The sequence below is a fragment of the Aeribacillus pallidus genome (assembly GCF_050478865.1).
Taxonomy (GTDB): Bacteria; Bacillota; Bacilli; order Bacillales; family JACDOC01; genus JACDOC01.
Genome location: NZ_JBCNBW010000020.1, coordinates 1 through 57671 on the forward strand (window position 1 = coordinate 1; position 57671 = coordinate 57671).

Below are 57671 nucleotides of genomic sequence, written 5' to 3' on the forward strand. Positions count from 1 at the left end.
CACAGAATATGGTGATGAGACCGAATAAAAAAGGAGTGTTCGTTGGAATGTGTTCGTTGATCACATGTTTACTTTGGAATAACTGCACCTTAATGTGGTCATACGTTCCTTGTTGTTTTGTTTGTTCATATATTGAGTCGTGGTGGTTCTTCATGAATGATTTATACGTTTCTTCATTTTTCCATAACGCTAAAATACACGCTTCGTTCGGATTGGTGATGTTCCAGCCACCGAATTGTGCAATAAACCCTTCAACGTTTGTAAGTGGTTTCCATTCTTGTTGTCCCTTTGAAAATGCATCGCGACTGTTCTCTTTCACTTGGCATTGAATCCATTTGATTAGCATCGGTTTCCTCTCTCCTAATGTCTTTTAAATGATTATGTCGGTACTAAAATGACTTTTGAAGTGCAAAAAGCAAGTTTTTAGATGCATAAATCATGTGCAAAAATTTGAAATCGGTGCATAAAGGGCTCAATTGATGTTAGCCTAAAACATGAATACGGGTAATAGGAAATAAATGAAAATAAGTCATCATTATGTATGATTAGATTGGAGTATTCATCATATGAAAGTCATGTATCTAACCATTGAACTTATGATCGGGTTTTTCCTTCTTTTTATCATCGTCAAGTTGGTTGGAAAGAAAATCATTAATCAAATTACACCCTTCACTTTTATTGCCTCTATAGTACTGGGAGAATTACTAGGAAACGCAGTATACGACCATCAAATCGGTGCCTTTTATATTATTTACTCTATGGTATTATGGGGCGGTTTACTTTTTATCGTCGAATATCTTGGACAGAAGTTTCTAGCGTTTCGCGGCATATTTGAAGGAAAACCGTCTGCTCTTATTAAAAATGGAAAAGTTGATTATGAAGAATTGAAAAAGAATCGAATGAATATCAATCAGCTGCAAAGCTTACTTCGGCAAAGCGAAACCTTTTCTATTCGAGAAGTGGCCTTTTGTTATTTAGAAGCTAACGGCTCGATTAGCATTTTAAAAAAATCAAAATATCAAAAAACAACTCAGGGAGATTTTAATATGTCCATAAAACCTGTTTATGTTCCTGTCACTTTAATACGCGACGGTAAAGTTTTATGGGATGAACTAAATGATTTAGGTTTTAATGAGTCTTGGTTAAAAACACAACTCAAATCTCAAGGTATTTCTGATTATAAAGATGTTTTTTTAGCCGAATGGCTAGAAGATGACGGTTTATTTGTACAAACTTATTAACAAACCATTTCCCCTTTTTGTTATGTATGGATACTTTATACAAATTTAGATAATAAAACTTCCAATGAGAAATTATCTAACAGAAAATAGAGTTAACAATTAGTACCAATTAATAAGGAATGTTTACGCATATCCTCCTTCTACCAACGTTCTTTATTCTTACTTTGATGATGCCACGAAATATGATTTTTTTTAGGTCAAATGTTGGTGGAATCCCAAGATTAAAGGATCAATTTTTGGGGATACTTTAAGAGAAAATATATTAAGAGGTGAATTAATAATGGAACACTCTAGCCATACAGGTGAACATAAACATCGTCACAGTATTGCGTGTGGACATACAAAAATTCGACACGATGATCATATTGATTATGTGCATAATGGTCATCTTCACCACGAACATGAAAGTCACTGGGATGAATGTAAGATTCCAGTTAGCGAAACCAATCCTGATGAATGTCGACCTATTGCTTGTGGTTGTAACCACGATGATGATTGTGGGCATGAAATGGTCCCTCACGGGGATCATATGGATTATTTAGTTAATGGAAGATTACATCATGTTCACAATGGTCATTGTGATGATCATGGGCCTGTCGAAATTGTTACAATTAAATAAAGAGCCTGCAAAAAATTTTATGCAGGCTCTTTTTAGAGATTTAATATTTGTAAAAGTTCCTGTCTTTTCTACATTACGTACGAATTTTTTTCTTCCCCTTCCAAAACGTCAAAATTAAGTAAGCAGCCATTCGGCTCGTCATGTCGCGGACATCAACGGTCGGGTCAATTTCAACGATGTCCATCCCTTTTACTTTTTCGTGTTGAGCGACAAGTTCGATCGCCTCAATTAACGATTCGGAGTCCATACCGCCTGGGCCAATGGCTGGGCATCCAGGGGCAAACGCTTGATCTAGGACATCCATATCGACGGATACGTAAATACGGTCACAAGTAGTAGCTAATTGTTCTACACTGCGGGAAACGAGTTCCTTCACGCCTTGTTCGCGAACGTCTTTCATCGTATAGATGGTGACCCCTTGTTGCTGACCGAATTCGGTGTAACTTTTTCCGTTCATAAAATTCCGGATACCAATTTGAATGAGGTGCTTTCCTTGCAGTGCCCCCTTTTCTAGTAAACTTCGAAACGGGGTTCCGTTCGTCGGGCCGCCGTCTTGTAGGTTGCGTAAATCGTGATGGGCGTCAAATTGAATGACCCCAATTGTTCCGTATGCTTGCTGGAACGCATGAATCGATGGATAGCTAATCGAATGGTCTCCACCGAGTACAATCCAATTCGTTTCAGGATGACTTTTATATAAATCTACTAATGTATCATAAATTCGTTGCTGGGAGGTGACGATGTCAGTCGGATGCATTTCTACATCTCCAGCATCCCACCCCCGTTCGTCCCACAGGTCAATGTCATCGTCCACCGCATACGTACTAAAGGCTTGCAACGCTTGCCGAATCGTATTTGGAGCAAATGCGGCCCCGGAATGGCTGATGGATGACTTAGATAGCGGGGCCCCGACCAGTGCGACCACTGCTTCACTTACTTCTCCTTGAAACAGCTCTTTTCCTTTTCTCACAAACCGGTCTTGGAAAATGGCTGTTCCTGCTCGTTTAAGATACGGGCGATGAGACATACCCTTCGCCCCTTTCGTACACGATGTTTCCGGCCTTAATAACCGTATTCACATGATTGACACCATAATGGTAAGGCACATATTGATAGTTCGGCGCATCCCATACGACGATATCAGCAGGTCGACCGATGCGAATTTGCCCCGCGACATTCCCCCGGTTAATGGCGTACGCTGCATTGACCGTTACCGCATGCCAAATTTCTTCCGGCGTCATCTTCAGCTTCAAGGCTGCCAGCGACATAATGAATTGCAAGTTTTCCGTTGGTGAGCTTCCCGGGTTAAAATCGGTCGACAAGGCCACAGCGACTCCAGCTTCGATCATTTTCCGGGCTTTCGCATAGCTTTCCTTTCCTAAGTAAAAAGACGTACCTGGTAATAAAACGGCAATCGTATGAGAGGACGCTAATGCGTGGATCCCTTGATGGGATGCCCCAACAAGGTGGTCTCCACTAATCGCCCCAAGTTCTACCGCTAGTTCAGTCCCACCGAGCGGATCAATTTCATCGGCATGAATTTTCACGTCAAAGCCGTATTCTTTTGCTTTTTGTAAAAAGGCGCGAGATTGATCCACGGAGAATACGCCGGTTTCGCAAAAAATATCGACAAACTCGGCTAAACCTTGTTTTTTGATGTCCGGAAGCATAGCGAGCATCGCTTCTAAAAACGCATCCGGGTCCTCTTTATATTCTGTTGGGATGGCGTGCGCTCCTAAAAAGGTGGACACGACGTCGACTGGATGATGTTCGTTTAAGCGACGGGCTACTCGTAACTGTTTTAGTTCAGTCTCTTCATTCAGACCGTACCCACTTTTAGCTTCTACCGTCGTGATGCCATATGACATCATCCGTTGTAAATGAAACATCCCTTTTTCGAACAATTCCTCTTCGGTTGCCTGTCGTGTCGCTCGAACGGTCGATAAAATACCGCCCCCTTGCTTTAAAATGTCTAAATAAGGAACCCCTTGTTGTTTTAACGCCATTTCGTGTTCACGTGAACCTCCGAACACAAGGTGCGTATGCGGATCGACCAGTCCCGGTGTGACAAGCTTTCCATTCGCATTAATGAATCGGTCGTACTGTAGGTCGTTCACTTCCGCATCTTTTCCGATCCACACTACATTTCCGTCTTTTACCCCAATTGCCATATCAGTTTCGACCGACAACTGGTTCATGTCTTTTCCTTTAACGGGTCCGCCTGCTGCCATGGTGAGTAGCTGCCCAATGTTACGAATGACAAGATCGAGTTTCATTCTGTTCCTCCTTTGTCCATCGGAATGTAGATGCCTTTTTCTTTCGCCACTTGCTTCGCTTTTTCGTAACCAGCATCGACGTGACGAATAACCCCCATGCCAGGGTCGGTGGTTAATACGCGTTCGAGACGCTCGCGAGCCAGGTCTGTTCCATCTGCAACAACCACCATACCAGCATGTAACGAATAACCCATCCCAACGCCGCCACCGTGATGCACTGAAATCCATGAACCGCCAGCTGCTGTATTAATGAGTGCATTTAATATCGCCCAATCACCCACGGCATCACTGCCATCTTTCATCCCTTCTGTTTCTCGGTTCGGTGAGGCTACCGATCCACAATCTAAATGGTCACGACCAATAACAATCGGTGCTTTTAATTCGCCTTTCTTCACAAGTTCATTTATCGCAAGCCCCATTTTCACCCGTTCGCCGTAGCCTAACCAGCAAATACGAGCTGGTAGTCCTTGGAACGCGACTTTCTTTTGCGCCATATCAATCCAGCGGATGAGCGCTTCGTTTTCTGGGAACAGTTCTTTAATTAGAGCGTCGGTCCGATAGATGTCTTCTGGATCTCCTGATAAGGCTACCCAACGAAACGGTCCTTTTCCTTCGCAGAACAATGGACGAATGTACGCAGGAACGAAGCCTGCGAACGCAAAGGCATCTTCTACCCCTTCGTCTTTGGCGACTTGTCGGATGTTGTTTCCGTAGTCAAACACAATTGCCCCATTTTTTTGGAAGGCAAGCATCGCTTCAACATGTTTGGCCATAGACGCTTTCGAACGGGCGATATATTCTTCTGGACGTTCTTTTCGTAACGCCGCCGCTTCTTCTAACGTCATTCCTTCTGGTACATATCCATTTAACGGATCATGGGCAGACGTTTGGTCTGTAACGATGTCAATCGGAAACCCTTTTTGTAAAATTTCATGGTGAACTGTCGCTGCATTTCCAACTAACCCAATGGATAGCGCTTTTCCTTGTTGTTTTGCTTCTTGCGCCATCATTAACGCTTCTTCTAATGAAGTCGTCATACAGTCTAAATATTTCGTATCAAGGCGTTTTTGAATCCGGTCTGGATCAACATCAACCGCAATGACAACGCCTTCATTCATCGTTACCGCGAGCGGCTGAGCTCCACCCATTCCACCGAGTCCGGCAGTCAGTGTAATCGTTCCTTTGAGCGTGCCATTAAAATGCTTTTTTGCCACAGCTGCAAACGTTTCGTACGTTCCTTGTAAAATGCCTTGTGTACCGATGTAAATCCAGCTACCAGCGGTCATTTGGCCGTACATGATAAGACCTTTTTTGTCGAGTTCATGGAAATGCTCCCATGTCGCCCATTTCGGAACGAGCACGGAATTTGATAATAACACTCGTGGAGCGTGTGGATGCGTTTTAAATACTCCGACGGGCTTTCCGGACTGAATGAGCATCGTTTCATCGTTTTCTAACTTACGTAACGTATCGACAATCGCATCAAACGCTTCCCAATTTCGCGCCGCTTTACCGATTCCACCGTACACAATTAAGTCTTCCGGTTTTTCCGCGACTTCTGGGTCTAAGTTGTTGTACAACATGCGAAGAGCCGCCTCTTGTTCCCAGCCTTTACACTCTAGTTCCAACCCTTTTTTTGCGCGAATTACACGTTTCATTTGTTCCATTCCTATTTCCTCCTTACTTGATTTTGTTTGTTCGAAGTTTTTTCTGGAAAAAAGTGAACCAATCAAACTGTTTTAACCACGTATTCATTGCTTCAATGTCATCCGAAAATTTGCGGTCTTTCACGATGCGCGGAACGATTTTTCTCGCTTCCTCGTAAAAAGCTCTCGTATTGGATGCCATCCCTTCGACTCCCCGATACGCGACCGCCTCCATCGCACAAATGAGCTCAATGGCTAACACGCGACGGACATTTTGCAAAATCATATACGCGTGACGCGCCGCAATCGTCCCCATGCTCACATGGTCTTCTTGATTCGCAGAAGAAGGAATGGAGTCGACACTAGCCGGATGAGCGAGCGTTTTATTTTCAGATACGAGCGACGCCGCACAATATTGCATAATCATCGCCCCTGATTGTAAGCCCGGCTCCGGACTTAAAAATGGGGGCAGATCGTTTAACTGTGGATTGACTAGACGCTCAATGCGCCGCTCAGAGATATTCGCGAGTTCGGATAAGGCGATTTTCATAAAATCCATCGCTAACGCAATCGGCTGTCCATGAAAGTTGCCCCCTGAGATGACTTTTCTTTTGTCCGGAAAAATAAGCGGATTGTCCGTTGCGGCATTTATTTCGATTTCCAGTTTTTCTTTTACATAATCGAGCGCTTGCCAGGACGCTCCGTGCACTTGTGGAATACAGCGTAGCGAGTACGCATCTTGGACACGCAGCTCCCCTTGGCGAGTAGTCAATTTACTATCGTGTAAATAGATTCTTATTCGACGGGCAACCTCGACTTGCTGTGGATACCCACGTACAACATGTACGTCTTCATCAAACGCATCGACAATTCCACGAAGTCCTTCCATCGTTAGGGCAGCTATCATTTCACTTTCATACGCCATCGTTTCTGCTTCTAAATACGCCACAACACCGACGGCCGTCATCGCTTGTGTTCCATTGATGAGGGCTAACCCTTCTTTTGCCTCTAAAGTAATAGGAGCAATCCCTTCCTTCGAAAGAGCCTCTATGGCTTTGACACGAGCTCCCTTGTAAAAGACCTCACCTTCTCCCATTAAGACGAGGGCTAAATGGGAAAGAGGGGCTAAATCGCCGCTTGCTCCTAACGACCCTTGTTGAGGTACGACCGGATGAATTTCGGCGTTCAATAATTGAAGAAGCCGTTCAATGACGACAGGCCTTACGCCGGAGAAGCCTTTTAGCAACGCATTCGCTCGAAGCAACACCATCGCTCGTGACACTTCTTCTGGAAATGGATCGCCTACCCCGCACGCATGCGACTGAATTAAATTGTATTGCAGCTCTTTGACGTCTTTTTCATCAATTAACACATCGCTAAACTTCCCAAATCCCGTATTGATTCCGTAGACGACTCTTTTTTCTTTTACCACTTGTTCAACCGCTTTTCGGCTTTTCTCTACTTCTTGCCAACTATCTGGATGGGCTGAAACAAACACTTTTTCCAAGACGACTTTTCGAACGTCTTCTATCGTCAACGAATGACCGGTTAACACGACCATCTCATCCACCTCTTATCCCTTTAATGTAATAAAGAAGGAGGCTTCTTCTCTACCATAACTGGTATGAGAGAAAGCCTCCTCTTGACTAATCACTCTAGACTTTTTCTTCTACTATATTTATATGTGATTGATTCCTAATCCGATTGTTTCATGCTCTAACCCGCGGACCGGGGCGCCAATCGTACCGTAAAGCGCAACGGCAATCCAATCTCCTTCCTGCACATTTTCGTACGGATTCCCGCGGACGACGGAAAAACGCAATCCGACGGTACGCATCAATCCCCCTAGTTCGACTTGGCCTCGCGTCATCCCTTGTACGGCTTCAATGACCGAATGGTATAACGCATGCATTTCCCGATACAATGTGCTATCAACGACACCGTTTCGTTTTGCCGCCGTTTCAATCGCAGCGACAATTTTTTGCGAGTCCATCGAACCTACTTTTCCTATACACCATTTCCATCCATGCTCGTGTAATAGAGATTGGAGCTCAGCCTGTTCATGTTCATCTGCCATCGCCAGTAAAATGGCGTTACGACCGATACGAAGATGTTTATCTTTTAACACAAACTCACCTAACAATTTAAAATTTTCTAAACTAACTAATAACTTAATTTTATTGTAAAGGTTTTCAAACTTTCATGTCAATAAAAATATGTCAACCTTTTACAAGTTAGATAACTACCACATTAGCAAAATAAAGAATAGGTCCTGTTGACAAGTATCATTATTTTTAAGAAAATTGTCCTGTATTTTCATTATTTTACTATAATATTATTTTTATCCTTTACAGTAAATTTTCGTTTTTTTTATACAAGAAGCCATATTGTTTAATTTTTCCTTTTTAAAATGGTATTTACAAAGGATATTTAAGGAGGTATTTGATTCGTGAAAAAATTATTTCCTATTTTAATGGTGATGCTCATCCTTATTGCTGGATGTGCACAAGGAGAACAAGCAACGAAGAAAGATGAACTCACCATTGGAATTGTTTTATCGGATAGCGGCCTTGGAGATGGCTCTTTTAACGATTCTGCTTTTCGCGGACTCGAAAAAGCTCGAGATGAACTCGGTATTTTATTTGATTATAAAGAACAACCGGATGGAAACTACGAACAAGCATTGAATGAACTAGTTGCAGAAGGATATGACTTAATTATTGGACTTGGCTTTTCGATTCAAGAAGCGCTTGAAAAGGTAGCGAAAGAACACCCCGAACAACAATTTTTATTAATTGATGGATATAGCGAGCTTAAAAACGTGATGTCCATTACCTTTAAAGAGCAGGAAGCCAGCTTTTTAATTGGTATGATTGCGGCGATGCAATCAAAAACGAATACGCTTGGCTTTATCGGGGGTGCCGATGTACCAGTCATCCACCATTTTGAATTGGGCTTTATCCAAGGGGCTCAATACATCAATCCCGACATCGAAGTGATGGTCGAGTATGCGAACAATTTTGGTGATGCTCAACTTGGACAAGCCATTGCACAAAAACAAATCGAAAGCGGGGCGGACTTTTTATATCCAGCAGCTGGGTTTACTGGAATTGGTGCGTTAGAAGAAGCACAACGTCGACAAATTTATGCTGCTGGCGTTGACTCCGACCAGTTCTTTATTGCCGAAAAAGCGATTGTCACTTCGATGTTAAAAAACATTGATGTAGCTGTTTACGAAGTGGCGAAAAGATTAAAGGAAAACGGAGAAGTAGACGGTACGCATTTGGAATTAGGTCTAAAAGAAAATGGGGTCGGACTTGCCCCGATTCGAGTGATTGACCTTTCCGAAGACCAACTACAACAAATTGAAAAAGCGAAACAAAAAATCGTTTCAGGCGAAATTACTGTTCAATCAGAAAAATAAACAAGAGGAGTAGGTAACATTGACCTTACGAAAACGATTGTTAATCTTAGGCCTTATTCCCGTTCTTATTGCATCGATCATGATTGGATTTATCTTGTTCCAAATTGTACAAATTCAAAGTTCGTCTAAAGAAGATGTTCAAATTTTATTGGACGTTGAACAACTTAACGGGGATTTCATTATTACTAAACAAGCGTTAGCCAACTATGCATTTAATCCATCGGAAAGCTACAAAACGGAAGCGCTCGCCCAATTACAAGTTGTTCAAGATGAGTTGACTCAATTAAAAAGGAAATTAAAAACAGAAGAACATATCGCGATTTTACAAAAAATGAACCAAAAATTTGATAATTTATACCATGCCTCTCAAGAAGCGTTATCATCTGGAAATTTACCGGAAGTAAAACGCCAATCGATACGAATTTCCGGTATTTTAAACGATATGCATTTACTGTCGCTTCGCACATCCCAATGGCATGGTGATATCGTTGATCAAACGAAGAAAAAAATCGAATTTATTATTACTTCATCCATTATCGGAAGTATTATTCTCGTTGTCGGTTCTACTTTCGTTTCTTGGTATTTAGGAAAACAAATCACAAAGCCTATTCATCAGCTCGTTCAACAAGCAGAACAAGTGGCTAATGGGGATTTAACGGTGCAATTAACGGATGATCGTCATAAAAAATCAATCGTGGAGATTGGAAAACTGACTGGTGCATTCGAACATATGGTTCATAACTTAAAACAAACGGTACAATCCGTCGATACCATTGGAACAGAAGTAAAGCAATTTACTGAAGAAATATCCAATCAAATGCAGAGCTTACTTGAAAGTAGCAACCAAATCGCTGTTTCGACTGACGAATTAGCACGAGGAAGTCAAGACATTTCCGAAAACATTCAGTCTACTGCTTCCTTAATGAACTCGATTAGCGAAGAAATGACCCATAGTTTGCAAGAAAGTCAGCAGTCGTCCCACTTTAGCAGCCAGGCACTTACTTCTGTGAAGCATGGACGTGAAAACGTACAAAAACAACGTGAATTAACAAATCTTGTTTCCGAATCAACGGATAACATTCTACGAGCCGTTGAAGAATTCGCCAACTATACATCAAAAATTGAAGAAGCAGCCAATGCGGTAACCTCCATTGCTGAGCAAACAAACTTACTTGCCTTAAACGCAGCCATTGAAGCAGCACGTGCAGGAGAAGCCGGAAAAGGATTTGCTGTCGTTGCCGAAGAAGTTCGAAAGCTTGCGGATGACTCCAAATTAGCAACTGAATCCATTACATCGATGCTTGGCTACATTAATCAAGGTACCCAAGCTATTGTTGATGCCGTACGTCAAGGAAAAGGCATCTCCCAAGAACAAATGCAATCTATGGATCAAATTGAGCAATCGTTTGAATCTATTATGCGTAACGTCACTAAAGTATACGACCAATTAGATCAACTTTGTGAAACGTTAACAGAAACCAATCACAAAACCGAAAACATTAACATGGCCATTGAAAATATAAGTGCTGTGACCGAAGAAACAGCCGCCGGTACAGAAGAAATTTCGGCAACCACTGAAGAACAAGTGAACGCCTTTAAACATATGACCGATCAAGTAAAAGTGCTTGAACAAAAAACAGAACAATTAAAGAAAGAACTAGAACGTTTTCAATTATAATCAACTAGCTGACCTCCATATCGGGTGAGGTCAGCTTTTTTATTTGTAATATGATTTCACAAATATTAAATTTTTTTTACAACCGATTAGCTGGTCAATGAATAAAGCCGATTCCTATCAGCTTTCGGCCGATTCCCTTTTGTAACATTCCACAAGTACCATTCATTTCCTGAAAAACAACCGTCATAGTTCCTTTATACTTTATGAATGGTATAGTATCCGAATTAATGTGGAGGTTGAAGCTACATATGTTTTCACCAACAGATATAGGAATCGACTTAGGTACAGCAAATATATTAGTATATACAAAGAATAAAGGCATTGTTATTAACGAGCCATCCGTCGTGGCCGTTGACATTGAAACAAAAAAAGTTCTTGCTGTAGGAACGGAAGCAAAAAACATGATTGGAAAAACACCTAGTAACATCCAAGCAGTCCGCCCCTTAAAAAACGGAGTGATTGCTGATTTTGATATGACAACGGAGATGTTAAAACTATTAATGAAAAAAGTGAGTAAAAAAATCGGTATATCCGTACGAAAGCCGCGAGTGGTCGTTTGTACGCCATCGGGGGCAACGGCGGTTGAACGGCGTGCGATTCATGATGCTGTGAAAAGCTGTGGGGCCAAACAAGTGATCTTAATTGAAGAGCCTGTTGCAGCCGCTATTGGAGCTGACCTTTCCGTTTCCGAACCAGTGGCCAACGTGATTGTAGACATTGGGGGCGGGACAACTGAAGTGGCGATCATTTCGTTCGGTGGCATCGTAACGTCCCAATCGATTCGAATCGGTGGCGACAAACTCGACGATGACATTATTCAATACGTACGTAAGCACTATAATCTCCTGATTGGTGAGCGAACAGCCGAAGAAGTAAAAAAACAAATCGGAAATGCGCTCGCCGATCACGAAGAACAAACAATGGAGATTCGCGGCAGAAATTTAGTGACAGGTCTACCAAAAACGATTACATTAACTTCAACAGAAATTCATACAGCCATTAAAGAATCTCTTCAAGACATTTTAAATATCGTTAAAGAAACACTCGAACATTGTCCACCGGAACTAAGCGGCGATATCGTTGAACGCGGGGTCGTACTCACTGGTGGCGGGTCCCTTTTAAACGGCTTACAAGAATGGATTAGCCAAGAAATCGACGTTCCTGTTCACATGGCTCCAAATCCATTAGAATCGGTTGCTATTGGGACCGGTCGTTCATTACACGTGATGAAAAAATTAATGCAGTTGGCGTAGAAATCAATTGCTTATAGAAATTAGATTTGGTTCAAAAGCTGTTAGGTTTGGCACATAGATTCCTAGTTTGGTAAATACATTGCCAGATTGGGCTTATAAAACTTAGATTTAAGCACATAGAATATACCTAATTCGGCATATAGGATACCTGTTTGAACACACAAAACGAAAACGCCCGTGGCCAAAGCCCGGGCGTTTCCAATATTATTGATGTACCGTACCATCCATGTATTTTCGATGTTCTAACGTAATAGCTTGAGCCCATTGTAAAAGAGTAGATCTTTCAAAATAAACCGTCCCATCAATCACTGTATATGGCAGCATGGTACCTGAAAAACTACTATTTTGGTCTAAACGTAATTGTTCTGTCTTGATAATTCTTTTTAATTCTTCTGTCGATAAACCAAGGAGCTCAGCAGCTTCATCTATATCTAGGAGAACACTGCCTTGATCATTTTGTTGACTTTCCAATCCGTTGTGGACACCAAGGTCATTTTTGGCAGAAATCAAGTAACAGCCCGCTACAATCGAGATCGCCAGAATTATAGAAGCTACTATCGTTTGTTTGACGCCCAACCCATTCACCCTTCCATTTTTTACTATATATCTATCTTAACATAAACACCTAATTTAAACATGAAGTTTTACTCATACGGTCGTTTTTGATAATAGAAGTTCGGTGAAATCATCGTGTTGTCATACGGTTGGTGAAAAATATGGGTCGTTGCTGGTGAGACTGGCGGAATGAGCCATGTCCAGTCACCCGTTACATGACGACAGACGGCAGCTTCCTGTTGTTCAAACAATTTAAATTGTTGCGCAGCGGTATGATGATCGACGATGCTCACACCGTGTTTTTTATAGGAATGAAGTACCGCGATATTTAACTCAATGAGTGCTTTATCTTTCCATAGCGTGCTATTTTTACTTGTATCCAGTCCCATCCACTCGGCGATTGTTGGGAGCATGTTGTACCGATAGTCGTCTGCTAAATTGCGCGCACCGATTTCCGTTTCCATGTACCACCCGTTAAACGGGGCCGCGGTGTACCGAATGCCGCCAATTTCTAAATACATATCCGAAATAATCGGTACCGCATACCATTTTAACTGTAAGTCAGCAAACCAAGGATACTCTGGATGTTCAAGCGGAACTTCCTTTACGACTTCTTTTAGAATATCAAACCATTTTGGTTGTTGACCATTCACTTGGATCACTAACGGCAGAACATCAAACGGCGTTCCTTCCCCTTGCCAACCGAACGACTGACACGCTTTCGTAAACGATATGGAGGATGAATCACCGATGATGCCTTCGTGCGTTTCGTAACCGGCATACCGAATTAACTGGTGATTCCAAATACGAACCTGTTCTTTCCCATTGTGTTCCGGCGCAAACACGGTAATCGTTGGGCGAATTTTTCCTTCATTCGTGGCAAAATCAATGTGATGGATTAAATGGTCATAAATTTCTTCTTCAGTCATTGCACCGCGTGCATCAAACACGTGTAACGATTGCCAAAACAGTCGCCCAATACAGCGGTTACTGTTTCTCCACGCCATGCGCGCCCCGTGAGCTAACTCTTCATACGTATGCTCATAAAATCCGTCCCGCTCAATCGCTTCACGAATATCTTTTTTTCGCCTTTCAATATCCGCTTCGCTCTTTCCGAGTTCTTTATAACAAACATCAATAAATGTCGACGCTTCTTGCCATAACCGTTGTTGTTCCATGTTGTTCACCCGTTACATACAATTTATATCCATCTTATTGAAATAATACATTTTGTCCTGGTCTTAATGGTGACAGTTTCGTGAATATTCTTTGAATGAAAAAGATGTAAAAAAAGATGAGCAGCGAAAGCCACTCATCTCTATCGATTGTCGACTTTTTCTGGATATAGATCATGATTCATTAAACGGTATTCGGCCATTTTTTCGTATTTCGTTCCCGGTTTCCCGTAATTGCAATATGGGTCAATGGAGATGCCGCCTCGAGGAGTGAATTTTCCCCATACCTCAATATATTTTGGATCCATTAAGTCGATTAAGTCGTTCATGATAATATTGACACAATCTTCATGAAAATCACCATGATTTCGGAAGCTAAATAAATACAATTTTAACGATTTACTTTCGACTAACTTCTTATCAGGAATGTAGCTAATATAAATGGTCGCAAAATCCGGTTGGCCAGTTTTTGGACACAAGCTTGTAAACTCTGGGCAATTAAATTTGACAAAATAATCTCGGTCAGGATGTTTATTGTCAAATGCCTCTAAAATATCAGGTGAATATTCATAAATGTATTTCGTTCCTTGGTTACCTAGTAAGCTTAAATCTTTTAATTCTTCATCTTTTCTTCCACTCATGGGTAATCCTCCTTTTCACCTGCCGTGTAGGGAGGACGGAGAGGAACTATGAACTTGAAAAACAAAAAAACCATACCCTCCATGGATATGGCGAATGCAAATCCATAGTTTTTTATAGAGGGTTAAGCTATGAACCTCTCCCGTCTACACGGGGTTATCCAGTTGTTTCACAAACTTAATAGTAGAGAATTCACTGGTCCTTGTCAATGGAAAGGATATGAAACGAAAAAGGGCCTTCACTAGGAAGGCATTCCTCTATTTAATATAGGAATTATACAATCTTATTCGCCTAATTTAACTAATTCCGCCCCTAAATATTGCGCAATCGCAAGCATACCGTATTGGCCTGCTTTTTCTTCTGCCTCTTTGTTGTAGTTCGTATTCGTATTTACATCGTAAGTGTACACGTTGCCATTTTTATCTTGTATCATTTCGATACCCGCTATGTGGATGCCTTGTTCACGTAAAAAGTCTTCATATTTCGCTAAAATCGGGTGCTTAAATCCTTCAATAATTTCGAATTTAGGTCGTTGCTTCGTATCCTCTCCTACCGGACAAAAGGCATCGCCAATTTGGCAAACATCCGCCGGACACAATTCAAACCCCTCGGATGTGTCGACGCGAACAGCGTATAAAAACTTCCCGCCGACAAATTCACAGCGAATAATCGATTGGTCTGGTGACTCAATATATTCTTGCACCAGAGTGATTCCATCGATTGGCTCTTCAAACGTAGGGCCATTGACGTAGTCGGCTAACTGGTCAACCGAATGAAACAGTTGAACGCCTAATCCTTTTCCCGCACGATTATGTTTCGTAATAAAGGAAGGAGCGTTTAATTGTTTCGCTGCTTCTATGATTTGCTCTTTCCCTACCGCAGCGATCGTTTTCGGTGTTTGAATGCCATGACGTTGAAGCGCCATATATTGATGGACTTTACTAACTTCTAAACGAATCGCTCCTGAACCGTTAATCACTTTCCGGCCGTGACGTTCTAACCAGGTCAATACCGCTCCCGTTAACTCCGGTGCAAACCGGTGATCACGCGTATGTGAAGACGCACTGATCCGATTATAAAACACTCCATGCGGCGGCTCTTCCCATAACGGGACCATTCCTTTATCTAAAAACCATTCTTCATACGGTAGCTGTAATTCATCTAATCGTCTTGTTAAATGAACGGTCCACTCTTCATTTTCATGGATAACGTAAATTTTTTTCATCTTTATCCCCCATAAAGTTGATAAGTTTAGTTACCTTTACAGTACCATATAGTGAATGTAGTGGGAACTCATATTTTTTAAAACGACTGAGCGTTAATGTCTCTTTAAAAGATAATTATGAAGCTTTTTCCCTTTGCCTACGATGAAAATGTCCCATTAAATTCGTTTTACTTTTTTCTTTATCTCCCATAACTCTTTCAAAACCGGCATTTCATTCATTTCTTCATCGGTTACTTCTTCCCAATAAATTCCGTTCGGCTTTTCATATGGGGAATCGGTCTTCATACATCCTTGTTCTGTGACAATCCAATCGACGATTACATCATACCGGTCTTTTGGGACATCCTCCTCCACTACTTGAACCGAATGAACGGTCGTCACCACCGGCATGTGCGGTTGACCAAGCTCCCGAAGAATGGCATATTCCCGATCAGAATATCCTTCCCCTTTTCCGATACGGCGCCCATCTTTGGTGACAGCGACGGAACCAGCTACAAACAAATCAATCGTCGGTATTTCGGTTAACGGTATTTCCTGACCATACGTCCGAATATGCTTTAAACTGGCGGCTTTTCGTTCCTCTCCTTTCGGTACCCACTCTGGTTTTACAAGGATAAATCCTGCGCGTAGCCGTGGAGTAGGCACAAGTAACGTTTTTCCATCTACTAACACTTGCGTTCGCAGAGGAAGCTGGGGGGCATCTGGATTGACTTTCACCGTTTTCGCTTCTTGATACTCTTTTAATGTGGTCACGTGATGAGCCGCCTGTTCTGCTCCTTTAAAATTTGGGATACGATGGGTAAGCGGAAACGGGAACCTGCCGAGCTTTTTTTCGGTTAACGTGTTCCAAACGCGGTGACGAATTGTGTCTTTGTCGATCATGGAGTTGCTCCTTTCATGATGATTACTAAAAAATTTTGCTATTATAAATTATTTTTTAGCATTTTTTCTGTACGGTAATCTCTTATATATATCAACTGTCTGCTGATTACTTTCTGTTTATCTGATTTTACTTTACATTCCATGCCGAATACTTTCTGTTTATCCGATTTTACTTTACGTTCGATGCCAAATACTTTCTGTTTATCCGATTTTACTTTACGTTCCATGCCGATACTTTCCGTTTATCTGATTTACTTTACGTTCCATACCGATACTTTCCGTTTATCCGATTTTACTTTACGTTCGATGCCAAATACTTTCCGTTTATCCGATTTTACTTTACGTTCGATGCCGATACTTTCCGTTTATCCGATTTTACTTTACGTTCCATGCCAAATACTTTCAGTTTATCCGATTTTACTTTACGTTCCATGCCGATACTTTCCGTTTATCCGATTTTACTTTACGTTCGATGCCAATTCCGACCTTTGGGTATTGTTTATTATCCCGTGGATGTAAAGTTCGATGTCTTGGCGTTCATCTCCTTCATCTCAAGTTGAATGAAAAGCAATAAAAACAAATAATCCCCGATCATCAAGACCGAGGATTCGAGGTGGATTATCATGCTTCGTCTGCCTCTTCTTCAAGCTTCGTCTGTTCCGTTATGTCATCGTGGTCAGGGAAAATGATACCTAATTCCTCTAATTCCGCTTTTAACGCCTCAAAGACTTCATTTTTAATCTCTTTTAATTCTTTGCCGTCTGTTTCAATGCCTAGTTCTTGAGCTTTATTGAGAAGTTGCGCTTCATGGATTAGTTTGTGCAGTTCTCTCGTTTCTTTTCCTTCCGTCTCAATTCCTAGTTCCTCCGCTTTAGCGACAATGGCTGCATCACGAACTTCCTTCGCTAGTTCACGTAACTGTTTTCCTTCCGTTGAGATGCCAAATTCTTCTGCTTTCTCGTATAATTTCGCTTCTTTTACTTCTTTACGAATGTCACGTAATTCCTTTCCTTCTGTTTCAATACCGTATGTTTCAGCTTCTTGGAGAAGTTTCGCTTCAGCTACTACTTTCGCAATTTCTTTTAATTCTTTACCGTTTGTTTCAATACCTAGCTTGTCGGCTTCTTCGAACAAATGAGCTTCTCGAACTTCATTCGCTACTTCTTTTAACGTTTTTCCTTCTGTTTCAATCTCATATGTTTCAATTCCCTTTAAAATAAAATTGATATTTTTTCCTTTATGCATGAACTGATGATGGTGGCCAATATGTTTCCATTTAAAATCTCCGTAGTGCTCTTCCATGTCAAAAGGGGCTTCACTGCCAAATGAATCTTCATAAGAGAATTCGGCTTCAGGTGATTCTTCTGCAAAAGCTGGAATAGACGTTAACACTCCTAAAGATAAAATGCATGTTGTTAATACACCGATCGTTTTCTTTTTCATCATTCATCATCCTCCTATTTTTGGTTGATGTTGTTTACACTTCAAAGTGTACCCAGCAAATATGTCAATCATATGACGAAAACGAATAAAATTTTTGAAATTAGGAAGATGAAATGATGAAATTTTTATGACGAAAAAACCGTCGCCTTTTATAGACGACGGTTTAACGGTTAATCATTTTTTTGTAAAGGGGCACACGATTGTCGGAGGATCATTTCATGATTCACCGTAATTTGTTTCGCTGCGATTTGCGGATGGTGAATCGCCTGTAATAAACAATTCGCTGCCTCGTATCCTAAATCAAATATGTTCACCTCAACGGAGGATAGCGCCGGTTGAGTGTAGTCGGCAATCATTAAATTGTTGAAGCTAATAACGGACACATCTTGGGGAACACGAATCCCCATTTCATGTAAGGCTGCTAATACCCCAAGGGCCATAATATCGTCGGTAACAATAAGAGCCGTTGGAAACTCTTTTAATGAGAGGTATTTTTTCACCGCATTTTTTCCGCTTTCTTGAACGAACTCTTGGAAAATCGTATATTCGTTTCGATATGGTAAATTGGCAAGACGCATCGCCCGTTCATAGCCTTGTAACCGGTCAATCGTAACGACTAAATCTAACGTACCAGCAATAAAACCGATACGTTCATGACCAAGAGAAATTAAATAATCCGTTACTTCTAACGCTGCTTTTACATTATCGTTATCAACATGATGAATATCGTCTGTATATTTATAAGGTTTTCCGATTACCACAAATGGAAATTGTTTTTCGTATAAATAGTGCATAATTTGATCATCAACTCTTGAGTATAGCAGGACAATGCCGTCGACTCGATTTCCTTGCACCATTTTGACGACATCTTCAAATATTTCTTCTTCTGTTTGCCCCGTCGTCAGATAAAGGGCATATTCCTCTTCATACGCTTTAGCACTGATTCCTCGAATCACTTCTGGGAAGAATGGATTTTGTAACACTTTCCCTGTCGCGCTTGGCATGACGATTCCTAAAGCTTGGGTCGATTTGTTTGCTAAGCTTCGGGCATTTAAGTTGGGATGATACCCGAGCTGCTCCATCGCTTCACGAACTTTTACTTTTGTCCTCTCACTAATTCGTGGACTATCTGCAATCACCCTCGATACGGTCGATGGGGCCACATTCGCCAATTTCGCGACATCTTTAATCGTCACTCTCATGTCATGCCCTCCTCCGTTCATCTTATTGTACTATGTTTTTGGTCTTTCGACACCATCCGTGCTGGAGAGGGGTCGTTTTTTAATGCCAGTTCATATTTTCAAAAGCCAGCCCACTGATGGTTAGTCGACGAATCGGGTGCTTACGATTGCTTATCTCCCACTTAAACTTCTTTGAATATGCTATGTTTTGAAGTGGGAGTCTTAACGCCAGTTCAAACGGGATAAAACATCCCCCTTAGAATCAGGGGGATGGTGTTACTTCGTTCTTACTTCAAAAAAAGTGGCAGATGAATCGACAACTTGACCGTTTAACGTCACCTGTCGATTTTCGGCTCCGTGAATAACAAAGACGATTTTTTCCCACGCAGGCGTTAGTCCTTGGTGGACATTGTTCCATTCAATATTCACGTTGGTCGATGTATAATGAACTTCAATGTTCTGTTCGAAATAACAACCCTGTTCAAACTCAAATGTGGTTCCATCATCTTCATACAATGTAAAAGTGGAAGTTCCTTCTTCAAGACCGTACAAATGAATGGTCAATTGACGGTCCGCTTCAGCGGTATTCCTTTTCACTTCACCATGAGGCAAAATGGCCCCACTTTTGATGAAAATCGGTAGTGTATCAAGAGGAGCTTCAACCATGATATATTGGCTGCCTACGATCCTTTCATCGGTCCAATAGTTATACCATTCACCTTCCGGAAGATAGACGACACGATACTTTTGACTTGGTGACATCACTGGAGCAATCAGCACATCCGAACCGAGCATAAATTGATCATGCATTTCGTATGTTTCCTTGTCTTGTGGATATTCCAAAACCATTGGTCGCATCACAGGAACTCCTGTTTGAGCTGCTTCACGGAAGAGGGTATAAATATATGGCAACCATTGATACCGTAACCCAATGTACTTTTTGGCGATTTGTTCTACTTTTTCACCGAACATCCACGGTTCTTGTCTTTTCGTTTGAATCGCACTATGGTTACGGAAAAACGGGAAAAACGCTCCTACTTGGATCCACCGGGCGAACAACTCTGGTGTACAATCATGAGCAAACCCTCCAACATCAATACCACAAAACGGAACCCCTGACATCCCGAGGTTCATACACATCGGTAAGGACATTTGGAGATGTTCCCAAAAGCTGCGATTATCCCCGGTCCATACAGCAGCATATCGCTGAATGCCCGAAAAACCGGCCCGCGTCAGAACAAATGGCCGTTTTCCGTTTAGCAATCGTTTTAATCCACTGTAGGTGGCCTCACCCATATACAAACCATACACATTATGAAGTTCCCGATGTGATTTCTTTTCACCATCTTGGTTATGAACGACTTGAACATCCATTGTTTTCGTTTCGTTAAAAACAGCTGGTTCGTTCATATCGTTCCAAATGCCTTCAATACCTAACTCTGTATAAAATGAATGTTGGTTCCCCCACCACGTTCGGACGTTTTTATTTGGAAAATCAGGAAAGACGCTTTTTCCAGGCCACACGTCCCCTGTATACAAGGTTCCGTCCATATATTTACAAAATAAATCTTTTTCTACACCATCACGATACACATCGTACTCGGAGTCCACTTTTACTCCGGGATCGACAATCGGAACTACATGCACCCCAGCTTGATTCAGTTCTTCTACCAGCTCTTTTGGGTGTGGATAGCGGAACGGATCAAACGTAAATACGCGATAACCATCCATATAATGAATATCTAAATAAACCGCATCAAGAGGAATGTTCCTTTTTTGAAACTGATTGACTAATTCCCGAACCTCTTCGGCCGTTTCATAGCTATAACGAGATTGGTGGTAGCCAAAGGCCCATTTCGGTGGTAGTGGCATCCGTCCAGTTAGTGATGTGTATTGTTGAATAACCTCTTTTAACGTCGGTCCGCCGAAAATGTAATAATCGAGTTGTCCCCCTTCGGCTGAAAATGAGTACTCGTTGTCACTTGATTTTAAGTCAAAGACCGTTTTAAACGTGTTATCAAAATATAAGCCGTACGCCTTCCCTTCGTTTAACGCGAGGAGAAACGGAATCGATTGATATAACGCATCAATTTCCGGATTATGTGGGGCGTATACATCGGAGTTCCACATCGTCATTTTTTCGCCGCGCTTGTTTAAAAAGCTCGTTTTTTCTCCGAATCCGTAAAAATACTCTTCTTCCTTCATTTCTTTATACCCAATGACATGGCGTTCGTTCGTATAGCCCATTCCCTTTTCTCCATCTTTGACAAGAAGGCGACCTGTTTTATCTTTTATAGCGATGCGTAACGGCGACTTATGAAGATCGATTTGCAGCTTACGAGTGGCGATGAGCAGGCGTTCGCTATACTCTTCCATTTCAAATGATACATCTTCTCGCTCCTTAATCACCGCCACTGACGTAGCTAATGTTGGCGTTTGTAACGGGTTCATCACCACACGAACAATCTCTTCGGTGTAAAACAAAATCGCGACATCGCCATTTTCACATTGAAGATGAATCGTTCCATCCTCGACTGCTACTTGACGGACGGAACCGATGTCTTTAAAAGTTGAAGACGTTTTCGATTGATTTTTTCCTGGATGGATCATAAAACTCGTATCGTTCATCACTACCACCCTTTCGATTTTTTACCCTTTCGTTCCTCCAGCCGTTAAACCTGACACAAAATATTTTTGTAAAGACAAGAATAATAACGCAATTGGAATCGCAATTAAGACGGAACCAGCAGCAAATTCCGTAAATTTATTGTTAAATTGGTCGGACACTAAGCTATAAAGACCAACAGCGAGGGTGTATTTTTCTTCTGAACGTAAAATCAATGACGCTAAAATAAACTCGGCAAACGGTCCGATGAACGAGAACAAAGCCACTACCGCTAAAATCGGTTTCGATAACGGCAAAATAATTTGGAAGAAAATGCGTAAGTGACCGGCACCATCCATCCGAGCGGATTCATCTAACTCACGCGGAATGGTATCGAAGTACCCTTTCGCTAACCACGTATTCATCGGAATTCCCCCACCTACATAGAGGAGAATTAATCCTAGATGAGTATCCATCAGCTTTAACATGGAAAGTAACACGTATAAAGCGATAATTGCTACAAATTGGGGAATCATTTGTAAAATTAAAAACGTCATGAGTCCATATTTACGACCGGTAAAGCGGTAACGTGAAAACGCATAGGCAGTCAGTCCGACTAAAATAACGGAAAAAATCATCGTAAGTCCTGACACTTTTAACGTATTCCAATACCATTGCAGGAACAAGGAATCCTCTCCAAACAGGTCTTGATAGTGGCTAAGCGTCGGATTTTCAGGAATCATCGTGGAGCTCATTAAACTGTTTCCTGGATTTAATGAAGCCCCGATGACCCATAAAATGGGATAAATAACGATAAACATCGCAACAAACAAGACGAGATAAGACAACGTTAAGCGGATGATTTTCGCTGTTTTCATACTCATATTACATCAAATCCTCTTCTTTAAATGATCTTGTTCTCTTAAACTGAATCACCGCAAAGGTTACAATGATAATCCCAAGTATTAACGTGATCGCTGCTGCAATGCTGTATTGAGCAGAATTTAACGTTAACTTATAAATCCACGAAATGAGAATATCGGTACCACCCGCTTGTTGCTGACCGACGATTGCTGGTCCGCCGCTGTTAAATAGGTAAATAATATTGAAGTTATTGAAGTTAAACGTGTATTGCGTAATTAAAATGGGAGCCGTTGCGTATAAAATCATCGGCAACGTAATGTTACGAAACTTTTGCCAAGGTGTTGCCCCGTCCATCGTAGCGGCTTCATATAAATCATCTGGTATCGCTTGTAACACCCCAGTTGTCATCGCCATAACAAATGGGAATCCTAACCAAAATTGTATCAATATTACCGCTGTACGTGTCCAGTTCACATCGGTCATCCATGGAATGGCATCCAATCCAAAGAACGGGAGAATAGATGTATTAATCACCCCAAAGGTTTCGTTAAACATATTGGCAAAAATCAAAATTGTTACAAATGCTGGTACCGCCCATGGAAGAATGAGAATGGTCCGAATAATGGCCTTTCCTTTTAAATCTTTTTGATTCACGATAACAGCTAAGAAGATACCGATGATGATTTGTCCGGTCGTTGCAACGAACGTCCAAATAATCGTCCAAGCGAGAACTTTCATCATTGTGTCACGCCAAATATCTAACGTGAAAACTTTCTTGAAGTTCTCAAACCCAACCCAATCGACAAGTTTAGCTGGTGGAGAATGGTATAGATCATAGTTTGTAAACGCTAATAACACCATAAAAATTAATGGAAACACCACGGTAAAAATAAGTAAAAAAAGTCCTGGTGAAATCATTAAGTAAGGGAAACCGTAATCGTATAAATGCTTAAATTGTTCTTTAATCGTAGGTAATGGAATACCTTCCTCGCGCTTTTTCCCGTTACGATACGCATCGACAACGTTAAAAATATAAAACCCAATTCCAAATGCCAGAACAATAACCGCTAAAATTCCTTGAATCAGTAAACGAATAGAATGGTCACGTCGAACGACTTCACCAAGGGTAAAAAGTCCCCAAAAACCCATATTAAATAAATCGTAAAAAGCGATTAGATAAGCTACTTCTAAAATAATAAAGGAGAAACCTTTTAATAATTGACGATTATATAGCTGCCCGAGACCAGCAAGAAGGAGAGATAAGATGAAGGCGACTTTACTATGCCGTGTGGTGTTTGTTGACACGAGACATGCTCCTTTCTTGAACACTAATCGGACCTTTACGGGCTATTGCTCCCTACTTCCTTCTTTGGTCCACTCTTGAGATGGGGGAAAATTACTGCCCGTTAAGGTGGCTTCGGGGGTTTTTCTCATCCCCACTGATGATTCGTTGAATGAAAGAGAGTAGCAGTACTCCGGATGAAGTACTGCCACTAAAAAACATTATTGGTGATTCGTTTGAATCTGTTGTCCAATCGCTTTGACTGCTTCATCCAACGCTTTTGCTGGCTCTTGTTTGCCTGTAACCGTTAATTGAAGAGCAGATGCCATTGGGTCCCAAACTTCACCCATTTCTGGAATGTTTGGCATCGGTACACCATAACCGGATTGAATCGCTACCGCACTTGCTGCTTCATCTTCTGCAATGACTGGATCTTCAATTAAAGATTTTACAGGTGGAATTTCGCCAGTTAATTCAAAGCGGATTTTTGCATTTTCGGCATTTGTAATATGTTCAACTAGTTTTTGTGCCCATTCCGGATGTTTAGAAAAGGAGCTTACGTACCAACCTTTTACCCCAATGAATGTTTTCACATGTTCACCGTTTGGTAACGTAGGTAGTGGAGCTACCCCAATATCAATACCAGCCTCACGATAACCTTGGAACGCCCAAGGACCGTTCATAACAGCAGCCACTTTTCCCTCTGTAAATAAACCATCTAATGTTTGGCCACCGTTTTCACCGATAATACCATTAGGGAATAATCCTTCTTGATACCATTTCGCAATGTACTCTGCCCCTTCAACAGCGCCGTCGTTGTTAAGGCCGAGATCTTGTGGATTTGGCACACCGTTATCATCACCAAACACGTAACCACCAAATCCGCCAATGACACCATGCGCGAAATAGAAGTTATCCCATAGCGCTAAAAATCCGTACTTTCCATCTTTTGAGAAATCTTTAGCAAAGCTATAAAGCTCATCCATTGTTTCTGGAGCTTTTTCAAGAAGGGCTTTGTTGTAAATAAGAACCGGTGTTTCTGTAGATTTTGGTAAACCGTATAATTCTCCATCGAATGTCATTGCTTGAATGGAAGATTCAGTGAATTGATTCACAACTTCCTCATCCACATGAAGAGGAACGATTAATCCTTCTGTCACAAGTGGACCAATACGGTCATGAGGTAGCGTAACAACGTCCGCTCCAGTACGGTTCGGACCATCTAAACGTAACTTATCTTGCTGGTCTAACATCGGAACTTCTTTGTACTCTACTTTAATTCCATATTTTTCTTCGAAACTCTTAATTGCTGCTTCAATCGCTGGGCCACGATCTTTGTCTTCCCAAACGACTAATTTTTCAGGTTTGTTTTCCCCACTGTCTGTTGATCCATTATCTGTTGATGAAGTTGTGTTATCTTTTGGACCACAAGCAGCTAACGAACCCACCGCTAAAGCGGCTGTCATCATCGAAGCTAACAACTTCTTTTTCATAAAATGAAACCTCCCCCTAAATGATTGTACAAACGTTTGCACACTTAAAAGAAGCACTATGTCTCTAAGTTAGGAAAGCGTTTGCACTAATTTTGATTTTATTTTAGCCCAGCCTAAACAAAAAGACAATATATTTTTTGGAATTTTTTAAGCGTTTACAATTTTGTCAAATAAACTATTATTCTTTTTCTATCTAATTTCATTTTAATATTGACATCCCCATTGGAATTTTCTTACGATTAATGCAAACCTTTGCGCAAGGAGTGACATAATGCTAAAAGAAGCCATTTATCATCGTCCGACGAATTCTTTCGCTTATGCATATGATGAAAAAACGCTTCATATTCGTCTACGCACGAAAAAAGATGATGTTGATTCAGTTCATCTATTATACGAAGATCCTTATCGCTGGAGTAAAGATGAAGATGGAACGTGGCGCTGGTCTGTTCAAAAAAAAGAAATGATTAAATCCGGATGCGATCACCTATTTGATTATTGGTTTGTCGCTATTCAGCCGGAATATCGCCGATTACGGTATGGCTTTGAATTAAACGATGAAAGTGAAACGCTTGTATATACCGAACGCGGCTTTTTCCCATCCGCCCCTTTGGATGATGTGGCGTATTATTTTTGCTTCCCGTTTTTACATCCAAACGATGTATTCCAAGCGCCTGATTGGGTAAAGGATACGGTTTGGTATCAAATTTTTCCTGAGCGTTTTGCCAACGGGGATCCTTCGCTAAATCCTGAAGGGACGCTTCCGTGGGGATCAGAAGACCCGAAACCATACAGCTTTTTCGGAGGCGACTTTCAAGGAGTCATGGACCATTTAGATTATTTGCAAGAACTCGGCATCACCGGTATTTATTTTACACCGATTTTTAAAGCACCTTCGAACCATAAATATGACACTATCGACTATATGGAGATTGACCCACAATTTGGGGACAAGGAAACGTTCCGTCGTTTAGTGAACGAGTGCCACAAGCGCGGTATTCGGGTGATGTTAGATGCGGTGTTTAATCATTGTGGATATTATTTCGATAAGTTCCAAGACGTGTTAAAAAACGGGGAGAAATCTCGTTATAAAGATTGGTTCCATATTCGCAAATTTCCGCTTACGTTTGAGCCGGTCCCAAGCTATGATACGTTCGCGTTTGTTCATACCATGCCGAAATTAAATACCCAAAACCCAGAAGTGAAAGAATACTTATTAAATGTCGCTACCTATTGGATCGAAGAATTTGATATTGATGGCTGGCGCTTAGATGTCGCGAACGAAGTCGATCATGATTTTTGGCGTGAATTCCGCCAAGCGGTCAAAGCTATCAAACCGGACGTCTATATATTAGGGGAAATTTGGCACGATTCGATGCGGTGGCTTCAAGGGGACCAGTTCGATGCGGTGATGAACTATCCGTTTACGAACGCCGTAATCGATTATTTTGCCAAACAAAAAATGGACGAGCAGACGTTTGGCGAGCAAATTCAACACGTTCTTCATCAATACCCGGAAACGGTCAACAACGTCGCCTTTAATTTACTAGGAAGCCACGATACGCCGCGTATTTTAACTCAAGCCGACGAAAATGTAGAGCTAGTGAAACTCATGTTCGTCTTCCAATTATCGTTTAAAGGCAGCCCATGTATTTATTATGGAGACGAAATCGGCTTAACCGGTGGCCAAGACCCTGGTTGCCGTAAGTGTATGGAATGGGATGAAGTAAAACAAAACCGTGAACTATTCGAAACTGTGAAGCGACTCATTCATTTACGAAGAACGTCACCCGCATTTGGTAATCTTGGTTCCATTGAATTTTTCCCAATACCCAATGTCCTTGCTTATAAAAAATGGACAGAAGACGAAGAAGTATTTATTTTTATGAACCGTTCAAAAGAGGAACAACAATTTGCACTACCAACTGTTGTTGCCAATCGAAACGTCGTAAACTTATGGAATGGTATCGACATTCCTACAGGCAATTCACTTACTCTCGGTCCATATGATTTTGTCATTTGGTCGAAGAAAAAATAAAATCAAACTAACAGCTACCTCATACTATTGGGGTAGCTTTTTTGTACTTTAAAGGACTAGGGGACAGTCCCGCGATGCTTTAAAGTGCTGAACCTTGGGATTTTGCTCGCATATTTGTATGGTTTTATTAGAAAATAAATATGAAAGGAGGGAATGGTGATGAAACCTACGAAGCGATTTACAGTTGCAGGGACTGATATCGAAGAAGTAAAGGCGAAAAACCGGGCGTCTGGGTTAACGTATAATCAAGTAAAAGCTTTACTTGCTCAAAAATATCAGCAAAAGAAATAATCCCACCTTGACTTTTATTAGGTGGGATCGACTAAATGATGTTTAAACGCATAAATGACCGCTTGGGTCCGGTCTTGGACCTCTAGTTTACTTAAAATATTGCTGACGTGAGTTTTTACCGTTTTTAAGGCAATAAACAGTTCGTCGGCAATTTCTTGATTCGTTTTTCCTTTGGCCATTAATAATAAAATTTCCATCTCGCGCTTTGTTAATTCTTCATGTGGCAGGCGAGTAGGTGGTCGACGCATTTTCGCCATCACTTTATCAGTCACTTCTGGCTCGAGCACCGTTTGACCGTGATACGTTTTTCTTATGGCATCCGCAATTTCGCTTGCTTTTGACGTTTTTAATAAGTAGCTTGTGGCACCGGCTTCAAGGGCAGGATACACTTTTTCATCATCTAAAAAGCTTGTAACGATAATGATCTTGGCATCAGGCCATGCGTTCATAATTTGTTTTGTCGCTTCAATTCCATCCATTTCCTTCATTACCAGGTCCATTAAAATGATGTCGGGACGGAGCTGTAATGCTAAGTCAACCGCTTCTTTTCCATTTTCCGCTTCTCCAATGACTTCGATATCCGGCTGTGTTGATAAGTACGAGGATACACCGATACGCACCATCTCATGGTCGTCGACAAATAATACTTTAATCATCGTCTCCCTCCATTATCGGAATTTTCACTTCGAGTCGTGTCCCTTTTCCCGGAAGACTGACAATCTGAAGATTTCCACCGATTTCAAGCGCACGCTCACGCATCGTTTGCAGGCCGTACGACGTAGTTTTGACTTCCTCTACGTTAAAACCAACCCCGTCATCAACGACACGTAATATGGCAAATTGGTCACGGACAATAAACAATACTTCTAACGTAGTCGCTTTAGCGTGACGAAGGGTGTTCGAAATCGCTTCTTGTAAAATTCGGAACAAATGATCTTCAATTCCTTTATCTAAAGGGAACGGTTCAATTTTCCATTGAATCGTCATCGGAACTTTTTGCTTAAGTTCTGAAAGCAGCTCGAGCATTCCTTCTTGCAACGTCTTTCCTTTTAACGGTACAGGTCGTAAATGAAGGAGTAAGGCGCGCATTTCGAGTTGCGATTGATGCACCATTTGTTCGACCATTTGTAACTGTTTGGAAAGTTGAGGGGAAGTGGTGTCTTCCGATTCATTAATGGCGGAGATTAACATCGATGCGGCAAATAGTTGTTGGCTTACTGAATCGTGCAACTCCCGGGCGAGTCGACTCCGCTCTTTTGTTACGAGTTCTTGCATCTGCTTTTCTTGCTGTTCTGCTGTTTGGCTTGCTAACTTTTGGGCGAGCTTCGTCTGCTCTTGAAATTGTTGCTGCCATTGCTTTATTTTCAAAAGAATTTCTTCTACTTCAGCGACGCTCGTTTCGTTAGATTCTTTTGATGGCGAGCTTTTACGAAAATTAGATAGAGACCGTTCGATCGTTAAAAATTGTTTTTTCCAATACCACCCGAAAAAAAGTCCTAAAAATAATCCGATGAACACAAGTAATAGCAAAAGAGCCAATATAAATGGAATTCCTGCGACTTTTTCTGTCCACCATTCGGACCATTTTTCCAACGGGTAGGTTAAAATATATAATCCAATGACGCCGATGACCATGACGACTGCACAAACGAAACCGAAAAGGAGGTGACGTTGGATGACGTTCATACCCGTTTCACCTCTACATGACCGGCCACCATCGACGTCACGATTTTAATTTTTTGCTCCACTTCTGGATAGTCAGCCGTTTGAAAAATAATGGATTCATTCACGACACGCTCATTGACCATTTGAAAAATATCGACCGTTCCAACGACGACGGACACGTGAACGGATACTTCCATATCGTACGGAACAAGCACTTGCACGTTTCCAAGCAGGTGGCGTACAAAAATAAGGGCCTCCCCTTTTGGAAAGACGGTTTGGCTTAAGTCAATGACCATATCCCCTACAAATCCTTGTACATTGACATCTTCCCATTCGTAGATTGCTTGCGGGGTGCTTTGGCGCCCGATGATTTTATTTTGAAAAAAAGGCTTTTTACGAAAAATAACATCTGATGTGGTCCCGCTTTTTCGAATTTCCTCTACTTGAACGGTCGAACGTGTTTTTTTCGATTGCACATACTGGATAAGAAAGTATAAGATGACTGCAAATAGTACCCAGCGAAATGCTAACGTGTGAAAAATAGCGAAAGCAGCGTTTACTAAGCTGACCCAAAATACGATTTTCCCAAGGAGTTTATGGTAATATTTTTTTCCGATGTATACGAAGAGAAAAGAAAAGAACAGAAAGTAGAGTATGCCACCATCTAAAAAAATGATTTCAAACAAAAGAAGTCCAACAGCGATATAAAAAATCCATAACCATCCGTTGTACTTGTTCATCGAAGGACATCTCCCCTTTCTGTTCTTCTCATTGTTGGTTAAGCTAAGGACAAATCAGGCGTTGTTTTTACCCGTTCTAACTGGCGCTAAGATTCCGCTTCAAAACATAAAGTAGTTTAAGAGGAGTTAAGCGCCAGTCAGAACCCGATTCGTTCAACTAACCATCTGTAAGGGCCCCTCACTGATGGAAGTTTCACTTGATCTATGCCTTAAGCATACCACGTTTTTTTATTCGTTCGAAACTGTTTCCCGATTTTTTAGCTCTTTTTCCAATTGAGCAATTTTTGTATCAATCGTATTTTCATAATAGCGTGTCATTACTTTTCGCTCGAGCTCGTCTAAGTAGCGCTCCATTTCTTCAAAACGAGAGTTCGCTTTTTCAGAGTATTTTTCTCCATCTAATACTTTGTTCATGCGATAATGAGCCCGCGCCGTGTTTTCACGTCCCATCAGTTCAAGTTTTTTTACGTGCATATCTTTTAACTTATGCTTCATTTGCTCGTATTTTTGTTCGAGTTGCTCGAGTTCTTTTTCAGCTTGCTCTTTTAATTGGGCAAGGCGTTGTGCTCGTTCTTTGTATTGGTGTTGTTCCGTTGATGCAAATTGGTATAAGTCGTCAGCTCCCGCTTCTTGAGCAACGGCTGCTTGATGATTCCGCTTTTCGGCCATCTTTTTCGCTTCATGCCATTCTCTTTCGTATTGATTTTTTAACGTGTAATGGCGTTCGACGAGCTTCTTCACTTTTTCCACTTCTTGTTCGCATTGACGTAAGTAATGATTTAGCATCGCCATTGGATTTTTCTGTTCTTTTTGATCGATTAAGTCGTGTAAATCAGCTTCAATTACTTGCTTTAATCGTGTAAACAATCCCATTTCAATAACCCCTTTCAATTAGTTTGTTGTAGTTTTTGCCATTCGCGTTCAAAATTGGTGAACGGATCGTCATCTTTAGGTGATGACGGTTGTTTTTTCCAGTTTTTATGGATATAGTACAATCCCACTAAGGCGAGCAGCCCGATGACGGCAGGAATGTTGGACAAACTGGCGATTAAGGCGATGACCGCAATCGTCCCTAGCAAAATTTTGACGCTCGTTTTTTCGGCCTTTAAACATTTTTTGAAAGCATAGTAGAAAATAATGGATGAAATAAGCAGGCCGATCATTGGTCCAAGGTGGGCTAAAATGATACAGGCTAATATGATCCCTAGTGTAAATAAAGCAATCTTTTTCATCGTCCGCGTTCCCTCCTTTCTTGTCTTCATCTTATCTTTTCTTCATATATCCCATAACGAGCCCGAGCTTTATTTTCATCTACGACTCGAGGCGTATTTTAAGCGGTATTTTTGTTAACCTTATTTAAATTTAGGTTGACATATATCCTGTGGGTTCGTATGCTAAAAGAGAGAACTACATAAGGGGTGGAATCATGGAAACAAAGGGTAAATTAACAACAAGAGATATGGTCCTTGCGCCATTATTTGCTGCGTTAATGGCGATTGGGGCAAATATTACGTCATTTGCACCATTCATGGTGATCGGACAAGTGCCGATTACGCTGCAAACGTTTTTTGCGGTGTTAGCAGGGGTTATCCTAGGCAGTCGGTTAGGAAGTATTTCGATGCTTTTATACATGTTGATTGGTTTATTCGGTGCTCCGGTGTTTGCAAAGTTTGGTGGAGGTTTTTCTAGTATTCTTTCACCAACATTCGGATTTATCGTTTCTTTTATTTTTGCAGCATATGTGGCCGGAAAAATCGTCGAAGCGAAACCGACATTTGGAAGATTCATTGTCGCCGCCATCGTCGGAACAGCGGTCAACTATTTAGTCGGTACGAACTGGATGTACCTAGCGTTTAAACTTTGGGCAGCAGCACCAGAAGGCTTCACATACACCATGGCCTGGGGCTGGATGGTCTTATTCATTCCAAAAGACTTAACATTAGCCATTTTCGCCGGCATCCTCGCCCACCGCTTACGCAAAATCCCTACCATCAATGCCAACAAAAAAATCGCTTAAACTAACGTAAAAAGCGGCTCTAATAAAGGGCCGCTTTTGTACTTTAAAGGATGTGGGGACAGTCCCGCGTTCATATAAAGTTGTAAAGCATTAATGTAACGCGGGACTGTCCCTCACTAAATTAATTCATTAAAGTACCCTTTATGTCATTCATTTTACTCTTAAGAAGGAAAATCAATAATTGTGTTGAATATTGATAGATGGTTAGATACAAAAAATAAAGAGGTGTTGTGAATGCCGCGAAGGCCGCGTGTTTGGTTTCCTGGAGCGATGTACCATATTACCGCTCGAGGCAATCGGAGGTCAAAGATTTTTTATGATGATAAAGATCGTCTGATGTACTTGGAATTATTGGAAGATGCGCGCTCCTATTTCCCCTTTTATCTTCATTCATACTGCCTTATGCCCAACCATATCCATCTCCAATTAGAAACAATCAATCACCATCCTAAAGAAATTATGAAAAAACTCCATACTCGTTATGCCATTTACTTTAACCACCGTTACCATCTCGTTGGTCACGTTTTTCAAGGCCGATACGGTGCCAAACTTATCGTTACCCCCGATTACTTTCTAGATGTCAGTAGATATATCCACCTAAATCCACTAGAAGCTAAAATGGTCACAGCTCCCGAAAACTACAAATGGAGTAGCTACTCCGCCTACATCACCAAACAAACGAACCCCCACATCACCACCGAAAAAATCTTATCCTATTTCCCACATCCTCAAAAAGAACACTACCGAAAGTTCGTTGAACAAACAGATATGGAACGCTTTAACATTTTAAATAAGCAGGGGACAGACCCGCACTTCATTAAAGCTTTAAAACAATAGGGGACAGTCCCGTGATGCTTTAAAGCATCGCGGGACTGTCCCGCACAACTTTAAAGTGTTAAATCAATCTTTTACGATGTCACCTAGTTGTGCTTTAGTGATTTGGAGTAGATCAGATACAGATAGAGAAAGTTGGAGTCCGATTTTTCCTGCGCTGACGATGATGTGGGATAGGTGTTCAGCGTGTTTGTCAATCCATGTTGGATAATTCTTTTTCATTCCAATAGGAGAACATCCGCCCCGAACGTAACCTGTCCATTTTTGTAGTTCACTTACTGGGAGAAGCTCCAATTTTTTTTCCCCTACAAGCTGAGCCGCTTTTTTTAAATCGAGCTCTAAATGAACAGGTAGGAGAAACACATATAATTCTTTATCTGGTGATTGACACACCAACGTTTTATACACTTCTTCTGGTGGCTTTCCAATCTTCTCCGCAACGGAAACCCCGTCAATTTTTTTATCTACCGTGTCATAGGAAAAAATATCGTAGGGTACCTTCTGCTGATCCAATATTCTCATCGCATTCGTTTTAGCAACTTTTTTCATCTATCTAACACCTCGACATATATTGGGGTCAGTCCCCTATCACATTAGTACGTTAAATCAACTGGGGACTGTCCCACTAGCATTGTATAACTGTAATAAAAATTGAATATTTTCAATATATTTACATCGATTGTTTAAGTTGAAAATTAAAAAAGGCCAACATGGTTTTAATCAGACCTTGTTCCCTTTTTTGTACTCCATATTTTCGTCAATTGTAAATGTCCTTTAATCCATTTAAAGAGTTCGATTATCCAACGATTTTTGTATATCTCTAAAATTTGTTGATCAGTTAAATCAAAGCGTGTAGTCAAAATACGATACGTTCTTTCTTTTTCATCAATAAACTCAATATACCGAACAGGTACCTTTGAAATTCCAAAATTCACTTTGGCATCTCTTTTTATTGATGGGTGTGTTGGCTCATATTCTTTTAACGAATAGAGCCTCAAGTTCTTAGAAATTCGCACGACAAAAGAAATATTTTTGTCTAGCCAATCGTTAAGTTCTGTTTCGAAGGATATCCACGATCCATCACATAAGTAGCATCGGCTTCTTCAATTAAGAAGTCAGAACTATTTAAAGTCACTTACAGTGCCTAGAGATGGCACCATTTTATCTGGAAAGGCCACGTCTTTCGAGGCTACAACGAGCCGGGTATGCATTTTGACAACATGATGACCTTTTGAAATATACGCCCAGTCACAAAGATTTTCAGGTAAGCGAATCTCCGTAGAATCGACGATATTTAATAGCCCGATTTTTTTAGATAATCCTTTATATCCTTGAGTTAGTTGCCGAATTTTTTCAACTACCTTCAGAAAGAGTTTTTGAACCTTTTCTGTAGGAAGATCATTGATACGTCGACTTATCTGAGAGCCACTGATACCTTCGATATCCAATTCTTTCCGTAACTTTGGATAAGCTCTTAGCTTCTCTTCCATATGGTTATAAGAGCTCCATTGGTCCAATTGCGCAGCTACAAATATTTTTAATAAAGATTTCGTTGAAAGCTTCTTCCCATAATCCATCAAAGGACAATCAAAATCTTCGGTAGGAAGAAGAGATAAACATTGACAAATTAGCATTTCTCGACCCATACTTTTACTCCTACTAGGGTAGCTCCTTTGTAGAAGCTTGGGAACAAGTAAGGTCTTACTTCTACAATAGGAGCATTTTTTGTATTCGTAAAGAAAATTTATTTTTTACAAATTTTGTAAGGTGTGCAACACTAGTGGGACAGTCCCCCACCACTCTAAAACGTTAACCCTTTAACGTGCAGCGGGACTGTCCCCCACTTCATTAAAGTATTTCTCCCGCAGTTTCTGGATTCCTTGTTTGCAGATGCCATAAGATAGCCAGGAGCATCCTTTGCACAGCGAGTCTAGGTCTTCGGGTCTTACTTTGGTGGCGGTTAGGGCGATTAATAATGATTTAGGATATTCTTTACCTTTTTCGAGTCCTAGGTGTTCGATGACGTTGCGGTCGAGAAAACGGACGTGTGGATCCGATTGTTCACTTGCTTCACATCGTCCGATTCCATGGTGGGGGCACGCTCGACACGCCTCATCTAATCCTTCAATGACTCGAATCGGAAAATCAAGCCGGTCATTGCGAATATCCTGTACAATTTCGCTCATTTTTTCTACAAATGCTGGACTATACCCCATTCCTTGAAAACCATGAACACATAATAAATGATGCCCTCTTAACGTACGTTTCATTACATCTCCCTTTCTTCTCCCCGATTACTTTCCATTATAGTATAGAAGGAACCCTTTTCTGCTATTTTCCCATAAAAAAACCTTCAATTTATTTATCCAAAACTCTTTTCCCCTTACTAAAAACGAATCATTCCTCAAACACCAAAAACGCCCAACCATTGTTACGGTTGAGCGGTGACAATATCTTGACTAAGAGGCAATTGAATTTGAAACACTGTACCACTAGGCCCAGTTTCAACTACTTGAATATCTCCTCCATGGCTATCAATAATTCGCTGAATAATTGTCAAGCCAAGGCCGGTTCCGTATTCTTTCGTACTAACGAACGGTTCAAATATTTTATCGAGCCACTCACGCGGAATTCCTTTTCCAGTATCTTTAATAAAAATTTGAACAAACCGATCGTCGACTTTGGCAACAATTTCGATTTTCCCTTGACCCTCAATGGCCTGAATACTGTTCATAATAATATTTAAAAACACTTGTTTTAATCGGTCAATATCAGCATCAATCATAATCGATGGATCGACATCAACCTCAATAGAAATTCGATTTTGTACTTGATCATCTAACAGCGGGAGCATCTCATCAATAATTTGTTTTAACGACACATACTCTAGATTCAACCGTTTCGGTTTCGCCAGCATCAACATATCGTTTACAATATCATTCATACGATCAATTTCCTTAAGGATTAAAGGAATCCGATACTTTTCGTTTTCTTCATCGGACATTTGGTGCTGAAGTAATGTCATAAACCCTTGAATAACCGTTAACGGATTTTTAATTTCATGAGCTGCTCCTGTTGCAAGCTCACCAATGGTTGCTAACTTCTCCATATTAGCCACTTTTCGCTCGAGGCGATGGAATTCCGAAACGTCAATAAAGTAAAAAATTTTCCCGATGCGTTCCCCTTTTTTATTCATTAATGGCGTCTGGGAAACAAGCACCGTATACGTTTCGTCTCCTCGAACAATTTTTGTTTTACGGGTATGGAAAAATTCATTCGAGTAAAACCAGTTCCAAATGGCTTCATTTTTTTCGTCCAGATAAAGATATTGTGACACTAGTTTCATTCGTTCTTCATTTAAATTTAACAGTTCCTTCGCCGTCTTATTCACTTCCATTTCATTCGTCCGTTGATTCACCGTAATTATACCAACCGGGATGGAAGATAAAATCTCTTCACGAAACTGCTTTTCGTGAATGATTCGTTCAAATGATTGGCGCAGGTTTAATGACATTTTATTAATCGACTGGGCTAACTCTCGAAATTCATACGGCTGTTCATCAAAGTCAATCAATAAATAATAGTCACCTTTAGAAATGCGCTTCACTTTTTCTACAATCTTATTCATCTGATTAGATATTTGCTGGAACAAGCGACGAATCAAGAAGTATAAACAAAGGAGGGCTATCATTCCTGTACTTGCCATAAGGAATGAATGAATCATTAATGATTGCCTCATTCGTTGATAATCAAGCGCTACATAAATCATTCGATCTTGTGGAATAGGGTAAAAAACTTTAAATACGTCTTCCGAATGGGTAGAATCAAGATAGGAAATTTTTTCACCTATTTTTCGCTGTTCCACCATTTTCCTGTCTTCTTTACTTTTTAGATGAAACAATCCCGCAATGACATTCATTTGTTGATTTGAAATATCGAACACAGCCACTTCTTTAATATAAGGATCTTCATTTAAAATTTTTTCGATTGTCACATTCGGGTGAATCGAATCGGTAAATTTTTTTACATCTTCCGCTTCGATAAACAAGCAAATAATGTAGTCTTTCCCTTTTGGATGATAGTACCCGTACTTGTAAAATACTTTTTCCTCAGAATGAGAAGTAGATTGGATAATGGGCATAACAATCATTTGATCGTCTACAAAACTTGCTTCGTTTACTTGGATACGTTCTTCATTTAACAGGGCATTGGCATATGTAAAAAAATGAAATGCTTTCGTACTTAAACCAATCTCAACAGGATCAGTCGACTTGATGCCAACAATATCATTCCCTTTTTGCGCGAATATTGTAATACCAGCTATTTGCAGTTCTTTCCTTATATTTTCTAATTGCTCATTTGTCATTTCCTCTACAGATTGGGATTTTAATTCTTGCTCAATATTTCGAGCAAAAGCATATAAGTTTAAGTCGATCTGATGTTCAATTAGTTGAGACGCTCGCTCTGACTTTTCGATTTCTCGGCTAATCGTATTTAATATGAGTTCTGAACGACGTTCCAGTTCGCTTTTGACTTGATGTTGCAAGAGGAAATACTGAACGATGCCCGATAAAATCATAATCACTAACAATACAAGTAACACCCTATGAAGGAACACTTTTTGCCATTTAGGTTGATTCTTCCCCATGTAATCGTATCCTACCTTTTAAAAGTTAGAATAACTGTCATTTATATGTCGATTTTACTACTAATTATTTATTTTATCATAATTTTACTTTTAAAAGTTCTATTTACCTATCACTTTACTCAGATATTATTTTTAAAATTAAACCAACTTTTAGAAAATCAGTTAAAGATGTAATCTTTTCAATTCATATTTTCCCATAAAGAGAACATCCCGTTAAAAAGACGACTTCCCAATCGGAGTCGTCTTTCTCTTACTATTCGATTTCAAATCCTAAATCTTCAATCATTTGATGGTCTACGGTTGCCGCCTGCCCCTCTGTCGTTAAATAATCGCCGACAAAAATAGCATTCGCCGCATAAAGTCCAAGTGCTTGCAACGATCGTAAATTCACTTCCCGACCCCCTGAAATGCGAATCTCTTTTGTTGGGTGCATAAACCTAAACATGGCAAGCACTTTTAAGCAATATCTTGGGTTGAGTTCCTTCATATTTTCCAGTGGAGTACCTGCAATGGGATTTAAAAAGTTGACTGGAATCGAGTCAGCATCCAATTCTTTTAGTTCTAATGACATTTCGTAAATATCTTCTTTCGATTCTCCCATACCCACAATCACACCCGAACACGGGGAAATGCCGGCATGTTTCGCATGTTTCACCGTCTCTACGCGATCATCGTATGTGTGCGTCGTTGTAATTTCTGAATAATGCCCCCGACTTGTATTCAAATTGTGATTGTACCGGTCGACCCCAGCTTCTTTTAATTTCGCCATTTTTTCTTCGCTTAAAATTCCTAGACACGCACAAATTTTTAACGGCATCTCATTCTTAATTTCTTTTACCGCTTCGACCACTTGATCCACTTCCCGATCAGTAGCTCCCCGACCGCTCGCGACAATACAATACGTCCCAGCTTTCCGGTTTAGCGCTTCTTTTGCCCCAGCTACTAATGTCTCTTTATCTAACAACGTATATTTTTGAATAGGTGCATTAGAGACGATAGATTGAGAGCAATAGCCACAGTCTTCTGGACATAACCCACTTTTCGCATTAATAATCATATTTAATTTCACTTTCTTCCCGTAATACGTTTGTCGAACTCGAAAGGCTGCTTGCATAAGCGGTAAAAGTTCATCATCGTCTGCATTTAATACCGATAATGCTTCTTCTTTTGTTAAAACTTCTCCCTGCAATGCTTTATCCGCCAACCGTTCCCACAAGTTCGTCGTTACCATGTTTGTTTCCATGCCAAAATTCCCCCATCCCGAATATTTTGTTAACCTCTCTAAAAAAATAGTTTACATATATTTTTATCAAACCATCTTTCCCACCTAATGTCAATTTTCACTTTTATCAAACAGCACGACTAAACAATAAAAAGACTCCCCTATTCGGCAGCCTTTTGAATCGGTAATCGAACGGTGACGGTTGTTCCTTTGCCTACTTCACTATCAAATTCGATACTTCCTTCATGCCTTTCAATAATTTTTTTACAAACAGCTAGTCCAAGTCCCGTCCCTTTTTCTTTCGTCGAGTAAAAAGGTTCCCCTAGTCGTTTGATCCGCTCTTCCTCCATTCCTTGTCCATTGTCCGTAACCGTTACCACCGCAGTACTTTCTTGAACATCCAAAACAATATCGATTTTCCCATTGTCTTTAATCGCTTCAATGCTATTTTGAATAATGTTAATAAACAATTGCTTCAATTGATTGGAGTCTCCAAATACAGTAATGTCACCTTTGAAAGGTTGCTTAAAGGAAAGCTCGGCATTATTTAAATGAGCTTGAGCTTCCATAAGGACCGTTACTTGTTTTAACAGAACCCCTAAATCGATCGGAGCTAATTGGGCTTCTTGTTTTTTTCCTAATAGGAGCATCTCGCTTGTAATCGTATGTAACCGATCAATTTCCGACATCATGATATCTAAATAAGCTGGATTCAACGATTTGGTTTCGTGCATCAATTGAACAAAACCTTTAATAGAAGTTAATGGATTGCGTATTTCGTGAGCGACCGCCGCGGCTAGTTGACCGATGACGTACATTTTTTCGTTCATAATCATCATTTCTTCATTTTTCTTTTGTTCCGTAATATCGCTAATAATTCCATACACACCAGATACTTGTTCGGAAACGATGATTGGAATAAGTGCACAACGGATGTTTCTTACGTTCCCTTCCTTATTAATTAATAACGTTTCAAACTTTATGGACTGCCCATTTACGACCTCATAAAAATAGTTTCTCACTATGTCCATTTCCTTTGAGTCAATGAATTGATCAATCCTTTTTCCTTTCGCTTCTTCCGTTGAAATTTTAAATATGTCTTCTCCCGATGGATTTAATGAAACGAGGTTTCCCATTAAATCCAATTCAATGACACCGTTCGGATTATGAATAAATAACGATTGATATCGAAGCGTACTTTGTTGAAGCTGTTTTTCTTTTTTCTCGAGTTCGTCCTTAGATTGAATCAATCGTTGAGTACGTTGTTCAATTAAATAATAAAACAACACCCCGGTTACCATCGTAAAAAACCAACCTTTATATCGCTGAAAGGTAATGTATGATTGGATATTGTCTTTCGACAAAATAAACGAATAATAGTCCGTAAGTAAAATCCAAATCACTCCAATGGCTACATATATACCAGCAATTCGAATGGCAATTCGTTGCGCTTCTTTGTTCATAACCAATCTCCTATTACGATTTTTACTCTCCTAAACTGTATGTCCAATTTTACATCTCCCACTTTAAAAGAGGCTAATATAAATGTTGTTTTAATATCATTTGTAAAATTTGGATTATTTATTCTTCATGTATTAGCAATGCTACATGACAAATCCATATGACTAATTTGTAATACTAGCTTTCAATTATTGTAAAAAAATGATAGAGAAGGTAAAATATTTTTCAGAATAACCAAAATATAGTTGACAATTTTTTCGAACTAATAATTCTCGCATTTATCCTATATAGGTAGTTAGAACTATATTTTTAACTAAAAAATAGATATTTAGAATTGTTTTAAAAAATATGGTTGCATTCGTAATTCCAATTTTATTCAATAAAAGTGGAAGTTGGAATTTTTGCCCTAATCCAAAATTGAATTCAAAATTGAAAAAAAATATAATAAGGATAAACTATTATTCTTGCACATTTCTTTTATCAACGTGCCAAAATTATGAGGTGGCTACATGGACGAGCAAAAATCCTACAAAAACTCCTTTCATATTACGACTTTAAATGAATCAAATATAAAAGTTGTCAAAATGCGCGGTATTGAAATTAGTCTCATTGGGGACGGCGACGGAACCCAAGTCATCCATGAAAAAATGGAAGCCGGGAAGAAATGGGCTATAGTCCCTGATGGTGAAGGGTATTTAGAGTTTTTTATGTTGTTAAGTGGAGAAATGACTTTTAAATATAAAGATACAACGCGAGTAATTACTCCTGGTTTTTCTATTTCTAATGTCAATCAAACGGATACCATGTTATTTATATCCAATACTGATTGTGAATTTCTATATATCACATCTATTCCTGTTTTTCAACATTACGCCCAATCTGCAGCCGAGTTAGAGCATATGGCGATTTCAATAGAAGAAAAAGATGGATATACCGCCCATCATTGCGACAACATTAAAAACATGGCTATTTTATTGGCAGATAAACTCGGTTTAAGTTCTGAACAAATTTCAATTATAAGTTACGGAGCCTTTTTTCATGATGTAGGTAAAGTAAAAATACCCTTAGAAATTTTAAACAAGCCAGGCAAGCTAACAAAAGAAGAATTTGAAATAATGAAAAAACATACAATTTACGGTGCTCAATTATTAAGAAGCCTCAAAAACCCACTCATTGACCGGGCAGCAGTCATTGTGGAGCAACATCATGAACGATGGGATGGAACTGGCTATCCGCATGGTTTAAAAGGAGAAGAAATTGATATTGGTGCTGCCATTGTTTCAGTGGTTGATTCATATGATGCAATAACTAGTGATCGTGTATATCAAAAACGTCGCTCAAAAGAAGAAGCAGTTGAAGAGATCAAACGATGTAGAGGTACAATGTACCATCCCGATGTAGTTGATGTTTTTGTTAAATATGTAGAAGAAATCGATAAATTAAAAAAATAGATTCTAAGTAAGGAGGTGAGAATAAATGAAAAAATTGTTTGCAAAAGGTATGGTTACTGCTACTATTGCATTAGCTACACTTGTAACTGTTTCTCCTAACATTGCTATTCACGTACCGTAAGAATTAAAATGAATAGGATGACCCTTGCTAAGAGGGGCATCCTTTTTTATGTTTAGATTTATCAACAATATACAGACGTAAAAACAAAATTATCTTATATAAATATTATTTAAATACTATAATCTTACTTTCCTTAACCATCTACCCCAAAACCAACTACTTTAAACGTATCGAATTTTAATGACCATCCAGTTGCTTTCCCACATATTTCGAGCTTCTTTATCATCCGTTCAAGTCCGCTCTTAAGTCGAAGTTCTATATAAAAGGTTGAGCCAGATACCAATACCACCAACGGAAACAGTACCATTCTTCAAATCTGTCTGAATAGGAAAAAACTATTCGCTCTCAACAAAAAAACGTGTGAAGAAACCTCTTCCTTCACACGTCTCACATATAATATTATGAAACTCGATTTTCTTCTCCTTTGTACTCTTCTACCCAATAATCAGCATTTTTAATTCCGAGTTTTTCTGGGTCAAAGACAGGATCCAATCCTTGTTTTTTCTGTTCTTCGTAATCTTTTAATGCCACTAAGGCTGGTTTAGCGAGAAGAACGATGGCAATGACGTTGAGCCATACCATGATTCCTAAGCCGATATCACCAAGTGCCCATGCAAGTTTTGCTGTTTTTACAGCACCGTAGAATGTTGCTGCTAGTAATACAACTTTTAAAACAAACATTGGCGTTTTGCTGTTACGGCCACGCGTTAAATAGGCGATATTTGTTTCCGCCATGTAGTAGTATGCCATAATGGTTGTAAAGGCAAAGAAGAACAAGGCAATCGCTACAAACCCAGCACCGAAGCTTGGGAATACTGTTTCAATAGCGGCTTGCGTGTAAGCAGGACCTGCTTCGACACCTGGCAAGCTCTCACGAAGGAAGTTTCCATCTGGATCTTCTACGTTGTACATACCAGTAAATAAAATCATGAACGCCGTTGCGGAACATACTAATAATGTATCGATGTAGACAGAAAATGCTTGAACAAGTCCTTGTTTAGCTGGGTGGGAGACTTCGGCTGCTGCCGCTGCGTGAGGTCCAGTACCTTGACCAGCTTCGTTAGAGTAAATTCCACGTTTTACTCCCCAAGAAATAGCCGCACCGACAATACCACCGAAGGCAGAATCTAAAGCGAAGGCACTTTTAAAAATTAATGCAAAAACAGCTGGTAGCTCAGTAATGTTTAAAGCAATGATAATAAGTGAAAGAAGAATATAACCGACAGCCATGAACGGAACAACGTATTGTGCAACCGTTGCAATACGTTTTACTCCACCAAAAATAATGATACCGATAATAGCAACAAGAATAATTCCGGTAATAAATGGACTAATACCAAAAGCATTTTCTAATCCTAAAGCAATAGAATTAGATTGAATACCTGGCATTAATAAACTCATGGCAAAAATAGCGGAAATTGCAAATAAAACACCGTACCATTTCCAGCCTAAACCTTTTTCAATATAATAGGCTGGTCCTCCACGATATTCCCCATCTTGTTTAACCTTATAAATTTGTGCAAGAGTTGATTCGATAAACGCACTAGCTGCTCCGATAAAGGCGATCGTCCACATCCAGAATACCGCTCCGGGTCCCCCGAACGCAATCGCCGTTGCTGTACCAGCAATGTTACCAGTACCAACACGTCCAGATAGAGCAATTGCCAAGGCCTGAAATGATGATACCCCTGCGTCTGAGCTTTTTCCTTGGAACATGAGCTTAATCATGTCCTTTAAGTGTCTTACTTGTAAAAAGCGAGTCATGATGGAAAAAACTAATCCTACCCCGAGACATAGATAGATGAGCGGTGAGCTCCATAAAATCCCTACTATGTCATTTACGAAGTTCTCCAAGCAAACTTCCCCCTTTTTTAAAAAAATTCAGGTTATTTATAAATATAAATAACTTATCAAAATTATAAAACAAGTAATTTATAAAATACAACACTTTTTTGCTTTACCTCTGTAAAGAAGTGCTTTTTAAAAGAATAATAAACGTATTTTAATATAATTGAAATCATTCTTTAATATTTGGAAAACCTTCCTATTTCAACACCTATAAAATTTTTCTAAATACTTTCCATTTCATGTTTTCTATCCTATCATCCATGTAAGTGTCTTTCCTATACCGTCAGTAAAAAATATTTTATTTCAAAACCTTTACAATTATTGTATAAAAATTCAAAACGCCAATCTCCATCATTTTTTACTCCATTTTGTTTGTGATTCGAAGGAACCTTTTGTACGATAGAGATGAGATTATTTTAAGGAGGTTGTTTCCGATGGCCCGAACAGAATCGAATATGTTTCCGCTTGGAAAAGAAGCACCACAATTTACATTGCCTGATGTGGTTTCTGGAAAAAATGTTTCCTTAAACGACATCAAATCGGACGTAGCAACAGTAGTCATGTTCATTTGTAACCACTGTCCGTTTGTCAAACATGTGCAACATGAGCTTGTTCGACTAACGAATGATTATATGCCAAAAGGAATTTCATTTGTGGCAATTAACTCTAATGACGTCGAAAACTATCCAGATGACTCACCAGAAAAAATGAAAGAGGTTGCCGAAGAGCTTGGTTACCCATTCCCTTATTTATTCGATGAAACTCAAGAAGTGGCGAAAGCATATGACGCTGCATGTACTCCTGATTTCTACATTTTTGACGGCGACCTAAAATGCGTATATCGTGGTCAATTGGACGACTCTCGTCCTGGAAATGACGTCCCGGTTACCGGTGAATCTATTCGCAAGGCCCTTGATCAATTGTTAAAAGGGGAGCCAGTTGATCCAAATCAACGTCCAAGCCTTGGCTGCAACATTAAATGGAAAAACCAATAAGTGAATTTCATCTATGTTCTTCTATATAAAAATTCCCCCATTTCCTTTACCCATCGAATGGGAAATGGGGGATTTGTTTGTCTACGATCATTTTATATCTATTAATCAAACGTTTGATTAATAGATGTATTCCTTGAAAGATAAGGTTCGTTTTTATTAAACAAACGTATGTTTAACAATCATATTCCTTATTTATTATTTACCATCGCTTTAGCTATGCGCGCAGCTAATTGGGCGTTATTTTTGACAAGCGCAATATTCGCTTCGAGACTTTTTCCTTCTGTTAATGTCTTCACTTGATCCAATAAGAATGGAGTTACTTCTTTACCTGTAATCTTCTTTTCTTCCGCTTCTTGAAGGGCTTGGTTGATGATCGAATGAATATAGGACTCTTCAAGTTCATGTTCTTTCGGAACAGGGTTGGCAATGACCAATCCGCCTTGTAAACCTAATTCCCATTTCAATTGAATAAGCTCAGCTATTTCTTCTGGTGTGTCTAATTGATAGTCTACATGATACGGGCTTGTTCTTGAATAAAAGGCTGGTAATATATTGGTGCCGTATCCGATGACTGGTACACCGTTGGTTTCTAAATATTCTAAGGTAAGACCTAAATCTAAAATCGACTTCGCCCCAGCACAAACGACCGCCACGTTTGTCTGTGCCAGCTCTTGTAAGTCAGCGGAAATGTCCATTGTCTTTTCTGCTCCCCGATGCACACCACCGATTCCACCAGTTGCAAACACTCGAATGCCAGCTAAATCCGCACAAATCATTGTTGCCGCTACCGTTGTCGCTCCATGCTTTTTCTTCGCTAAAATATACGGAAGGTCTCTTCGGCTTACTTTTTCAATGTCGTTGCTTGTTCCTAAAAATTCGATTTCCTCTTTCGTGAGACCTACTTTTATTTTTCCTTCAATAATGGCAATGGTTGCTGGTACGGCTCCGTTTTTTCGAATCACTTCTTCGGTTTCAAGAGCCGTTTCTACATTTTGTGGATACGGCATGCCGTGTGAAATAATTGTCGATTCTAACGCAACGACTGGTTGATTGGATGATAAAGCTTCTTTTACTTCTTCTGATAAAACAACATACGTTGATAGCTTCATTGTTCGTCCTCCTTTTGAAAATAAGTGTTTACAGTATGTAATAATCGCTGTTTGTTTAATTCAGTCGATACCGTTTCTTTAGTTGAAAGAGTAATAATCGAACAACTCATCCCGTATTGACAAGCCTCTTTTAACGTTTGGTTTTGCCAATGTCCGAATAAAAAGCCGGCAATAAAGGCATCTCCAGCACCAGTCACATCGACAACGTCTACCTTTGGGGCATCGATGAGTCCGTATTCTTCTTTTGATTTATAGACAACCCCATCTTTTCCCCTTGTAATCACAACTTTCTCACAACCTAACGAAAGGAGTTGATCACAAACACTTTCCAAGTCTTCCTTCATCATATTTGTGTACGTTCTTGCTTCATGCTCATTGGCAATGAAAAAGTTAACACCATATAATTGAGCAGGTAACTTTTTAATTTTCAATGACGACACGGGAGCAAGACATAACGTTTTTTCTTCTTCCCGACAAAATTGAATGACCCAATCAATCGACTCTGCTGGTATATTCGTATCTAAAACAATTACACGTGCATTCAACAGCTCTTGCCGAAAGGTCTCCATCACTTTTGGGGTCATCGTGTCATACACATTCATATCGGCAAATGCGGTGATCAACTCCCCGTCACGAGAAAGGATCGCGGTATACGATCCAGTATTTTGTCCAGTAACATGCATTACCAACCGTGTATCTACATATTTTCCTGTATCTTCAAGCAATTGTTCACCTTCAGCATCGAGGCCAACCGTACTAACTAAGGAGACAGGTATATTGAGTCGTCCTAAATTCTCTGCAATATTTCGAGCGACTCCTCCAGTTGTTGATGAAAATTGAATGGGGTTTGACGTCCCCATTTGAAGCTCATCCACATATCCTTTTCGATCAATGTTGGCCCCACCGATACAAATGATTCGTTCATCCGCTGGAAGTACATACGCTCTACCTAAAATTTTCCCTTGCTTCATTAACGATGAAATATATCCAGCTACCGCTGGACGAGAAATTCCTAAGGAATCTGCTAATTCTTGCTGGGATATGAACGGATTGACTCGTATATGCTCTAAAATTTGCTTTTCACGTTTGTTCAACTCCATCCCCTCCCTATTGAAACGGTAAGTGTCTGTTATTTGTATAGAAAATAAACAATTGTTTATATTTTAAACAATTGTTTATATCATACATAAAAACGGTTGACTTGTAAAATTTGTCAGACGTCTTACTTACCTATTTAAGTTTCGAATTTCTTTTTGATAAATGTCATGAAGTTGAGATTGTTTTTTCGTATGAACAACGGCATACGGCTCGGTTCTTTGCGCCCGGTTTGTTAACTGGAAAAGTTTCGTTACTGGATCAGGGAGGGCTTGATGAGGGACAGGTACGTAAAACATTTTTTCTTTTAACGGTTGATGGGCCGCCAAATGGAATCCCCAAATACCAAAGGACGGAACAATCCGTTCATATGGTAATGTGAATAATCCCGCCGCTTCCATCGTCTTCGCAATACTCCAAAAGACGATTGGTGTATCTTCTGTTGAGTTGGATTGACAGACGAGCGTACCCGTTTTTGATAGTCGTCTTGCGATTTTCTCGAACATTTCTTTTGTGTAAAGTTCGGCAATCACTTCGTCTACAGGGTCCGGAAAATCAATAATGATAACATCATATTGTTTTTGGCATTTTTCGATAAATGCATTGGCATCTTTCACATGAACCGTGACACGCGAATCAAAGAACGCTCGGTTGTTTTGCTTCGTTAACGCTGGAACCGTCCGAGCAGCCTCTAATACAACCGGATCAATATCGACTAACTCCACTTGTTGTACATCCGGATATTTTAATACTTCTCTAAGAGCTAACCCATCTCCCCCACCTAAAATAAGGACACGTTCTCGTTTGTCGTTCCATGACATCGCCGGATGAACAAGTGCTTCATGATAATAACGTTCATCGATCGAGCTAAATTGCAACTCATAATCTAAATAAAGACGAAGGTCGTTTGCTTCGACGATAAAAATATCTTGAAACGGACTTTTTCCTTGATAATGGACATGATGTTCTCCGCTTAATATTTCTTTTAATTGAATTATATCCCACTCATTACTTTGGTTTGGCTTGATCATTTGGAGATGCTCCATTTGGGTAGTTAATCGATTGTCTTTATTTTGAGAAGTCCATTGTTTTCGTAAAATTGGGTCTGAATGAGTTTTATTTCCTCTAGGTACATAGTAAACTTGAGTGAATTGCGCTCCAATTTGTTCAGTAAATGTTTCAATGGCCTTCCATAACCGATCCGTTGATGTGTCTCCGCACGTGTACAAATCGAGTGCCGCATACTTTTTTTCTGGCCACGTGTGTATGGAAAAATGAGAGGTACTTAACACAATGACTCCCGTTACCCCTTCTGGATAGAAGGGATGAAAATGACTCGATAACTTATTCATTCCAACTTGATTCACTATGTTGCTCATTTCTTTTTCCAACCATTCGCCTGAGTTCAAACGACTTTCCGAACAACCGTAGGATTCAATAATAAAATGGTGACCCGTAGTATCCATCTTCGTTCCCCACTTTCGCCTTTTTCACAAAATATGTACAATCTTTAACATTCGCTTGTATGTTTGTCTATAAAAAGCGTTAGACACTTATGAAATTCAGGTATGGAAGGAATAATTAGGAGTTGTTACGTTGGTCAGGACATGTGAATCCGTTAGATGTGTGGCTTATTGGACAAATTACTCTAGTTTTAGGATAGGGGCTTGGGGGGACAGGGACACACTAAGAAATGGAAGGAGGTAAAAGGTGATCCCTTTTTTACGTTCATCATAAGGAATGGGGCACAACTAGAATGTTTGCCTTCTTGTCTTTTATTACTATTTTTCCGAATAGTAAAAACATAAATTTAATGTAACATAAAGCTATGATATAATTATGTTATGCTACATCGGAGGAAGTGCAATGAAAACTGTTGAAGCAATTAAAGATGAAAAACAACTTCTATCAATAAAAGCATTTTTAAAACGACGTTCACTGCGTGACTATTGTTTATTTTTGCTTGGAATTAATACAGGTATCCGAATTAATGATTTACTGCATTTACATGTAAAAGACGTTATGAGCGAATCAGGTGAAATTCTTCACTACCTTCAATCCTCTGTTTACACTGATCCACCCGTATATTTTAACGATCATGTTCGTAACTCTTTACGAGCATATATTCAAGAAAGTTTACTCCGCTACACCGATTACCTTTTTCAATCAAGAAAAACGAATGAACCAATTACTCGTCAGCAAGCTTACCGAATTATTAATGAAGCAGCTAAACTATCAGGAGTGAAAGGGTCAATTGGTACCCACACACTTCGTAAAACATTCGGCTATCATGCGTATAAAAAAGGAATTGCGATTTCACTCATTCAAAAAAGGCTGCAACATTCCACTCCCTCTGAAACTCGTCAATATATAGGGATTACAAATCAAAATCCTGTTTATATCCAATTGGATGTAAATTTATAACAAAGAGAGTGAGTTGACAACCATGTTTGAAGATATTTTGCATACAGATACATTTGTTTTACTTACAGCTATTTTATTTATCACTGGTATCTTGACCACGAAATTTTCTTCTCGTATAGGAGTACCTGCTCTTGTTCTATTCATGGTGGTCGGTATGGTTATGGGAAGCGATATATTAGGGATTATTTATTTTGACAACGCAAGTACCGCCCAACTTATAGGGGTCTTTGCCCTTATTATTATTTTGTTTGAGGGTGGACTTCAAACAAAATGGAGTACGCTTCGCCCTGTTATTCTTCCTTCTCTTTCTCTTGCAACCATTGGGGTTATTTTAACATCTGGAATCGTCGCACTTGCAGCAAAGATGATTCTTGACCTGGGATGGCTAGAAGCAATCCTGTTTGGTGCAATCGTTGGTTCTACAGATGCAGCTGCCGTGTTTGCTGTGTTAAAGGGACAAAATATTAATGAACGCGTTGGTAGAACATTAGAAGCAGAATCAGGCTCGAACGACCCGATGGCTGTCTTTTTGACAGTTGCAATGATTGAATTGATTACGATGCCCGATGCAAATGCACTAACGTTGGTTGGTTCTTTCTTTGTACAAATGGGGGTTGCTCTTATCGTTGGTTTTCTTTTCGGTAAATTAGCCGTTGCAGCTTTAAATCGCATTAATCTTGATTCAAGTGGGCTATATCCCATTTTCGCGATTGCGTTTGCTTTACTCACATACGGGATCACGGCTTTTCTGAACGGAAGTGGTCTTCTTGCCGTGTACGTATTAGCTATCATAATTGGAAACGCAGAAATTGCATACCGGCATTCGATTTTTCGGTTTTCAGAGGGCTTTGCATGGATGATGCAAATATTGATGTTTGTCATTTTAGGTCTTCTTGTTTTCCCATCCGAGCTCTTTACGTGGACCATTTTCTCAAAAGGTATCTTAATTTCAGCAATTTTAATGCTTATTGCTAGACCGATAGCTGTTTTTGCTTCTACGATTAAAATGAATTATACAAATAAAGAATTATTATTTCTTTCATGGGCAGGATTAAAAGGTGCGGTGCCAATTGTCCTTGCCACATTCCCTATGTTGGCACATATTGAAAACAGTCAACTTATCTTTAATGTTGTTTTTTTCGTTGTGATGACGAGTTGCTTAATTCAAGGAACAACTATTACCTATTTAGCTGAAAAACTTGGATTAACGGGTCCACAGAAAACTACTCCGATGCATTCGCTCGAGCTCATTTCGCTTGGAAAAGCAGATGCAGAAATGATTGAATACGAGATAGAGACCGACTCGGCCATTGTAGGCAAATCATTACAAGATATTCCTTTTCCAGACGGTTCTTTAGTCAACGCAATTATTCGAGAAGATCAGCTCATTACACCTACTGGAAACACCATCATTTATGCAGGAGATTTCCTCTATATCCTTACTTCAAGAAAGAGTAAAAATCAATTAAAACAGCTTTTACAAGAAAAGAATAAAAACAGTCAATTAGATGAGGAGAGAATGAATTTATCTAATTCTGTATAACGAAATTGATTGATAACAACCACTTATCTTGTTGGGTAAGTGGTTGTTTTTATTATAAAAGGAGGGGGGTGATTCAAAAATAACATCCTTCCGCACGATGGGAAGGATGTTTAAATCGATGTGGAGGTGTCCAATTGAGGGTTTTCTATGTTAAGTCCGAAATCTTCTGGTTGAATTTCACTCGATTTTGGTAATTTCCATAACCTTGGAATAAGGAGCCAAAAGAATGCAATGAATAAAAGTCCTAATGCTGGGGAAGCGAGCACATGCGTACTTCCAATTTTTAATGCCAACACCCCAGCAATGAGGGACCCAAGTGGCATCGCTCCAACAGATACACTGCCTAAAACAGTGGACACGCGAGCTAAATATTTCGTCGGGACGACAGATTGAACGACAGCCGCCATGACGACATTGGTCGCACCGATTGGCAGTAAAGATAAGGCGAGTAAAATAAGACTTGTATATGTATTTGGTACGTAAATGGCACTTGCCCAAAGAGCCGCGGAGCCAGCAAAGGAGAACACAGCCACTTTACCAAGTGGGAAACGTTCAATCGTTGAGGCAAATAACGTCCCTATCAAGATTCCAAATGAAAGGGCCGCTAAATAAAATCCATAGACAGACGCGCCCCCACGATGATCGGCGTAATCCGGCAATACTCCATTCACCATTCCAAAAGCAAAGTTGGCAATTAATCCGCCTAGGGCAGCTACAAAAAATAACGAGCGAAATACAATATGTAACCCTTCTTTTAATTGTTTTCCATACTCGCCAAAGGATGATTCTTGTTTTTCCATATTAAGACGTTCAATCGGTAATTTTAACATCGAGAAAATAAGCATAGCGGCTAAAAAGATGACGGCATCAGCCAATAAAATCGTCGTGGCCCCAAATGTCGCAATAAGCAAGCCTGCTATTGTCGTAAAAACGAGTTCCATTCCGTGAAAAGCAAAAGAAAATGCGGTATTTCCTTTGACTAATTGTTCTTTTTCTAAAATCACTGGTAAAAGGGCGGACTGCATCGGAAAGACAAGTTGGTTCATCAGCGCTAGTAAAGGCATGATAACTAAAAGAAACTCAACAGTTAGCCAATTGAAATGAGCCACAATCGGAATAAACAAAACAACGATTGCTTGAGTCAATTGAGTCGAAACAAACGTCTTTTTTATGGGCAAACGCTCTACAATTGGTCCAAAAAACATTTGCAACGCATTCGGAATTAAGACAAGAAATCCTGCAAGTCCCGTGTAAAACGTCGAGCCCCCAAGCTGGTGAACGAGCCACATCGTCGCAATCGCATACAAACTATCCCCAGCGTTGGATAATAAGCGAGCAGAAAACAGTTGAACAAATGTTGGATTTTTCCAAATTAACACTTTATTCCCTCCTTTTTTCCACCTCCCCATTTTATCATAGGATTTAAATTTTATGACAAAATTTTCGTTTTTTTCAAATAATATTATTTACAGCTGTTCGTAAAATGGGGCCATGATGCACAGGAACGCTTAGTTCTTTTAATTTCGCTTCCAACACGATATGTATATCGTAACGTTTCACACCTAATTTAATTGTTTCCACATTTCCTTTCCTTTTAAAAATGCTCTACCCTGAAATAACTGTGGATCACTTTTTCTGTATTTTATTCATCCATGTGACAATTTTTATTGGCATGGGTGTCTGTTAAACGATACTGTTGATATTTATACATTTCTCTGCAGGCGGACGCTTTCCTAGGGCAAGCCGCTTCCCTTGCTACGCTCAAGTAACGGTCTTGCCTGACTTGCTGTTCCCGCTGGAGTCGCCGCCGTGTGAATAACTTGCTAAAAATCAACAATGACATTGAAAAAAAGAAGGACAACGCCATGCTGCCCTTCTTAGTCATTCCATTATTCTTCTTTTTTATAGACAGGATAACCTTCGAGTTTTATATCCGGTCCCACTGGCGTTACCGTAAAGCTTGTCAATTCAATGGCTTCTTTCATCAACGCTTTTCCTTCTCCTTCGAAAAAGGTTGGAGCCATGCGCCCGCCAATCAATTTCGGAGCCACGTAAACGACCACTTTATCGACAAGACCGTTGTTCAAAAACGAGGCGTTCACCTCGCCGCCTCCTTCGACAAGAACAGAGGAAATTTGCTCTTCTCCAAGTATGCGCACCACTTCTTTCACATCGACCCGGGACGGATGACTCGTTACCAAAACTCGTATTCCTTGGTCCTCAAGTGCTTCTTTTTTCTTTTTATCATACGCTTCGCTTGTAAAAATCCACGTCTCCGCTTCGTTATTAGCTAGCACACGGGCATCGAACGGAATTTTTAACGTCGAATCCAGAATGACGCGTAGCGGATTTCGTCCATGAGGAATGCGGGTTGTGAGCTGTGGATTATCTTTTAAAACCGTATTTACCCCCACTAAAATCGCCCGATGTTCATGACGAAGTTGGTGCACATCTTCTCGCGCTTTTTCTGACGTAATCCATTTACTGTCAGCAGTATAGGTGGCGATTTTTCCATCAAGCGTCATCGCTGATTTAAGGGTGACAAATGGAAGCTTTGTAGTGATGTACTTATTAAATACTTCATTCATTCTTTTTGCTTCTTCTTCACACACCCCAACAATAACCTCCACACCCGCTTCTTCTAACATACGCACTCCGCGCCCAGAGACAAGCGGATTCGGGTCAAGGGTGGCGATAACAACTTGTTTTACACCAGCACGGACCACCGCTTCCGCACAAGGACCTGTTCGACCGTAATGTGAACAAGGTTCTAATGTCACATACATCGTGCTCCCTTTTGCAAGGTCCCCGGCCATATTAAGCGCATGAATTTCCGCATGCGGTTCTCCTGCCTTTAAGTGAGCCCCAATTCCAACGATGCGATTGTCATTGACGATTACCGCTCCAACCAGTGGATTCGGATCGGTTTGCCCTTTCATTGCTTTTGCATTTTGAATGGCTAACTGCATGTAAAATTCATGATTTGCCACTGATGAGTGCGCCTCCTTCGTGTCCAGTTAGGTTTAAAATTGAAAACACACGTAACTCAATGTTCCGTATTCGTATGCTCGAAACAATAATTGAGGCTTGTCCATCGTTCCACTGCCCATCGCGATAAATAATGGAACAAAATGTTCGGGACGAGGGATTGCCATTGACGCATGTGGGGCGAGCTCTTCATAACGGAAAAGTGCGGCGAGATCTTTCTTTTGAACATGCTCAATGAGCCAGTCATCAAATTCCACTGCCCATGGCTCTGGTGTTTGTTGGCCCCATTTTAGCAATCTTAAGTTATGAACAGTGGCTCCGCTTCCAACAATTAAAATATCTTCCTCTCCTAGTCCGCGTAAAGCTTCGCCAATCCGATATTGCTCTTCAGGTGGTAAAAACGGATGAACGGATATTTGCACAACCGGAATATTGGCATCCGGATACAAATGCTTTAATACGCTCCACGAACCGTGATCAAGTCCACGCTTTGTATCGATGGTTGTAGGAATCCCTTGTTTTTCTAATCGTTGTTGAACAAGGGCTGCCACTTCTTTTGACCCTTTGGCCGGATATTGTACTTGGAATAACTCTTCAGGAAATCCATAAAAATCATGGATCGTTTCGTATTCTCCCTCAATAGAGGAAATCGTCAATACCTCACGTTCCCAATGGGCCGTGAAAATCACAATGGCTTTTGGCTGAATCTGTTTACCTATGTTTTGTAAAAATTTTGTATACTCATTATCTTGTATCGCAATCATCGGCGAGCCGTGAGCTACAAACAAAGATGGAGCCATGGGATTGAAACCTCCTTATAGCGATAAGCTAAAATTTTCTTTCATTGTACCATCTTCAATGCTGTGATTGCTGGATTGATGCTCAGCATATTTATGGATGCGCCAATATTTAGTTTCTATGTACCTTTTTGTATAGACTATGTACCAAATGCGAGATTCTATGTGCCTATAAAGAACTTTTATGTGCCAACTACGAATTTCTTTAGTACTAATACCTCATCTAGATAAAAAAAGCGAGCCGCTAATGGCCCACTCGTTATCGATACATCGTCCACGTGCCGATATCTTGAAAACCAAGTCGCTTATATATTTTACCGGCATCTGGATTATCATAAAATAAGCATAAATATTTTCCTTCTTGAATGAGATCGGAAATGATACGCTGCAGGATGGCGCTCGCGTATCCTTTTTGGCGATATTCTTTATCGGTGCACACGGCAACGATCATGGCTGAGAAGGAGTTTTCCGCAGCTGTGGACGCAGAGGAAACAATTTTCCCATCCTCTTCGATCACATACGTTCGACCGGTGTTAGTTTCAATAGATTTTATAAGCATGTCCCGTGAGCTAGGAGTGATTTGAAACTCGTCAATACGGCTTCGTAGGTCCATGATACGATCGACATCATCTATCGTTGCTAAACGAATATCATATGGTAGTTCTTTTTGTACATGCTCGGTCGACTTACATTCGGCAAAATACGTGACACGTTTTTTCCCTAGCGGAATGTCAGTTAACCCTTCAAATGGCTCTACCACATCCGATTTCCCTGATAGCTGAAAGTCACCGGAATACGAACGTATAATCTCAGCAAAACCTTCCACATCATAAGAAGCTTTCGCATAGGGAATAAAAGAATTATAGAAACGTAATAATACCGCTTTTAATTCCCCGTGTTCATCGAAGTCTCCCCATAGTTCTTGAAAATCTGCGTCATAGCCAAACTGTTCGATATCTCCTATGATAAATAGGTTCATCGAAGATTCTTCTTTTAAAAAAACAAACACCGCTTCGTGATCTTTCGAAGTCAACTTTCGAATCATCCTTCTCCCCCCTATTTTCATTTATCTGTTTATTCAAAATTTTATTTATAAAAAAATACCATTTCATCAATTTTATGGCAATATATTTTTTTACGATGATCCTATAAAGCAAATACTTAAGGGAATAATTCAATGAATAAGAGCAAAACACATTAATTATGAGAAAAAATCCAAAATTTATGAGAAAAAATTGAACTTTTATGGGAAAAAATCTAAATCTTATGGGAAAAAACCCACGTTTACGAGAAAAAAACTAATTTTTTCATGGGAATAGGACTATTAGAAATTATTTTTAAGAATTTCCTTCCCCTTTTGTACGTACTCTATCATCACTTCTTTCGGTACCATGCTTCCACCGGTTGCCCAAGCGATGTGAGTCGCCTGTTTCATTTTATCTTGAAGGCCATTTTTTAAGACGAATTGTTGGCCGCTTTCAAAGCGAAATAGGTTCGTTGGACCAATAACTCCGGCTAAAGCAGACGGTTCAAGTAAGATATTCTCCGTCTCCTTCATTTTTGTAAGTAAGGCGTATAACTGCTTATCAGACACTGTGTAGACACCGCTTATTAGTTGTTCAAGCGTTTTTCCGACAAAACCGGATGGCCGGCCGACAGCTAATCCGTCTGCTTCGGTTCGATTATCAATGCCAAAATCTTGAACGGCCACTCGATCGTGTAAACCAGTCATTAATCCAAGCAGCATACATGGTGAGTGGGTCGGTTCGACAAAAAAGCAATGTACATGGTCCCCAAATAGTAGTTTTAAACCGAATGTTACTCCACCAGGACCACCGCCCACTCCACACGGAAGGTACACAAAGAGAGGATGTTCTTCATCAATGACGATCTTCATGTCATCAAGTTGCTTCTTCAAACGGTACGCGGCCACTGCATAGCCAAGAAACAAGTGTTTCGAGTTTTCATCATCAATAAAGTACATCTTTGGATCTTTTTCCGCTTGCTTTCGTCCTTCTTCTACCGCTCGGCTGTAATCGGAACTGTATTCAATCACGGTGACCCCTTTTTCCCTTAACAAGTCCTTTTTCCACTGTTTCGCATCCGCCGACATATGTACAAACACTTGAAACCCTAATTGGGCACTCATGATGCCGATGCTTAGCCCAAGGTTCCCCGTTGACCCAACAGCTATCGCATATTGCGAATAAACTTGTTTAAATCGTTCACTATCGATGATGGAATAGTCATCCTCTTCCGAAAGCAACCCATGTTGCATGGCCAACGCTTCCGCATGTTTTAACACTTCGTAAATTCCGCCTCTTGCCTTAATGGAACCAGAAATGGCGAGATGGCTATCGCATTTTAGTAACATCTCCCCCAAAATTTCCTGACGGTACAGCTGCTCTAATTCCCGTTTCATATTTCGAATAGGAACGAGCGGGGACTCAATGATCCCGTGATTTTTTGCTGTTTCCGGATACACTTTCGTGATATAAGGAGCAAATCGTTCCAACCTTTTCGCCGCATCCAGCACGTCTTTTTCCGTTAGGCTGATTCGTTTCATCGCTTCTTCCAGAGGGGCGTACTTCGGATTTGTCCAAAACACTTCCTCCGTTTGGATCATGTTTTTAAGTAAAGGGTATTCCTCTAGCCATTGAGAGAGCATTTTACCTTTAATAACCGGATTGTTCATAGTTTCACCTCTTAGAATCGAAAAAATTAATGGTCCTGCACCTTTTATACTTTTATGGGCAGACTTTAATGATGATATTTTTTGGTCAAAACTTTGTCCCAACAAACGCAATTCTCCCAGATAACAAAGCAATGAACAGTGGCATGCTGTAGCTTGGTAGATAAGTGTGAATTTTGTTCCCTTTCAACACGGGACGTGTAAAACATGGTGA

General features: G+C 40.2%; 52 protein-coding genes and 1 riboswitch. Of the genes, 13 read left to right on the top strand and 39 right to left on the bottom strand.

The genetic code is table 11. The annotated features are described in order from the left end of the window. Positions 1 to 346, bottom strand: a 346-nt coding sequence (locus tag ABES52_RS04765) for a YdbC family protein (RefSeq protein ID WP_429649475.1), incomplete at its 3' end; no start/stop codon positions are given. A gap of 220 nt (positions 347 to 566) precedes the next feature. Here ABES52_RS04765 and ABES52_RS04770 point away from each other — a divergent pair. Further along, positions 567 to 1241: a YetF domain-containing protein gene (locus ABES52_RS04770; RefSeq protein WP_429649477.1), complete on the top strand. Its 675-nt coding sequence runs from the start codon at positions 567 to 569 to the stop codon at positions 1239 to 1241. Between the two features lie 280 nt (positions 1242 to 1521). Continuing rightward, positions 1522 to 1860 carry a hypothetical protein gene (locus tag ABES52_RS04775; protein WP_429649479.1) on the top strand — a complete coding sequence of 113 codons (339 nt, stop codon included), beginning with the start codon at positions 1522 to 1524 and terminating at the stop codon, positions 1858 to 1860. Positions 1861 to 1933: 73 nt separating this feature from the next. Here ABES52_RS04775 and hutG read toward each other — a convergent pair whose 3' ends face one another. From hutG to hutP, 5 genes are all read right to left on the bottom strand, one after another. After that, complete coding sequence (gene hutG, locus ABES52_RS04780) at positions 1934 to 2887, bottom strand: formimidoylglutamase (protein ID WP_429649481.1); 954 nt, start codon at positions 2885 to 2887, stop codon at positions 1934 to 1936. Then, entirely contained in the window at positions 2865 to 4136 is a 1272-nt protein-coding gene (gene hutI, locus ABES52_RS04785; RefSeq protein ID WP_429649483.1) for an imidazolonepropionase, read from the bottom strand. Before hutI ends, hutG begins: the two co-directional genes overlap by 23 nt. Then, the gene (hutU, locus tag ABES52_RS04790; RefSeq protein WP_429649576.1) at positions 4133 to 5794 is read right to left on the bottom strand and encodes a urocanate hydratase; all 1662 of its coding nucleotides are present in this window, start codon (positions 5792 to 5794) and stop codon (positions 4133 to 4135) included. The genes hutI and hutU overlap by 4 nt, the downstream gene beginning before the upstream one ends. Positions 5795 to 5816: 22 nt before the next feature. Further along, the gene (hutH, locus tag ABES52_RS04795; protein WP_429649485.1) at positions 5817 to 7343 is read right to left on the bottom strand and encodes a histidine ammonia-lyase; all 1527 of its coding nucleotides are present in this window, start codon (positions 7341 to 7343) and stop codon (positions 5817 to 5819) included. A 117-nt stretch (positions 7344 to 7460) separates the two neighbouring features. Beyond that, complete coding sequence (gene hutP, locus ABES52_RS04800; RefSeq protein ID WP_429649487.1) at positions 7461 to 7910, bottom strand: histidine utilization transcription antiterminator HutP; 450 nt, start codon at positions 7908 to 7910, stop codon at positions 7461 to 7463. Between the two features lie 321 nt (positions 7911 to 8231). Here hutP and ABES52_RS04805 point away from each other — a divergent pair, with 321 nt between their 5' ends. From ABES52_RS04805 to mreBH, 3 genes are all read left to right on the top strand, one after another. Continuing rightward, positions 8232 to 9206, top strand: coding sequence for a BMP family lipoprotein (locus tag ABES52_RS04805; RefSeq protein ID WP_429649489.1), 975 nt, complete (start codon positions 8232 to 8234; stop codon positions 9204 to 9206). Positions 9207 to 9225: 19 nt separating this feature from the next. Continuing rightward, positions 9226 to 10884 carry a methyl-accepting chemotaxis protein gene (locus ABES52_RS04810; protein WP_429649491.1) on the top strand — a complete coding sequence of 553 codons (1659 nt, stop codon included), beginning with the start codon at positions 9226 to 9228 and terminating at the stop codon, positions 10882 to 10884. A gap of 248 nt (positions 10885 to 11132) precedes the next feature. After that, positions 11133 to 12137: a rod-share determining protein MreBH gene (gene mreBH, locus ABES52_RS04815; RefSeq protein ID WP_429649578.1), complete on the top strand. Its 1005-nt coding sequence runs from the start codon at positions 11133 to 11135 to the stop codon at positions 12135 to 12137. Positions 12138 to 12341: 204 nt separating this feature from the next. On the opposite strand, the gene ABES52_RS04820 is transcribed toward mreBH, so the two are convergent. The 11 genes from ABES52_RS04820 to ABES52_RS04870 form a co-directional block, all read right to left on the bottom strand. Continuing rightward, entirely contained in the window at positions 12342 to 12713 is a 372-nt protein-coding gene (locus ABES52_RS04820; protein WP_429649493.1) for a helix-turn-helix domain-containing protein, read from the bottom strand. Positions 12714 to 12781: 68 nt separating this feature from the next. Next, on the bottom strand, positions 12782 to 13870 hold the full coding sequence (locus tag ABES52_RS04825) for a nitric oxide synthase oxygenase (protein WP_429649495.1): 1089 nt from the start codon (positions 13868 to 13870) through the stop codon (positions 12782 to 12784). Between the two features lie 140 nt (positions 13871 to 14010). Further along, a complete protein-coding gene (gene queF, locus ABES52_RS04830) occupies positions 14011 to 14508 on the bottom strand; it encodes a preQ(1) synthase (protein ID WP_429649497.1) in 498 nt (165 codons plus the stop codon). Between the two features lie 98 nt (positions 14509 to 14606). Then, positions 14607 to 14652, bottom strand: a riboswitch (PreQ1 riboswitch). Between the two features lie 137 nt (positions 14653 to 14789). After that, the gene (locus ABES52_RS04835; protein WP_429649499.1) at positions 14790 to 15731 is read right to left on the bottom strand and encodes an ATP-grasp domain-containing protein; all 942 of its coding nucleotides are present in this window, start codon (positions 15729 to 15731) and stop codon (positions 14790 to 14792) included. A gap of 156 nt (positions 15732 to 15887) precedes the next feature. Further along, positions 15888 to 16613: a 5-formyltetrahydrofolate cyclo-ligase gene (locus ABES52_RS04840; RefSeq protein ID WP_429649501.1), complete on the bottom strand. Its 726-nt coding sequence runs from the start codon at positions 16611 to 16613 to the stop codon at positions 15888 to 15890. 621 nt (positions 16614 to 17234) lie between these two features. Next, positions 17235 to 18059, bottom strand: a complete 825-nt coding sequence (locus tag ABES52_RS04845; RefSeq protein WP_429649503.1) for a hypothetical protein — start codon at positions 18057 to 18059, stop codon at positions 17235 to 17237. Between the two features lie 167 nt (positions 18060 to 18226). Beyond that, positions 18227 to 19258, bottom strand: coding sequence for a LacI family DNA-binding transcriptional regulator (locus ABES52_RS04850; RefSeq protein WP_429649505.1), 1032 nt, complete (start codon positions 19256 to 19258; stop codon positions 18227 to 18229). 255 nt (positions 19259 to 19513) lie between these two features. Beyond that, complete coding sequence (locus tag ABES52_RS04855; RefSeq protein WP_429649507.1) at positions 19514 to 21865, bottom strand: glycoside hydrolase family 31 protein; 2352 nt, start codon at positions 21863 to 21865, stop codon at positions 19514 to 19516. 21 nt (positions 21866 to 21886) lie between these two features. Further along, positions 21887 to 22726, bottom strand: a complete 840-nt coding sequence (locus ABES52_RS04860) for a sugar ABC transporter permease (RefSeq protein ID WP_429649509.1) — start codon at positions 22724 to 22726, stop codon at positions 21887 to 21889. A 1-nt stretch (position 22727) separates the two neighbouring features. Next, entirely contained in the window at positions 22728 to 24035 is a 1308-nt protein-coding gene (locus ABES52_RS04865; protein WP_429649511.1) for a carbohydrate ABC transporter permease, read from the bottom strand. A 174-nt stretch (positions 24036 to 24209) separates the two neighbouring features. Then, the gene (locus ABES52_RS04870) at positions 24210 to 25481 is read right to left on the bottom strand and encodes an extracellular solute-binding protein (RefSeq protein ID WP_429649513.1); all 1272 of its coding nucleotides are present in this window, start codon (positions 25479 to 25481) and stop codon (positions 24210 to 24212) included. A gap of 271 nt (positions 25482 to 25752) precedes the next feature. Here ABES52_RS04870 and ABES52_RS04875 point away from each other — a divergent pair, with 271 nt between their 5' ends. Next, positions 25753 to 27516, top strand: a complete 1764-nt coding sequence (locus ABES52_RS04875; RefSeq protein WP_429649515.1) for an alpha-glycosidase — start codon at positions 25753 to 25755, stop codon at positions 27514 to 27516. Between the two features lie 159 nt (positions 27517 to 27675). Then, the gene (locus ABES52_RS04880; protein WP_429649517.1) at positions 27676 to 27807 is read left to right on the top strand and encodes a hypothetical protein; all 132 of its coding nucleotides are present in this window, start codon (positions 27676 to 27678) and stop codon (positions 27805 to 27807) included. 17 nt (positions 27808 to 27824) lie between these two features. Here ABES52_RS04880 and ABES52_RS04885 read toward each other — a convergent pair whose 3' ends face one another. The 5 genes from ABES52_RS04885 to ABES52_RS04905 form a co-directional block, all read right to left on the bottom strand. Beyond that, positions 27825 to 28463 (bottom strand): response regulator, encoded by a 639-nt coding sequence (locus ABES52_RS04885; RefSeq protein ID WP_429649519.1) that lies wholly within the window; start codon positions 28461 to 28463, stop codon positions 27825 to 27827. Continuing rightward, the gene (locus tag ABES52_RS04890) at positions 28456 to 29493 is read right to left on the bottom strand and encodes a sensor histidine kinase (RefSeq protein WP_429649521.1); all 1038 of its coding nucleotides are present in this window, start codon (positions 29491 to 29493) and stop codon (positions 28456 to 28458) included. Before ABES52_RS04890 ends, ABES52_RS04885 begins: the two co-directional genes overlap by 8 nt. Continuing rightward, positions 29490 to 30212 carry a cell wall-active antibiotics response protein LiaF gene (gene liaF / locus ABES52_RS04895; protein WP_429649523.1) on the bottom strand — a complete coding sequence of 241 codons (723 nt, stop codon included), beginning with the start codon at positions 30210 to 30212 and terminating at the stop codon, positions 29490 to 29492. Before liaF ends, ABES52_RS04890 begins: the two co-directional genes overlap by 4 nt. Positions 30213 to 30440: 228 nt before the next feature. Next, positions 30441 to 31085, bottom strand: a complete 645-nt coding sequence (locus ABES52_RS04900; protein WP_429649525.1) for a PspA/IM30 family protein — start codon at positions 31083 to 31085, stop codon at positions 30441 to 30443. A 14-nt stretch (positions 31086 to 31099) separates the two neighbouring features. Further along, on the bottom strand, positions 31100 to 31444 hold the full coding sequence (locus ABES52_RS04905) for a lmo0954 family membrane protein (RefSeq protein WP_429649527.1): 345 nt from the start codon (positions 31442 to 31444) through the stop codon (positions 31100 to 31102). A 194-nt stretch (positions 31445 to 31638) separates the two neighbouring features. Between ABES52_RS04905 and ABES52_RS04910 the strand changes: the two genes are divergently transcribed. Together ABES52_RS04910 and ABES52_RS04915 are read left to right on the top strand one after the other, a co-directional pair. Further along, positions 31639 to 32229: a biotin transporter BioY gene (locus ABES52_RS04910; protein ID WP_429649529.1), complete on the top strand. Its 591-nt coding sequence runs from the start codon at positions 31639 to 31641 to the stop codon at positions 32227 to 32229. 234 nt (positions 32230 to 32463) lie between these two features. Then, positions 32464 to 33066, top strand: coding sequence for a transposase (locus tag ABES52_RS04915; protein WP_429649531.1), 603 nt, complete (start codon positions 32464 to 32466; stop codon positions 33064 to 33066). A 63-nt stretch (positions 33067 to 33129) separates the two neighbouring features. Here the strand turns inward: ABES52_RS04915 and ybaK are convergent, their stop codons facing one another. The 7 genes from ybaK to ABES52_RS04950 all read right to left on the bottom strand — a co-directional run bounded on the left by ybaK (position 33130) and on the right by ABES52_RS04950 (position 40396). After that, positions 33130 to 33612: a Cys-tRNA(Pro) deacylase gene (gene ybaK, locus ABES52_RS04920; RefSeq protein ID WP_429649533.1), complete on the bottom strand. Its 483-nt coding sequence runs from the start codon at positions 33610 to 33612 to the stop codon at positions 33130 to 33132. Positions 33613 to 33779: 167 nt separating this feature from the next. Further along, the gene (locus ABES52_RS04925) at positions 33780 to 34133 is read right to left on the bottom strand and encodes a transposase (RefSeq protein WP_429649580.1); all 354 of its coding nucleotides are present in this window, start codon (positions 34131 to 34133) and stop codon (positions 33780 to 33782) included. A 51-nt stretch (positions 34134 to 34184) separates the two neighbouring features. Next, entirely contained in the window at positions 34185 to 34709 is a 525-nt protein-coding gene (locus tag ABES52_RS04930) for a hypothetical protein (RefSeq protein ID WP_429649535.1), read from the bottom strand. Positions 34710 to 34880: 171 nt separating this feature from the next. Next, complete coding sequence (locus ABES52_RS04935; protein WP_429649537.1) at positions 34881 to 35333, bottom strand: DUF1284 domain-containing protein; 453 nt, start codon at positions 35331 to 35333, stop codon at positions 34881 to 34883. A gap of 161 nt (positions 35334 to 35494) precedes the next feature. Next, positions 35495 to 37711 carry a sensor histidine kinase gene (locus tag ABES52_RS04940; RefSeq protein ID WP_429649540.1) on the bottom strand — a complete coding sequence of 739 codons (2217 nt, stop codon included), beginning with the start codon at positions 37709 to 37711 and terminating at the stop codon, positions 35495 to 35497. Between the two features lie 253 nt (positions 37712 to 37964). Then, on the bottom strand, positions 37965 to 38942 hold the full coding sequence (gene bioB / locus ABES52_RS04945) for a biotin synthase BioB (protein ID WP_429649582.1): 978 nt from the start codon (positions 38940 to 38942) through the stop codon (positions 37965 to 37967). Between the two features lie 152 nt (positions 38943 to 39094). Beyond that, positions 39095 to 40396 carry an ATP-binding protein gene (locus tag ABES52_RS04950; RefSeq protein WP_429649542.1) on the bottom strand — a complete coding sequence of 434 codons (1302 nt, stop codon included), beginning with the start codon at positions 40394 to 40396 and terminating at the stop codon, positions 39095 to 39097. A 507-nt stretch (positions 40397 to 40903) separates the two neighbouring features. On the opposite strand from ABES52_RS04950, the gene ABES52_RS04955 reads away from it, so the two are divergent. Beyond that, positions 40904 to 41845, top strand: coding sequence for an HD-GYP domain-containing protein (locus tag ABES52_RS04955; protein WP_429649544.1), 942 nt, complete (start codon positions 40904 to 40906; stop codon positions 41843 to 41845). 520 nt (positions 41846 to 42365) lie between these two features. Here ABES52_RS04955 and ABES52_RS04960 read toward each other — a convergent pair. Next, positions 42366 to 43820 (bottom strand): alanine/glycine:cation symporter family protein, encoded by a 1455-nt coding sequence (locus tag ABES52_RS04960; RefSeq protein ID WP_429649546.1) that lies wholly within the window; start codon positions 43818 to 43820, stop codon positions 42366 to 42368. A gap of 428 nt (positions 43821 to 44248) precedes the next feature. Here ABES52_RS04960 and ABES52_RS04965 point away from each other — a divergent pair, with 428 nt between their 5' ends. Then, complete coding sequence (locus tag ABES52_RS04965) at positions 44249 to 44809, top strand: thioredoxin family protein (RefSeq protein WP_429649548.1); 561 nt, start codon at positions 44249 to 44251, stop codon at positions 44807 to 44809. A gap of 188 nt (positions 44810 to 44997) precedes the next feature. Here the strand turns inward: ABES52_RS04965 and ABES52_RS04970 are convergent, their stop codons facing one another. The 3 genes from ABES52_RS04970 to speD form a co-directional block, all read right to left on the bottom strand. Beyond that, positions 44998 to 45918 carry a pseudouridine-5'-phosphate glycosidase gene (locus tag ABES52_RS04970; protein ID WP_429649550.1) on the bottom strand — a complete coding sequence of 307 codons (921 nt, stop codon included), beginning with the start codon at positions 45916 to 45918 and terminating at the stop codon, positions 44998 to 45000. Next, positions 45915 to 47012 carry a carbohydrate kinase gene (locus tag ABES52_RS04975; RefSeq protein WP_429649552.1) on the bottom strand — a complete coding sequence of 366 codons (1098 nt, stop codon included), beginning with the start codon at positions 47010 to 47012 and terminating at the stop codon, positions 45915 to 45917. The genes ABES52_RS04970 and ABES52_RS04975 overlap by 4 nt, the downstream gene beginning before the upstream one ends. Positions 47013 to 47144: 132 nt before the next feature. After that, positions 47145 to 48479: an adenosylmethionine decarboxylase gene (gene speD / locus ABES52_RS04980; RefSeq protein ID WP_429649554.1), complete on the bottom strand. Its 1335-nt coding sequence runs from the start codon at positions 48477 to 48479 to the stop codon at positions 47145 to 47147. 400 nt (positions 48480 to 48879) lie between these two features. Between speD and ABES52_RS04985 the strand changes: the two genes are divergently transcribed. Together ABES52_RS04985 and ABES52_RS04990 are read left to right on the top strand one after the other, a co-directional pair. After that, entirely contained in the window at positions 48880 to 49437 is a 558-nt protein-coding gene (locus tag ABES52_RS04985; protein WP_429649556.1) for a tyrosine-type recombinase/integrase, read from the top strand. A 22-nt stretch (positions 49438 to 49459) separates the two neighbouring features. Then, positions 49460 to 50980, top strand: coding sequence for a potassium/proton antiporter (locus ABES52_RS04990; RefSeq protein ID WP_429649584.1), 1521 nt, complete (start codon positions 49460 to 49462; stop codon positions 50978 to 50980). A 110-nt stretch (positions 50981 to 51090) separates the two neighbouring features. Here ABES52_RS04990 and ABES52_RS04995 read toward each other — a convergent pair whose 3' ends face one another. The 6 genes from ABES52_RS04995 to dsdA form a co-directional block, all read right to left on the bottom strand. Further along, positions 51091 to 52359, bottom strand: a complete 1269-nt coding sequence (locus ABES52_RS04995) for an MFS transporter (RefSeq protein WP_429649558.1) — start codon at positions 52357 to 52359, stop codon at positions 51091 to 51093. A gap of 73 nt (positions 52360 to 52432) precedes the next feature. Beyond that, a complete protein-coding gene (locus ABES52_RS05000; protein ID WP_429649560.1) occupies positions 52433 to 52561 on the bottom strand; it encodes a hypothetical protein in 129 nt (42 codons plus the stop codon). A 308-nt stretch (positions 52562 to 52869) separates the two neighbouring features. Then, positions 52870 to 53970, bottom strand: a complete 1101-nt coding sequence (ribD, locus tag ABES52_RS05005; protein WP_429649562.1) for a bifunctional diaminohydroxyphosphoribosylaminopyrimidine deaminase/5-amino-6-(5-phosphoribosylamino)uracil reductase RibD — start codon at positions 53968 to 53970, stop codon at positions 52870 to 52872. A gap of 33 nt (positions 53971 to 54003) precedes the next feature. Continuing rightward, positions 54004 to 54768 carry a DODA-type extradiol aromatic ring-opening family dioxygenase gene (locus ABES52_RS05010; protein ID WP_429649564.1) on the bottom strand — a complete coding sequence of 255 codons (765 nt, stop codon included), beginning with the start codon at positions 54766 to 54768 and terminating at the stop codon, positions 54004 to 54006. A gap of 256 nt (positions 54769 to 55024) precedes the next feature. Continuing rightward, on the bottom strand, positions 55025 to 55810 hold the full coding sequence (locus ABES52_RS05015; RefSeq protein ID WP_429649566.1) for a GNAT family N-acetyltransferase: 786 nt from the start codon (positions 55808 to 55810) through the stop codon (positions 55025 to 55027). A gap of 279 nt (positions 55811 to 56089) precedes the next feature. Further along, positions 56090 to 57460, bottom strand: coding sequence for a D-serine ammonia-lyase (gene dsdA, locus ABES52_RS05020; RefSeq protein WP_429649568.1), 1371 nt, complete (start codon positions 57458 to 57460; stop codon positions 56090 to 56092). Between the last annotated feature and the right edge of the window lie 211 nt (positions 57461 to 57671).

Excerpts from the sequence above, each read along its gene's own strand:
- ABES52_RS04770 (WP_429649477.1), top strand. The coding sequence starts at position 567 with ATGAAAGTCATGTATCTAACCATTGAACTTATGATCGGGTTTTTCCTT.
- ABES52_RS04775 (WP_429649479.1), top strand. The coding sequence starts at position 1,522 with ATGGAACACTCTAGCCATACAGGTGAACATAAACATCGTCACAGTATT.
- hutG (WP_429649481.1), bottom strand. The coding sequence starts at position 2,887 with ATGTCTCATCGCCCGTATCTTAAACGAGCAGGAACAGCCATTTTCCAA.
- hutI (WP_429649483.1), bottom strand. The coding sequence starts at position 4,136 with ATGAAACTCGATCTTGTCATTCGTAACATTGGGCAGCTACTCACCATG.
- hutU (WP_429649576.1), bottom strand. The coding sequence starts at position 5,794 with ATGAAACGTGTAATTCGCGCAAAAAAAGGGTTGGAACTAGAGTGTAAA.
- hutH (WP_429649485.1), bottom strand. The coding sequence starts at position 7,343 with ATGGTCGTGTTAACCGGTCATTCGTTGACGATAGAAGACGTTCGAAAA.
- mreBH (WP_429649578.1), top strand. The coding sequence starts at position 11,133 with ATGTTTTCACCAACAGATATAGGAATCGACTTAGGTACAGCAAATATA.
- ABES52_RS04825 (WP_429649495.1), bottom strand. The coding sequence starts at position 13,870 with ATGGAACAACAACGGTTATGGCAAGAAGCGTCGACATTTATTGATGTT.
- queF (WP_429649497.1), bottom strand. The coding sequence starts at position 14,508 with ATGAGTGGAAGAAAAGATGAAGAATTAAAAGATTTAAGCTTACTAGGT.
- ABES52_RS04835 (WP_429649499.1), bottom strand. The coding sequence starts at position 15,731 with ATGAAAAAAATTTACGTTATCCATGAAAATGAAGAGTGGACCGTTCAT.
- ABES52_RS04840 (WP_429649501.1), bottom strand. The coding sequence starts at position 16,613 with ATGATCGACAAAGACACAATTCGTCACCGCGTTTGGAACACGTTAACC.
- ABES52_RS04845 (WP_429649503.1), bottom strand. The coding sequence starts at position 18,059 with ATGATGAAAAAGAAAACGATCGGTGTATTAACAACATGCATTTTATCT.
- ABES52_RS04850 (WP_429649505.1), bottom strand. The coding sequence starts at position 19,258 with ATGAGAGTGACGATTAAAGATGTCGCGAAATTGGCGAATGTGGCCCCA.
- ABES52_RS04855 (WP_429649507.1), bottom strand. The coding sequence starts at position 21,865 with ATGAACGATACGAGTTTTATGATCCATCCAGGAAAAAATCAATCGAAA.
- ABES52_RS04860 (WP_429649509.1), bottom strand. The coding sequence starts at position 22,726 with ATGAGTATGAAAACAGCGAAAATCATCCGCTTAACGTTGTCTTATCTC.
- ABES52_RS04870 (WP_429649513.1), bottom strand. The coding sequence starts at position 25,481 with ATGAAAAAGAAGTTGTTAGCTTCGATGATGACAGCCGCTTTAGCGGTG.
- ABES52_RS04875 (WP_429649515.1), top strand. The coding sequence starts at position 25,753 with ATGCTAAAAGAAGCCATTTATCATCGTCCGACGAATTCTTTCGCTTAT.
- ABES52_RS04880 (WP_429649517.1), top strand. The coding sequence starts at position 27,676 with ATGAAACCTACGAAGCGATTTACAGTTGCAGGGACTGATATCGAAGAA.
- ABES52_RS04885 (WP_429649519.1), bottom strand. The coding sequence starts at position 28,463 with ATGATTAAAGTATTATTTGTCGACGACCATGAGATGGTGCGTATCGGT.
- ABES52_RS04890 (WP_429649521.1), bottom strand. The coding sequence starts at position 29,493 with ATGAACGTCATCCAACGTCACCTCCTTTTCGGTTTCGTTTGTGCAGTC.
- liaF (WP_429649523.1), bottom strand. The coding sequence starts at position 30,212 with ATGAACAAGTACAACGGATGGTTATGGATTTTTTATATCGCTGTTGGA.
- ABES52_RS04900 (WP_429649525.1), bottom strand. The coding sequence starts at position 31,085 with ATGGGATTGTTTACACGATTAAAGCAAGTAATTGAAGCTGATTTACAC.
- ABES52_RS04905 (WP_429649527.1), bottom strand. The coding sequence starts at position 31,444 with ATGAAAAAGATTGCTTTATTTACACTAGGGATCATATTAGCCTGTATC.
- ABES52_RS04910 (WP_429649529.1), top strand. The coding sequence starts at position 31,639 with ATGGAAACAAAGGGTAAATTAACAACAAGAGATATGGTCCTTGCGCCA.
- ABES52_RS04915 (WP_429649531.1), top strand. The coding sequence starts at position 32,464 with ATGCCGCGAAGGCCGCGTGTTTGGTTTCCTGGAGCGATGTACCATATT.
- ybaK (WP_429649533.1), bottom strand. The coding sequence starts at position 33,612 with ATGAAAAAAGTTGCTAAAACGAATGCGATGAGAATATTGGATCAGCAG.
- ABES52_RS04930 (WP_429649535.1), bottom strand. The coding sequence starts at position 34,709 with ATGGGTCGAGAAATGCTAATTTGTCAATGTTTATCTCTTCTTCCTACC.
- ABES52_RS04935 (WP_429649537.1), bottom strand. The coding sequence starts at position 35,333 with ATGAAACGTACGTTAAGAGGGCATCATTTATTATGTGTTCATGGTTTT.
- ABES52_RS04940 (WP_429649540.1), bottom strand. The coding sequence starts at position 37,711 with ATGGGGAAGAATCAACCTAAATGGCAAAAAGTGTTCCTTCATAGGGTG.
- bioB (WP_429649582.1), bottom strand. The coding sequence starts at position 38,942 with ATGGTAACGACGAACTTGTGGGAACGGTTGGCGGATAAAGCATTGCAG.
- ABES52_RS04950 (WP_429649542.1), bottom strand. The coding sequence starts at position 40,396 with ATGAACAAAGAAGCGCAACGAATTGCCATTCGAATTGCTGGTATATAT.
- ABES52_RS04955 (WP_429649544.1), top strand. The coding sequence starts at position 40,904 with ATGGACGAGCAAAAATCCTACAAAAACTCCTTTCATATTACGACTTTA.
- ABES52_RS04965 (WP_429649548.1), top strand. The coding sequence starts at position 44,249 with ATGGCCCGAACAGAATCGAATATGTTTCCGCTTGGAAAAGAAGCACCA.
- ABES52_RS04970 (WP_429649550.1), bottom strand. The coding sequence starts at position 45,918 with ATGAAGCTATCAACGTATGTTGTTTTATCAGAAGAAGTAAAAGAAGCT.
- speD (WP_429649554.1), bottom strand. The coding sequence starts at position 48,479 with ATGGATACTACGGGTCACCATTTTATTATTGAATCCTACGGTTGTTCG.
- ABES52_RS04985 (WP_429649556.1), top strand. The coding sequence starts at position 48,880 with ATGAAAACTGTTGAAGCAATTAAAGATGAAAAACAACTTCTATCAATA.
- ABES52_RS04990 (WP_429649584.1), top strand. The coding sequence starts at position 49,460 with ATGTTTGAAGATATTTTGCATACAGATACATTTGTTTTACTTACAGCT.
- ABES52_RS05010 (WP_429649564.1), bottom strand. The coding sequence starts at position 54,768 with ATGGCTCCATCTTTGTTTGTAGCTCACGGCTCGCCGATGATTGCGATA.
- ABES52_RS05015 (WP_429649566.1), bottom strand. The coding sequence starts at position 55,810 with ATGATTCGAAAGTTGACTTCGAAAGATCACGAAGCGGTGTTTGTTTTT.
- dsdA (WP_429649568.1), bottom strand. The coding sequence starts at position 57,460 with ATGAACAATCCGGTTATTAAAGGTAAAATGCTCTCTCAATGGCTAGAG.